Source organism: Streptomyces similanensis (genome assembly GCF_039543625.1).
GTDB lineage: Bacteria > Actinomycetota > Actinomycetes > Streptomycetales > Streptomycetaceae > Streptomyces > Streptomyces similanensis.
Window position 1 is genome coordinate 57,672 of the sequence record NZ_BAABKC010000027.1, and the last position, 54,850, is coordinate 112,521.

Genomic DNA, 54,850 nt, shown 5'->3' on the forward strand with positions numbered 1-54,850 from the left:
TGGTCGCCGTCACCACCGCCGACATGGGCACGAACATCAGCCCCGCCTCGACCGCCGACATCCCGCGCACCTGCTGGTAGTACAGGCCGAGGAGGAAGATCCCGCCGTAGAAGGCGGCGTTGACGGCGAAGCCGGCGGCGAGCGGGACGGCCACCCGGCGGTCCGTCAGCATGCCGAGCGGAACCATGGGCCGGGCGTGCCGGGCCTCGACCACGCGGAAGGCGACGCCGGCGGCGACGGCGAGCGCGGCGGCCGCCAGCACGGGCGGAGCCGTCCAGCCCAGGTGGCCGCCCTCGATCACCGCGAACGCCAGTCCGGCCAGGGCGAGTACGGCGGTGAGCTGGCCGCCGGCGTCCAGCGCGGCCGGCCGGCGCGGCGAGCGCGGCACCCGCGCCAGCAGGCCGAGGATCACCGCGCCGACCGGCAGGTTCAGCAGGAAGACCGACCGCCAGCCGGCCGCGTCGGTGAGCAGCCCGCCCAGCACCGGACCCGCGGCCATCGCCACCGAACCGCCGACCGTCCACAGGGCTATCGCGCGGGCCCGGGCCCGGGCGTCGTCGTAGGCCTGCCGGACCAGCGCGAGCGAGGCGGGCATCACGATCGCGGCCGCGCCGCCCTGCGCCACGCGTGCCGCGACCAGGACGCCGATGCCGGGCGCGAGCGCGCAGCCGAGCGAGGCCAGGGTGAACAGCGCGACGCCCCAGGCGTAGGCGCGGCGGGCGCCGGCCCGGTCGGCCAGGGCGCCGGCGGACAGCATCAGGGCCGCGAACATCAGGGTGTACGCGTCCACCACCCACTGCAGACCGGTCATCCCGCCGCTGAGGGAGTCACGGATCGCGGGCAGCGCGATGTTCACGGCCGAGACGTCGATGGTGATGACGGTGAATCCCAGCAGCGCGGCGATCAGTTCCACCCCCCGGCGCCGGGACGCCGGGGGTGTGAGCGGCGGCGGCGCGGCCGGCCGGGCCCCGTCCGGGCGCCCTGCGTCCGGGCCCGGCCGGCGCGGCGGGCGCTCGGACGTGCCGGGGCCGCGCCCGCGGCCGGACGGGGCGGGCGGACGTGCGGCGAGACGATCGGCGGTCGGCATGGCGGACTCCCTGACGGCGGACCTGAGTACGGCGGTGACGGGTCGGGCGGGCGGCCCCGGTGGCGCCGGGCCGCGGTCCGGTGTCGCGCACCCCCTGGGTCCCGGCGTCCGGGCCGCCCGCTCCGGGAACACTCTGCGCCGCCCGGCGGCCGTCCGGCAGACCGCGCCGTTCCCGGGGTGCCGCGTTCCAGGCCCTGACACACCCCCTCAAGCCCCGTCGTCCGCCTGTCACAATGACCCGATGGCAGCGGCAGCGGCACGAGTCACCGAACTGGGCAGGTATCTGAAGGCCCGTAGGGCGCAGGTGCGGCCGGAGGACGTCGGCCTTCCCGCGGGTGCGGGACTGCGCCGTACTCCCGGGCTGCGCCGGGAGGAGCTGGCGGCGCTGGCCGGGGTGAGCGTCGACTACTACATCCGGCTGGAGCGCGGCCGGGAGACCAACCCCTCGCCCGCCGTCGTGGACGCCCTCGGCCGTGCCCTGCGGCTGCGCGGCGACGGCTACGAGCGGCTGCACGAGCTGGCCGAACTGGCCTCCGGCCGGGGCTCGGAGCTGCCGGCCTGCGCCGACCGGACCGTCCGTGACTCGGTCCTGCGGATGCTGGAGTCGATGCGTCCGCTGCCCGCCTACGTGGTGAGCCGCCACAACCGCGTCCTGGCCGCCAACCCGCCCGGCCGGCGTCTGCTCCCCGGTCTGTGGGACTGGCCGGAGGAACAGCGCAATCTGACCCGGTACCTCTTCCTGCATCCGGTGGGCCGGGCGCTGTACGAGCCGTGGGAGGAGACGGTCGCCCACTCGGTGGCGCATCTGCGCGCGGTCGCCGGGGCGGACCCGGACGACCCCGAGCTGACCGCGCTGGTCGGCGAACTCCTCCTGAAGTCACCGGACTTCGCCCGGATCTGGGAGCGGTACGAGGTCTGCGAGCGCGGCGGCGGACAGAAGTGCTTCCGCCATCCGAACGTCGGCCCGATGACCCTGACGTACGAGGTGATGCGGCTGGCCCGGACCGGCGGCCAGCGGATGGTGGTCTACCAGGCGGCCCCCGGCGGCCCGGACGAGCACGCCATGCTCCGGCTGGAGCCCGGACGCTCCCGGCACGAGGCGACGGCGCCCGAGGGCTGTCCGGGCCCCGCGGGACACATGGCCCGGGCGTCGGTCGAGGCAGTCGGGCAGGCATGAGAGAGGGGCGTCCGAACCCCGTAAGAAAAGCGACAATAGGACTTTCTTCGACATTTTTAATGCACCGGTGTTTATCCCGTTAAAAGCCCTCCGTCCACTTATGCTGACGCCGTCGGTTGCCAGCCCATATCGGGCTGAAGCGATCCATAAGGAGAGGCAATGCGCAAGTTCCAGAAGGCCGCTGTCGTCGTGGCCCTGCTCGGCAGCGTCGGTTTCCTCGGTGCCGGTGCGGCCCAGGCGCACGGCGGTGAGGGCGGCGGCTCGCAGACGGAGGTCCGGCACACGGAGACCCGGCAGACGGAGACCCGCCAGACGGAGACCCGGCAGAGTGAGCCCCGCGGCGGCGGCGGTGCGGCGGTCGACAGCCACCAGAGCCAGGCCTGCACCGGCCAGGTCGACGCCCAGCAGGGCCTCGTCGACGTCCAGGATCTGGGTGTCGCCGCCAACGCCATCGTCGGCATCGGGAACCCGGTCGGCAAGCTCACCTCGGTGGCCTGCCCCTCTGCCCTCACCTTCGGCTGACGGTCACCGGCGGATGACCTGATCCGGCTCGGGGGCTCGAACTCAAAAGTTCGAGCCCCCGAGCCGGACCGGCGCGTCACGTACCGCACCGGCCCTCACGCCCGCCCTCACGGCAACCGCGTGGCGGTCCGCCGGACCGCGAAGATCGTCGTGTCGTCGCCCAGGCGGCCGCCGCAGTGGCGCAGCGTGCCCTCACGGACGTAGTCGACCAGGCGGTCCGGCTCGGCGGTGCGCGGGTCCACGGCGACGGCACGGGCCAGCTCGGCGGCGAGCGGGTAGAACGCCCCGCTGCGGTCGCGGGCCTCCGTCACCCCGTCCGTGCACAGCAGCAGCGTCTCGCCCGGCACCATCTGCGCCCGCCGCACCGGCGGCAGGCCCGGGCCGGCGAAGTCACCGAGCCCCAGGGGCAGTCCGTCCCCGGGCGGCAGCTGCCGGACGCCCTTGGGGCCGACGACGAGCGGCGGCTCGTGGCCGAAGTTGACGACCTTGACGATGTCCGGGTCGTCGTCGGGGAAGCCGAGCAGGACCGCGGTGGCGAACCGGTCGCCGTCCCCCCTGCCGAGCGCCCTGGCGTGCTCGCGGTGCCGGAGCATGCGCTGTTCGAGGCACTCCGCGACCCCGGCCAAGTCGGGTTCGTGGTAGCCAGCCTCCCGGAAGGTGCCCAGCAGCGCCGCCGCCGCCTCGACCGCGCCGAGGCCCTTGCCCTGCACGTCGCCCACCAGGACCCGGGCGCCGACGGGGCAGGGCTGGATGTCGTAGAAGTCGCCGCCGATCCGGGCGGCCGCGTCCGCGGCGAGGTACACGGCCGCGTGGTCCAGACCGGCCCAGCCCGACGGCAGCTGACGCAGCACGGTGCGGCGGGTGGTCTCCGTCACGTCCTCCATGTGCAGCCGCAGCCGCTCCCCGCGCCGGCGCACCACACAGGCCAGCACCGCGAGCACCCCGCCCACGGCGACGAGGATGAAGTCGGGCAGGCCGATGCGGTACTGATGCGGCCAGGCGCTGTCGAACAGGACGTACGCGACGATCGCCAGCCCGGCGAAGACGGACGTGGCCCAGACCCCGCAGAGGGCGGCGGCGAATCCCGGCACCAGGACGGTCCAGGACAGGACCCGGAACGCGCCGCTGGTGTTCCAGTCCAGCAGCACGATGGCGATGAGCAGTACCAGCGGCGGCACCCAGGCGTAGCCGCGGCCGCGCACCGACAAGAACCCGGGTCCGTGCCCGCCGCCGCGGCGGCTGGTGGGCGGCCGCCCGCCGGACGGGGCCGGGCCCGCACCGCCGGCTTCCCCGCGCGGCCGGACTCCGTACCGTCGGCCCCGGCGCGCACCATCGTCCTTCACAGACCTCAGCGAACCACGGGCGGCCGGGAGCCGCATCCGGGCCGACCGAGCCCGCCCCGGGGCGCGAACGGGCTGGTCAAGCCACCTCCGCCGGCGCTTCCGGCGAACGACCGCCTCTTGGCGCCTCCCCGGGCCGCCCCCGGTTGTCAGTGCCGGGTGCGAGCATGTCCGCCATGATCGAAGCGAACCCGAAAGCGGACCTCCTCCGGTACCTGCGAGAGGCGCGCGACGCCCTGGTGTGGAAGCTCGACGGGCTCTCGGAGTACGACGCCCGCCGTCCGCTGACCCCCACGGGCACGAATCTGCTGGGGCTGGTCAAGCATGTCGCCGGCGTGGAGCTGGGGTACTTCGGCGACACCTTCGGACGGCCGTTCTTCAAGGAGGGGGACGAGCCGCCGTCCTGGTGGTACACCCGGGACCCGGAACCCAACGCGGACATGTGGGCCACCCCGGACGAGTCACGGGAGCGGATACTCGGGCTGTACCGCCGGGCGTGGGAGCACTCCGACGGCACGATCGCGGCGCTGCCGCTGGACGCGGTCGGTCACGTCCCGTGGTGGCCGGAGGACCGTCGAGAGGTCACCCTGCACCACGTCCTGGTGCGGGTGATCTCCGACACCCAGCGGCACGCCGGCCACGCGGACATCGTGCGCGAGCTCGTCGACGGCTCGGTCGGACTCCTGCCGGGCAAGGGCGACCTGGCGGAGCAGGACCGGACGTGGTGGGAGGGCCACCGCGGCCGGCTGGAACGCGCGGCGCGCGAAGCCGGGGGCTGAGCCGGCCCCGCACGGCCGGGCGGCGCCCGCGGGAACGGCCCGGCGCTCTCGCACACCGCTCAGGTGTCCGCCGGACAGTCCCGCACGTCGAGGTCCTCGGGCACCTGGGCGGCCGAGGCCGGCACAGGATGGGGAGCGCTCCCATTCACGGCACAAGGAATTAACCCCTCCCACGGAAGCCCCGTCAATCCCCCCGGCAGGGGAACCGTGGACGGCGTCCGGCCGCGGTCACCGGACGCCCACGGGTCCGGGCGGGACGCGGGAACGGGCGCCGGCCCGCTCCCGTGAGTGGGAGCGGGCCGGCGCCGCGAGTCGCGCACGCGGGTCAGAACTGGAGCGACCAGGCGTTGATGTACCCGGTGTCGTTGGTCCAGTTGTCGGTGGCGCGGAGCTTCCAGGTGCCGCCTGCCTGGTGCGCCGAGGCGTCGACCGTGTAGGTGGCCTGGACGTTGTCGGCGCCGTCGTTGGCGTCGTAGTCCTTCAGCAGGTGTGCGGTGCCGTCCGGGGCGACGAGTTCGACCTTCAGGTCGCCGCGGAAGGTGTGCCGGATGTCCACGGTGACGGACAGGCCGGCCGGGGCGTTGCCGGAGACGCCGGTGACCGCGAGCGGTGACTCGACGGTGGCGTTGTCGCGGATCTGGTAGTCGTCGGTGTTCTCGAACTTCGGCCCGGTGGGCGGAGGGGTGGTGCCGGCGCCCGTGTGGAGCAGCTTGTTCGGGGAGCCGGTGCGGGCGTCGGTCACCTTGCCGGCCGTGGCGTCGGAGACCAGGGCGTCGCGGACCTGGGCCGGGGTCCAGGCGGGGTGGGCGGCGAGCAGCAGGGCGGCCGCGCCGGCGACGTGCGGGGTGGCCATGGAGGTGCCGCTCATCGTCTGGGAGGCGGTGTCGCCGGAGTTGGAGGTGGAGACGATGCTGTCGCCGGGTGCGAAGACGTCGAGGCAGGAACCGTAGTTGGAGCCCTGTCCGTTGGACCAGCCGGTGGCGCGGGCGTCGCGGCTGTTGGTGGCGCCGACCGTGATGGCGGCCGCGGTGGAGGCCGGGGAGTAGGAACAGGCGTCGGCGTTGTTGTTGCCGGCCGCGACGACCCAGGTGACGCCGGAGGCTATGGACGCCGCCACCGCGTCGTTCACCGACTGGGTCTTGCCGCCGCCGATGCTCATGTTGGCCACGGCGGGCTTCACGGCGTTCTTGGTGACCCAGTCGATGCCGGCGAGGACCGGCGCCCAGGTGTCGCCCGAGGTGCCCTGGCAGTTCAGCACCCGGACGCTGACCAGCTTGACGGCCTTGGCGATGCCGTACGAGGCGCCGCCGACGGTGCCGGCGACGTGGGTGCCGTGGCCCGCGCAGTCGGAGGCGTTGGTGTCGTTGTCGATGAAGTCGTAGCCGCTGACCGCGCGGCCGCCGAAGTCACGGTGGCTCAGGCGGACGCCGGTGTCCACGATGTAGGCGTTCACGTCGGCGGCGGTGGTGTCGTAGCTGTAGCGCTTGTCGACCGGCAGGTCGCGCTGGTCGACGCGGTCCAGGCCCCAGGAGGGCGGGTTGGTCTGGGTGTCGACCGCGTACGCCGCCGCGTCGGCCTCCACGCGGGCCACCGACGGGTCGGCGGCCAGTTCCTCGGCCTGCTTCTCGGACATGCGCACCGCGAAGCCGCGCAGGGCGGCGGTGTAGGTGTACCGCAGGCTGCCCGCGTGCCGCCGGGCCAGTTCCTTCGCGGCGCCGGGTACGTCGGCGCGGGCGACGGAATCCTTGAAGGTGACGATGTAGGAGCCTTCGACCGCGCCGGGGCGGTCGGCGCCGACGATGCGGCCCTGGGGGCCGCCTGGCGGTACGGGGGCGGCCGTGGCCCCGGCCGTGGCCGCGCCGGCCATCAGCAGGGCGGCACTGGCGCCGACGGCGAGGGTCCGCCGGACGGCGCGAGCGTCGAACTCCATGGTTTCTCCCTTGGGGTGCGGTCCGGGCCCGGTGCGGGCCCGGCGGGGGTGCCTCGCGCCCCTGCCGCCCTCCGGACGGGCCACGTGCGAGCGGGGTGCGTCCGGAGGGCGACTGCCGGACCGCCGCCGCGGCACGGCATGTTGGGGCCATGACAATCGGTGGCGGAGCGGGTGCGTGGTCGCCTCGGGGTGGTCGGCGTCCACGGCGGGACGGGGGCAAGGTGCCGCACGGAGTGAGGTTCCGTGCGGCACGGGTCGGCGGCGTCGAACGGCCACGGGGTGCGGCCGCCCCGCCCCGCACGTCCTGCCGGCCAGGGAGCGTGGGGTACGGGAGTTCGTCGCCGGACTGCCCAGAGCTTGGGACACCGGTGGCGGAGGCGGCAATGCGTACCGCCACCTAAAGATTGGCGAACCGGGCCGCGCCCGCCGCCGACTCGGAGCCACCCCGCCCATCGGCGGCGTCGCGGACACGGCGGCGGGCAATCCGTAGGTGGTGCACCCCTATTGCGAGCTCCGCCGCCGGACGGATAGACCACCTCCCTGACGGACAGGACGCCGCGGCCCCGGGCGCGCGACCTGTCCTGGCGGGGCGAGCGGTCGGTGGGAGGCGGAGCCGTGGACGGACGGTGCTTCGACACGGGACACGGCGCGGGCACCGCCCGTGGGTACGCGTCCACCGGACGCGGGCCGGAGGCGCGCCTGCTGCGGGCCTCGCTGCGGGCGGCCCCGAGCCTCACCGTGGTGCGGGCGGAGAGCGGGGCGGGCGGGCCGGATCTCGTCGAAGAGGTGCTGCGGGAACCGGAGTTCGCGTGCTGGACGCGGCTGCGCGCGCGGTGCGCCGACGCGGCGGACGCCATGCCGCTCGCTCCCGTCCTCGACGCACTGGCCGCGCTGCCGTGCCCCGCCCCGCTCCCCGGCCGGCCGCTGCCGCCGGTGACCGGCGTCCTCGGCCTCCTCGTACCCGAGCTGGCCGACCGGCTGCCGCCGCCGCCCGCCGGGGCCGCCGACCCGGAGGTACGGCGCTGCCTCGCGCCGCGCGCGGTCGAGGCGCTGCTGACGGCGTACGGCGACGCGGTCCTGGTGGTCGAGGACGTCCACCGCGCCGACCCGGCGACCCTCTGCCTGCTCCGCCGGCTGATCGGCGCGATGCCGGCGCGGCTGCGGCTGGTCGTCGTCGAGGACCCCTCACCCGGGCTGCCGGACCTCGGCTTCCGCGCACCGGCCCGGCTGCGGAGCGAGGAGATCGACGTCCGGCCCTGGACGGCCGCGCAGACCGCGGAGTCCGTCCGGGACTGGCTCGCCGACCTGCGGCCGGACCACCTGACGGAGCAGGAGGACATCGCCGCTCTGGTGCACGAGCTGACCCGCGGACTGCCCGAGGTCGTCGGCCAGCTGCTGCGGGCGGCCGGGGAGTTGACGCGGTCGCGGGAAACGGCATGTCCCGCCCGGGCGGCGGAGGCGGACGGCGCGTGGAACGAGGAGGAGCGGGAGGACGCGCGGGCGGACTCCCCGCTCGCCGCGCTGCGGCAGGTCGGCGCGCCGGCGGCCGTACGCCGGGAGTGGGCCCGGCGGTGCGCGCCGCTCACCGAGGACGCGCGGCGCGTCGTGGAGGCGGCGGCAGTCCTGGACCGGGCGGTCCCGGCCGGTGTCCTCGCCGAGGTGGCGGACCTCGCGCCCGAGCGGGCCGAGGCCGCCGTCGACGTGTGCCTGCGCCGGGCGGTGCTGCGCGCCGACGGGCCGCACCCCGCCTTCCGGCACCCACTGGAGCGGTTGGCCGCGCTGGCCCGGGTGCCCGGGCCCCGGCGGGCCCGGCTGGGCCTGCGCGCCGTCCGGGCGCTGCGCCGCGGCGGCGGACGGCCGCCGCTGGTCGACCTCGCCCGGCTGTACGCCCTGGCCGGACGGATGGTCCAGGCCGTGCGCTGCCTCGTCGCGGCGGCCGACCGGGCGGCCGCCGCCGGCGACTACGCCACCGCCACCCGTCTGTACACCCGGGCCGTCACCGAGGACCCGCGGGCCGCGGGCCGGGTGCGCACCGCCGAGAGACTCGCCCGCACCGCGCAGCTGGCGCGGGCCGGTGAGCGCGTGGTGGCCGTGGTCCGGCGGGTGCTGGACGAGGACGACCCGCCGCCCCGGCTGCGCGGCGAGATCCGGCTGCACCTGAGCGTCGTGCTGCGCAACCAGAGCGGCGGCGCACTGGACAGTCTCAACGAAGTCGCCCGCGCCATACCGGACTTGGAGGCGTCCGACCCGCAGACCGCGGCCCGCGCCATGGCGGTCGCCGCCATCCCGTCCATCAAGGGCTGGCCCGTCGAACGCCACCGGTACTGGCTCCAGCGGATCGAGACGCTCGGCGAACCGGTCGCCGACCCCGTCGCCCGGGCCGCGATCGCCGCCAACCGGGCGACCGCGCTGATGCTGCTCGGCAGCCCCCGCGCCTGGGCCGCCGCCGAGGCGCTCAGCGCCGCGGCCGGTACGGCGATGGAGGCCGCGCACCACACCCGGGGCTGGACCAACCTGGCGCACGCGGCCACCGCGCTCGGGTACGGCGCACGGGCCCACACGTACCTCGGCCGGGCCGCGGCCGGTCTCGCCGACACCAGCAGCCCGTACCTGGAAGGGCTGACCCAGACCGCCCGGCTGGTGCTCGCCTGGCACGAGGGCCGCTGGCCGGGCCTGCACGAGGCCGCCGACCGCACCGCCCTGTGCTATCAGGAGATACCCGACCTGACCGCCGAGGCCATGCTGGTGCGCGGGCTGACCGCACTGCACGTGCTGGGCGACGTCTCCCGGGCCCGGCACGACCTCGCCGAGGCCGCCCGCGTCACCCGCTACGACACCGGCGTCATCCTCACCGCCTCCGCCGCCGCCACCGCCCGCGTCCACCTGGAGGCCGGGCGGCCCGGGCAGGCGTGCGAGGCCATGGAGGAGACGCTGCACCGGCTGGAGCGCACCGGCGGCTGGGTGTGGGCCGGCGAGGTGGCGCCCACCGCCGTGGAGGCACTGCTCGGCAGCGGCCAGGGCGTACGGGCGCACCGGCTGGTCGCCGACTTCGCGGCCGGGATCGCGCACTGCGACGCGCCCGCCGCCCGGGCGGCGCTGACGGTGTGCCGGGCGCTGCTCGCCGGGGCGGAGGACGGGCCGGCCGCGGCCGTGGGGCCGCTCGCCGACGCGGAGGCGCGGTGGCGGCGGCTCGGTCGCCCCTTCGACGCGGCCCGGGCGGCCGAGGCCCGCGGCCGCTGTCTGCTCGACCTGCGCGACGCGACGGCGGCCGACGCCGTACGGGACGTGATCGAGGTCTACCGGGAGCTGGGCGCCCGCTGGGACGTGGCCCGCTGCCGGCGGCTGCTGCGCCGCCACGACATCGTCTCCACGCACCGACGCGGCCGCCTCGGCTACGGCGACCAGCTCTCGCCGCGCGAGCGTGAGGTGGCCCGTCTGGTCGTCCAGGGCCGGTCGAACCGGGACATCGCCGAGAGCCTGGTCCTGTCCGTGCGGACCGTGGAGCACCATGTGGCGCGCGTCCTGCGGAAGTTGAACGTCACGGCGAGGACGGACATCGCCCGGGCGGGCCTGGCGGCGGACGGCGAAACGGGCACCGCGCGGCGGTGACCCGGTGGGTGCGAGAGCCCGGTGAGGGTGACGGGGCCGGTGAGTGCGGTGGGCGCGGGGAATGCGGCGGACACGGGGAGTGTGACGGGCGCGGGGGTGCGGCGGACGCGGGGAGTGGGACGGGCGCGGTGTGTGCGTGTGGCCGGCGGGCGGTCAGCGGGACAGCAGGTCGGCGAGTTCGGCCGCGAACAGCTGGGCCGGGTCGAATCCCATCCCGGTGAAATGGCCGGCGAGTTCCAGCGACAGGACGCCGTGGACCCGGGTCCAGAAGCTCAGGGCTCGGTGCAGGGCGGCGGGTGGGGCGGGATGACCGCCGGCCCGCTCCCATCGCTCCGCCAGGTGCGCGGCGAACGGGGCGGCGGGCTCCGCCGCCGGCAGCGCCGCGCAGGCGTCGAGCAGCATCGCCATGATCTCGTCGGAGACGGCCGTGGTGCCGGCGGGCGCCCGGAATCCGGGGACGGGGGTGCCGTAGACGAGGAAGTAGCGCTGGGGGTCCGCCAGCGCCCACGCCCGGACGGTGTGGGCGAGCGCGGCCAGGTCGGCGCCCTGTTCGGCGGCCGGGCGCAGGGTGTCGGCGAGACTGCGGTAGGCGTCGGTGACCAGTTCCGTGATCAGCTCGTCGCGGCCGGCGTAGTAGCGGTAGAGCGCGGGGCCGCTCACGCCCATCCGCTTGGCGATCGCGTTGAGGGACAGCGCCGACGCCCCGGCCGTGGCGATCTGCTCCCACGCGTGCTGTTTGATCTCCGCGCGCACCTGGGCGCGGTAGCGCTCGCGGGGGGACTTCGGGCCCGTACCGCCCGTACCGGTCACCGGCCTCCCGCCCTCCCTGCCCGGCCGCACCGCACGGCTACGCCCTGAAGCTGGAGCGAGAACCTATCACGCACGCCATTGACGCCGACGGCTTCGGCGTTGTTACATCGATGAGTTAGAGCCTCTAACAGAAGCACTACCCTCTACCGTCGCTGATTCTCAGCGCGCGAAAGGACCGCCATGTCCGGCATCCGCAGCACCAAGGCGCGCACCGCCCTGCTCACCGTCCCGCTCCTCATCGGCGCCCTCGGCGCCGCCGCTCCCGCCGGAGCCGCCCCCGCGTCCGCCACCGCCACGCCGCTCACCTGCCGCGGGCAGGGCACCGACCCCGACGCCCGGGTCCGCTACGCGACCGAGACCCTGATCCACGCACCGCTGAGCACCGTGTGGAAACTCCAGACCGACGTGGAACGCTGGCCCGCCTGGCAGCGAGCCGTCGAGACCGCCGCCCGCCTCGGCCACGGGCCGTTACGCGAGGGCTCGGCGTTCCGGTGGACCAGTCCGGCGCCCGCCACCCCGGCCACGCCCGCCACCACTCTGACCATCACCTCGACCGTCCGGCAGCTGCACAGGGGCTTCTGCCTCCGCTGGACCGGCCCCGCGGTGGGCGACGGGCTGCGCATCGACGGCGTCCACGTGTGGACCTTCACCCGGACAAAGGGCGGCGTCCTCGTGCGCACCGAGGAGACCCACACCGGGACACAGGTCGAGGCGAACGTGCCCCTCGCCACCGAGATCCTCGCCGCCGGCCTCACCACCTGGCTCGCCGAACTGAAGGCGACCGCCGAAACCGGCGCGTGAGGCACCCGGGCGGCACTCGGCAGCGCGCGCCCCGGCTCCCCCGCTCCTGGGAGCCGTTGTGCGGTCGGCCGGGGCGGGCAGCCTCCTGGGGGCACCGTGAGTGAGGAGGCCGGTCATGGCCAGTGAGTTCCAGCGGAACAAGCTTCAGGCGATGTTCGACGCGTTCGACGCGGACGGCAACGGCTATCTGGAGGAGGGCGACTTCGTGGCGTTGGCCGACCGCTGGGCGCGGTTGCCGCGGGTCGAGCCCGGGTCGGAGCTGGCCGGGCGGGTGGAGGACGTGCTGCTGGGCTGGTGGGGGCAGCTGACGGCGGCGACGGGCACCGCACGGGAGGGCAGGATCGACCTTAACGGGATCCTCTCCGTGGTGGACCGGCTGCCGGCCATGTCCGAGCAGGTCACCGCCACCGCCGACACCATATTCGACGCGGTGGACGAGAACGGCGACGGCCGGATCTCCCGCGCCGAGCACCAGCGGCTCGTGGACACCTGGCACGGGCAGGGTGTGTCCACCGCAGACGTCTTCGACCGTCTCGACCGGGACGGCGACGGATATCTCGGCCGCGCCGAGTTCGCCGTGCTGTGGACCCAGTTCTGGGTCAGCGACGACCCGCGCGAGCCCGGCAACCTGCTGTGCGGGCCGCTCCCCGGCACGGCCGGCTGAACCTGGCGGACGCGACGGTACGGGCCCCCTCCGCGGAGCGGGACCCGTACCGTTCGGTGCTGTCGGCGCGCTACTCGACGTTGATCTTGAACGTGCTGGTGGTGTTGCGGATGTCCTGGGCGTTGCCGCTCATCCGCAGGTTGCGGAAGGTGGCCTCACCGACGGCGGGGCCCTGACCGGGCTCGGGCAGCTCGTTGGCCCAGATGCCGAATCCGGACTTGGCGTCGAACGCGTCCCCGCTCTTCTTGGAGTTGGTGATGGAGATGTCGGTGAAGATCGTGTCCTTCACCGGGAACTGCGGCTGGCCACCGACGTAGTTGGTCTGGAACATCACGCCCCCGTAGGTGGAGTCGTCGATGTCGACGTCGTTGACGCGGATGCCCTGGAACACCTTGGAGGCGGAGAACGCCCAGATGGCCGGGAAGACCTGCGAGCCCCAGAAGTGGCCGCCGGTCCGTTCCAGGGAGACGTTCTCGATGGTCGTGGGTTCGGTCCCGAAGCCGTTCATCGGGTAGCCGAAGTCCAGCGAGGAGATGGTGATGCCGGAGTAGACCAGGGTGTCGGCGACGCGGATGTTGCGGAAGGTGTTGCTGTAGCCGCCGTAGACGGCGATGCCGGCCGCGCGCCAGGTGAGCGTGGAGGTCAGGTTCTCGTAGAGGTTGTTCTTCTCGTCGGCGCCGCCCGCGTCGATCGCGGAGAAGAGGGCGAAGCTGTCGTCGCCCGTGGCGCGGGCGTCGTTGTTGACGACGTGGTTGTCCGTGGAGCCGTTCGTCATGTTGACGCCGTCGGCGAAGGTGTCACGGATGCGGGAGTTCTGGATGGTGATGCTGTCGGTGTTGGCGCCCCAGTACAGGCACACCATGTGCTCGACCCAGATGTTGTCGATGGTGATGTCGGAGACGTTGGCGAAGTCGAAGACCTTGCCCGGGCCGTCGATGCGGGAGGTGTAGTTGCCGAAGTAGGCGAAACCGCTGAACACCGAGCCCTTGGCAGTGTTGTCGGCGCGGAAGCCGATGTCGGTGTTCTCCTGCGAGGAGGGCGCGTGGAAGCGGGTGAACCACGGTCCGGCGCCGATGATCCTGACGGCCTTGCCGTAGACCTGGAACTTGCTGGAGGTCTCGTAGTCGCCGGCCGGCAGGTAGACGCCGACGAGCTTGCCGGTGGTGTCCATGCGGACCTTGTCGAGGGCGTTCTGCACGTCCTGCTGGGAGAAGCCGGCCGGGACCGCGTAGGCGGCCGGGTCGGGGTTCGGGGCCGCCGTCGCCTGCTCGGTGTTGATGAAGTCGATGGCGTAGGTGGAGGTGTTGGCCGCGTCCTTCTGGAGGCGGATCCTGGAGCCGGCCGGGACGGTCCTGCCGAGCAGCAGGTTCGCCTCGTCGTAGATGTGGCGCGGGGCGCCGGAGCCGGGCGAGTTGCCGGGCGCGGTCTCGTTGCCGTACAGCCAGGCGTACTTCGAGGTGAGGTCGATCGCCTTGAGGAACTGGCCGTCGACGTAGACGTTCAGCGTGGTGTCCGTGCCGTCGGGGACGGAGAAGCGGGTGACCAGGCTGTTGGTGGCCGCGCGGGTGGTCCACTCGACGTACTGGCCGGTGGCGCTGAGGGTGACCGCCTTGCGGCCGCTGGCCTCGCCGGCCAGGTCGCCGACGGTCCGGTTCGGGCCGACGACCTTGGCGCCGCCGCCGACCGTGCCGTCCTCCGCCTCGTACATGTCGTACGGCATGTCGGCGCCGCGGCCGACGAACAGGGGCTGGGTGGTGGTGTTGTTGGCGCGCTTGACCGGCAGTTCGTTGGCGTCGTCGGCGATGACGGTCTTGACGGTGTACTTGCCGTTGACGGCCGTCCACGAGCCGAGGCCGACCGGTGCGGTCGTCTGGCCGGCGGCGATGGCGCCGCTGTAGGAGCCGGTCAGGGTCTTGACGGTGGCGCCCTTGGAGTCCTGGATCGTCAGGGTCACGCCGTGGGCGCCGGCGGCCGAGGCCGTGGTGCCCTGGTTCTTGATCGCCACGGTGAACTTGACCTCGTCACCCGCCGACGGGCTGGACGGGGACCAGGCGAGGGGTGCGGCGAGCAGGTCGGAGCTGGAGACCGGCTTGACGACGAGGGCGTCGGAGCGGGTGTAGGTGTTGTTGGCCTCGTTCTGCTCGATGACGTTGTTCGACGGGTCCACCTGGGCGCCGACGGTGTAACTGCCCGCGTCCCGGGCGCCGATGCTCGCGGTGACCGTCTTCGTCTCGCCCGCGGCGAGCGCCGGGACGTCGGCCGTGGCGGCCTTGGTGCCGCCGAGGGTGAAGTTCAGGTCGGTGGCCTTGGACGCCTTGGTGCCGCTGTTGGTGACGGTCGCGGTGAGGCTGACGGTGTCCGTCTCGACCGGGGCGGCGGGCGAGTTGGTGATGCCGGTGACCTTGAGGTCGGGGTTGGCGGCCGGGGTGCCGATCACCTGGACCTCGGCGACCTGTGCGCCCGGGGCGCCGGAGTTGGCGGTGAACTTGAGCTGGATGTCGGCGGCGGCGCCGGTGACCGGGATGGTGACCGTGTTGCCGCTCGCCGGGTTGAAGGTGTAGTCCTTGGCCGCCGCGAGGCTGGTGAAGGCGGTCGCGTCCTGGTCGCGGCCGAGGACCTGGATGTTCTGGGTGCGGGTGGACCAGGCCGCGTCCGGGTTGAGCTTGACGACGACCTGGGAGAGGTCGGCGTTGGCGCCCAGCTCGGTGGTGAGGGTGGCCGGGTAGCCGCCGCCCGCGCTCTCCCAATAGGTGCTGAGCTGGCCGTCGTTGGCGTTCGCGGCGACGTAGGTGAAGGTGGCCGAGGACGCCTCGATGGGCTTGCCCTGGGCGAGGTCGGCGCCGGCGCCCGAACCGGCCCGCGTGACGCTGTTGCTCGCCGCCGACACGTTGCCGGCCGCGTCCTTCGCCTTGACGTAGTAGGTGACCGTGGCCGCAGCCGACGGGGTGTCGGTGTACGTCGTGACGTCGCCCGCGACCGACTTGACGAGCTGGCCGTTCGCGTAGACGTCGTAGCCGGTGACCTTGACGTTGTCGGTGGAGCCCTGCCAGGTGAGCTTCACGTCGCTGCCGGACTGCGTGTAGGCGAGGTTGCCCGGGGCCGTGGGGGCCTGGGTGTCGCCGCTCGCTCCCTTGCGGGTGACGCTGTTGCTGTTGGCGGAGACGTTGCCCGCGGCGTCCTTGGCCCGGACGTAGTAGGTGAGGTCGCTGCCGGCCGGCTGGGTGTCCGTGTACGTCAGGACGTTCCCGGCGACGCTCGCGCGCAACTGCCCGTTGGCGTAGATGTCGTAGCCGGTGACGCCGGTGTCGTCGGTGGCCGCGCTCCAGGTCAGTTTGATCTGCCCGGTGGCCGGTTCGGTGTAGGCGAGGTTCGTCGGCGCGGTGGGCGCCTGGATGTCGCCGGTGGCCGGTCCGTAGACCTCCAGCTCCGACAACTGGCCCGCCGGCCAGCCGGTGTTGGCGGTGATCAGGACGCGTACGTACCGGGTCGTGGTGGTGTCGAAGTCGATGGTCGCCGACTGGCCGCCGGCGCTGTCGAAGGTGTACGCCTTGGCGGCGGTCAGGTCGGTGAAGTTCTTGTTGTCCGTCGAGCCCTGGATCTTGAGCGTCTGGCTGCGGCTGGGCCAGCCGCCGGGCAGCCGCAGGATCACCTGGTTCACCTTGACCGACGAGCCGAGGTCGACCTGCGCCCACTGCGGGAAGGCGTTGTTCGTGCTCTCCCAGTAGGTGTCGCGGTTGCCGTCACCGGCGTTGGACGCCGGGTAGACGTCGGCGTGGCCGCTCTCGGTGAAGGGCTTGCCCTGGGCGAGGTTGGGTGTCGACGCGGTGGCGGTGAGCACCCGCATCTCGCCGAGCTGGGCGGTGGCGGCGACCGAGTTGCCGCTGAAGTCGGCCCGCACGTACCGGGCGAGGGTCGCGGGGAAGGAGATCTGGACCGTGTTGCCGTTGCCCGGGCCGAAGACGTACTGCGCCGAGGACTTGAGCGTGGTGAAGCTCTTGCCGTCGGCGCTGCCCTGGAGGGCCAGCGTCTGCTTGCGGGTCTGCCAGTGGGCGGGCAGGCGCAGCACGACCTGGCGGACGCGTGCGGTCCGGCCGAGGTCGGTCTGCACCCACTGGGCGGAGTTCTTCGCGGCCTGCCAGTAGGTGTCGGCGTCGCCGTCGGTGACGTTGGCGGCGGTGTGGGCGCCGAGGGCGCTGCCGGACCTGGCCGGGGCGTCGGCGGCGGCGTCGGGACCGCCGGCCGCCCGCGCGCCGGCGGCGGGCAGGCCCAGCACCAGGACGGTGGAGGCGAGCGCGGCGGTCGCTGCGCGCCATCTCCAGGATCTCGGCTTGTGTGGGGTCATGCGGGGTCACTCCCTGCGGAGGTTCGCGCGCGCCGGTGCGGCGGCGGGGACGGCTCTTTCCTGGGCAGAGCGGTGGCACGTCATCGATTTTTTGCGCTGTTTCATCGAAATATTGCAGACCGGAGGGCACGCGTCTACGGTCGCGACGGCTCTCATTTCTCCGGGTGCACCCGTGCACCGGGGATGAGGCGCGTACGAGATCCCCGACTTGGCCGGTGAGCAGGGGGAATCGACCGCTGGAGAGGACAACAAGAGGTGCCGCGATCCGATACGCAAGACTGCGCAAGGAACGCAAATTCTTGCGCGACAGTGCGGTTCTCATGACGCGGATTTGCGTAAGGAGCCGAGCGTGGCGCCGTCAACCCTGACCTTCGTCAGGGTGCGTCCTTGTCTTTCGGCCCGGGTTCGCGGCGGCCGGCGCTTCTACATTCGCCGCTCATGGAACGAGAACCACGGAAGAGATACGGGGCCGCCGCACGGCTGCTCGGCGCGTCGGGCGTCCTGTGCGCGGGAGCGGCAGTCGTCATCCGGCTGTCGCCCGGCGGCCTGGGCGACGCCGGTGCGATCGAGGTCACGGGTGGGGCGTCGGCGTCGGCGTACCGCTCGGTGACCGGGGCGGTGGCGGACGCGCCGTCGTGGCTGGGCGCGCTGTTGGAGGCGGCCACGGACGGCACCCTGGTGATCCTCGGGATGCTGCTGGCGTGGACGGGATGGACGGCGGTCCGCCGCAAGGACGTCCGGGCGGTCGCCGGGACCGTGCTGACCGGCGTCGGCACCGTCGCGGCCTACGCGGTGAGCGAGGCGGTGAAACTCGTGGTGGACGAGGAGCGGCCGTGCCGTGCGCTGGGGGCGGCCGCCCGGCCCGTCGCTCGGTGTCCTGGCGTCGGGGACTGGTCGTTCCCGAGCAACCACGCCGTCCTGGCCGCCGGGTTGGCCGTCGGGCTCGCCGTGCTGCGGCCCCGCCTGGCCGCGCTCACGCTGCCGCTGGCCGGGGCCGCCGCGCTGCTGCGGGTGCTGGTGGGGGTGCATTACCCGCACGACGTGCTGGCCGGCGCGACGCTCGGCGGCACGGTCGTGGCGGCACTGCTGCTCGCGCTGCTGCCCCTGGCCCAGCGCGTGGCGTCACGGCGGGGAGGGCCGGGGCGCGACGATCCCGGCCTCGTGAGCCACGACCGCGGCAGCGGCCCGGTTGTCCACGCCCAGCCCGGCCAGGATGGCACTGACATGGGCCTTGACCGTTCCCTCCACCACACGCAGCCGGCGGGCGATCTGACCGTTGGACAGGCCGCTGCCGAGGAAGGCCAGCACCTCCCGTTCCCGGGCGGTGAGGGCGGAGATCCGCTCGCGGGCGGCGGAGCGCCGGCCGGCCAGGGCGCCCGCACCCGTCGCGGCGAGGTGGGCGATGACCCGGGCGGCGACCTTCGGTGACAGGTAGGCGGCGCCCTCGGCCACGGCACGCACCCCGGTGATCAGCTCCTCGGGCTCGCCGGACTTGATCAGAAAGCCCGCCGCTCCACCGCCGAGCGCCTTCAGGATGTAGTCGTCCTCGCCGAAGGTCGTCAGCATGACGACGCCCGTGGCGGGGGCGATGCCGCAGATCTCCGCGGCGGCGTCGATGCCGTTCAGGCCCGGCATGCGGATGTCGAGCACGGCCACCGCCGGGCGGTGGCGCCGGACCAACTCCACGGCGCCGTGCCCGTCGGCGGCCTCGGCGACGACCTCGATCTCCGGGTCCGTGGCGAGGACGGCGCGGATGCCCGCCCGGACCATCGGCTCGTCGTCGGCGATCAGCACCCGGATCACCGGACGCTCACGGGGTGATCGTGTCCAGGGACACCAGCACGTCCTCGCGGAAGCAGAGCCGGTAGGCATCGCCGGACCGGTCGTCGAACCGGTCGGCCGTCATCGCGTAATACAGGCACGTCGTGTCGTCTCCCGTCGGCTCGGCGGTCAGCGGTCGGTGGTCCGTCTGCCGGTCCGGCAGGAAACGCTCCACCTCTGAACGATCCTGCCCCACCCGCAGGCGGGCGTAGTCGCCCGGGTCCAGGACCGTCCGCGAGACCGACAGCGTCTCCCAGACCACAAGCGCTCCACTGAGCAGGGCGCCCGTCACCAGGGGCACCATCACCGCGGCGGCCAGGGCGCGGCCGGCCCGGCGCCGGGCGCGGCGGTGTTCCCACGGCACCTCGGGGACGTCGGCGGTCGCGGGCGCGAGCGGCGGCGGGAGGGAGGGGGTGTGCGGGATGTGCGCGAGGACCGCGTAGCCGCCGTCGCGTGGGCCGTGTTCGAACGAGCCGCCGGTCAGCCGCACACGCTCGTCCAGCCCGATGAGGCCGCGCCCGCCGCCTCGGGACAGGGACCGCCGGCCGGCCGCTGACGGCGGCGGGCCGTTCTCCACCTCGACTCGCGTCCGCGTCGCCGTGTGCGTGACGTGGACGCTGGCCGTCGCGCCGGGCGCGTGTTTGACGACGTTGGTCAGCGCTTCCCGTACGACGCGGTGGGCCGCCCGCTCGACCGTCTCCGGCAGGTCGTCCGCCTCACCGTCGACGCGCAACTCCACGCTGAGACCGGCCGCGGACGCCTCGGCGGTCAGGCGCGTCAGACTGGAGTCGTCGCGGTCCGCCGGCGTCGTGCCGGTCTCCTCGCGCAGGACGCCGATCACCTCGCCGAGACGCTCCACCGCGGCCGCGGCCCGGGCGCGGATCTCCCCCGCCGCCCCACGGTGGTGTTCTTCGAGGTCCGGGGCGAGTTTGAGCGCGCCGGCCGACAGGGCGATCAGGCTGAGGTCATGGCCGAGCACGTCGTGCATGTCCTGGGCGATCCGGGCCCGTTCGCGCAGCCTGGCCTGGCTCTCGATCAGTCGCCGTTCGCGTTGCAGCTGATCGGCGCGCTCCCAGCCGGCCCGGACGAGCTGCTGGTACTGGCACCAGAACCGGCCCGCGAACCAGGGCAGCAGCACGGCGGCGACCACCACCGCCACGAACCGGCCGGCCAGGGGCAGCCAGGCGGGAACGACGGACAGCGCCACCACACCGGCCGCGAGCAGCGCGACCAGCGCGAGCGCCGTCGGCGCCGTCCGTCCCGGCCGCCGTCCCGCCAGGAACGCGGCGACGGCGGCCAGGACGGCCCACCACAGGCTCAGCACGCTCAGCGCGGCGGTCACCGCGGTGGCCGCCGTCAGAGCGGTTCCCGGATCGACCGCCCAGCGGCGTGCGGGGTGTTCCGGCTCGTTCAGTCGAGACAGAACTCGTTGCCCTCGACGTCCTGCATCACGATGCACGACTCGTTCTCCTCGTCGGCGAGCAGCACTCGCACGCGCGCCGCGCCGAGCGCCTCAAGGCGTACGGCCTCGGCCTCCAGGGTGGCCAGGCGCTCCTCCCCCACCAGTCCGGTGCCGGCCCGCACGTCGAGGTGGACCCGGTTCTTGACGGTCTTGCCCTCGGGAACGCGCTGGAAGTACAGCCGCGGGCCCGCCCCCGAGGGGTCCACGCAGGCGGACCACGCATCCCGCTGCTCGGGCGGCAGCGAGTCGTCGTAGTCGTCCCAGGTGTCGAACCCCTCCGGGGGCGGCGGTACGACGTACCCGAGTACCTCGCACCAGAAGCGGGCGACGCGCCCGGGCTCCGCGCAGTCGAAGGTGACCTGGAACTTCCTGATGGCTGCCATCGGGGCACCGTAGCAGGGCGTCCTACCTGCTCACTTCCCATTTTTTGGGGGACGCCAGTCGACGACAGCAGGGCTCCGGGACGCGCCTACCGCGGCGCCTGGAAGCCGCCGATCTCCTCCGCCAGCAGTTCGGCCAGCCGCAGCGGGGTGCGGTCCTCGAACATCGGGCCGATGAGCTGCACGCCGACCGGCAGGCCCTCGGAGGTCCGGCCCGCCGGCACGGCGGTGGCGGGCAGGCCGGGCATGGTGGCCACACCGGCCCAGACGAGCTGGTCGAAGTACGGGTACGCGACGCCGTCCACGTCGATCAGGCGCTGCTCCGGATCGGGGTGGTGGTCGTGCGGGAACGCGGGGGTGGGGGTGATCGGGCACACCACCGCGTCGAACGCGGCGAACAGCCGCCGCCAGCCGTGGCGGTGCAGTTCGCGGCGGCCGTCGGCCACCAGCCAGTCGCGGTGGCTGAACGCCGCGCCGCGCAGCCGTGCCGCACCCGGGCTGCGGTCGTCCGCCTCCAGTGCGGCGGCCATCGTCCGCAGCCCCTCGTACGCCTCGGCGGGCATGCGCCCGACGGCGCCGGAGGTCAGCAACTCCATGTAGAGCAGCCCGGCTTCGGTCAGATCGGGCAGCAGCGGACTGTGCCGCTCGACGCGGGCGCCGCCCGCGGCGAGCGCGTCGGCCACCCGGTGCACCCCCGCCCGCACGGCGGCCGAGGTGCCGATCAGCGGATGCGCGTCGAGGACCAGCACCCGGAAGTCGGCGAGCCGTTCATGGCGCGCGGGCGGCAGCGTCAACGCGTACGCCGCACCGGACGTCAGCGGGTCGGGTCCGGCCATGACGTCGAGCAGGAGCGCGAGGTCGCGGGCGGTGCGCGCCATCGGGCCGACCACGGCGAGGTCCGTCTCGGCCGGCAGGGCCGGTGCGCGCGGCGGGACCATGCCCCGGCTCGCCGCCAGGCCCCACGTCGGTTTGTGCGCGTAGACGCCGCAGAAGTGCGCGGGGGTGCGCAGCGAGCCGGCGAGGTCGGAGCCGATGGACAGCGCGCCGAACCCGGACGCCAGCGCCGCCGCCGATCCGCCGGAGGAGCCCCCCGCCGTACGGCCGTGGTCCCACGGGTTGTTGGTGGTGCCGTAGATCTCGTTGAAGGTCTGTATGTCCCGGAGCACGAGGGGCACGTTCGTCTTGCCGAGCACCACCGCGCCCGCGGCCTTGAGCCGCGAGACCTGCACCGCGTCCTCGGCCGGCACGTGGTCCCGGTGCTGCGGCATGCCCCAGGTGGTGGGCAGTCCGGCGACGTCGTAGGACTCCTTGACCGTGACCGGGATGCCGAGCAGCGGCCGGTCCTCGCCGCGGGCGCGCGCCCGGTCGGCGTCGCGCGCGGCGGCCCGCGCGCGGTCGAAGTCGGGTACGCAGATCGCGTTGACCGCCTTGTCGTCGCGCTCGATACGGGCGATCGCCGCGTCGGTCAGTTCCGCCGAGGTGACGTCACCGGCGCGCAGGGCGGCCGTGAGTTCTTCGACCGTCGCAAAGTTCCAGTCCATGCGTCGGACCGTAACGGCCTCCTGGAGGAGCCATAAAACATCGTTTCGCACAACCGCCGGATGCCGCCATGAGCCGCCGTCAGGTCCCGTGTCCGCGTGGGAGCCGGTCTCACTCGGGGGTGCGGATGGCGGCGATGTCGAACTGGAGCCGGACCTTCTCGCTGACCATGGCTCCGCCCTGGGCGAGTCTGGCGTTGTAGGTCAGGCCCCAGTCGGAGCGGTTGATCGTCGTGGTGCCGTCGAAGCCGGCCCGCTCGTAGCCGAACGGGTCGGTGACGTGGCCGATGTAGGTCAGCTCCAGGACGACGGGACGGGTGACGTCCTTGATGGTGAGGTCGCCGCTCATCCGGTACACGTCCTGGCCGGCGAGGCGTACGGAGGTGCTGGTGAACGTCATCCGGGGATGGCGCGCCGCGTCGAGGAAGTCCCGGCCGACCAGGTGTGCGTCGCGCTGCTCCACGCCGGTGTCGACACTCGCGGTGGAGAGCACGATCTCGGCGTGTGAGCGCGCCGGATCGCGGCCGTCGAAGTACAGGCGGCTCTCGTACGCCGTGAAGGCGCCGCGCACCGTCGTCACCATGGCGTGCCGTACGGAGAAGCCGATCCTGCTGTGCGCGGGGTCGATCATCCAGTCCCCGGTCAGCGCCGCCTGCGCGGCGTCGGGAACGACGGCGGTGGCGGCGGACGCCGACCCGGCCGGACGCACCGCGCCCTCGGGTGCGGCCGGGGCGGCGGAGGCCGTCGCGGGTCGGAGTGCGGAGCTGCGACCGAAAAGGTTCATGAGGCACGTAGGTATGCCAGGGCGGCCGCCGCCACAAGGCCCGGTCGGCGAACCCGTCGTTTCCCCGGCAGACCTTCACAGGTGGGCGGCATTGTGGGGGCGGGGCGGAGACGGAGGTGACGGGGCGTAGGTTCGGGGCATGACGACCGCTGACGACAGGGACTACGTGGTCCGCCCCGCCCGACCCGAGGACGCCGAGGCGATGAAGGCGCTCGACGGCTCCTTCACCACCCGCACCGTCTACCGCGTGACCGTCACCGAGGAGGGCTTCGGCCTCCGGGAGACGCCGGTGGACCCGCCCCTGCGCAAGGTCTTCCCGGAGCGGGACGCCGACGACGGCTCCCCCGACGGTGCGGATCCGGACGGACGCACGTACGTCGCCGTCGGCCCCGGCGGCCGTCTGGTGGGCTTCGCCGCCGTCTCCTACGCCGCGTGGAACCGGCGGCTGGTCGTCGAGGACATCGAGGTCGCGCCCGCGCATCGGGGCCGGGGCATCGGACGCCGCCTGATGGACCGCGCCGTCGGCTTCGCCCGTCAGCGCGGCGCCGCTCACGTCTGGCTGGAGGTCACGAACGTCAACGCCCCGGCGATCCGCGCGTACCGCCGCATGGGCTTCGCCTTCTGCGGACTGGACACGGCGCTCTACGACGGCACGCTCTCGGCGGGCGAGCACGCGCTGTACATGAGCAAGCCGTGCCGCCCGGAACCGCCGGCGGCCGGCTGACAGGGGGAACCTCGCGGACCCACGGCCCGTGACCCGCGGCCCGCGCCGCGAGGCGGTGCGCGGGCGGCCGGATCACTCGAACGGCCGAGACGCCCGGGCGTACGCGCCGGTCCGGGGGGAAGCTGGGACCGTGAGCATCAGTGGCAGGCACCCGGTAAGCGCCGAGCAGATCCGCGCGGCGCTGGCCGCTCTGACGGCCGAACCGACGGCGGATGGGGACGGGAGTCCCGGCGGTCCGCGGGAGGAGGAGCGGCTGCGGCTGCTCGGCGGCCTGCTCGCCAGGACGGAACTGCTGATCACGGCCGCGACCCGGCTGACCGAGGAGGGCGAGGTCGAGGACGTCCTCCAGACGCTGCACGGCTGGGGGCAGGAGCTGGGGGCGGACCCCGGCGTCGCGGTCAACGTCCTGACGAACAGGTTGCAGCGCACCGCGCTCCAGGTCTCCGAGCCCCGGGCGGAGGAACTGCCACCGGGCCGGGAGGCCGCCTTCGCCGCCGTGATGACGGCGGTCTACGCGCTCGGCGCCCAGCTGCACGCCGACCGCGACGACGCGGCGGGCACCCGGCAGGCGCTGAGCGGGGCCGAGGAGGCCCTCATCGACACCCTCCAGGGCATGCACGACCTGCGCGTCGCCATCGGCGACGCGGCCGGTGCGGAGGATGACGAACGCGATGAGGACGAGGACGCCGGGACGGACGGGCACGGGAGCGGGGACTGACCGGCCGCCCTCACGGCCGCCGTACCTCGAACTGGAAGCAGCCGTACTCCAGGGCCCGCACGTGCACCAGCGCCACGTCCGGCGCGGCGAACGCCTCGTCGAAGGCCCGCTCGAACCCGGCGTCGGCGTCCTCGGGGATCTGGAAGCAGGCGCCCCCGACGATGCGCCCGTGCGCGTCGTAGCGGCGGATGGTGCGCAGCGCCCCCGGCCGCGCGAAGGGGTAGGCCCCGGCGGCGGCCGACGGCCCGGCGCAGTCGGCGGCGTGGACGAACACCGGCCCCGTCTCGTCGTACGCCCCGGGCCGGGCCCCGGTCGCCGCCGCCCAGCGGCGCAGCGGCGCGTAGGAGACGAGGGCGATCCGTTCGCCGGGCTCGACGGCGCGCAGGCAGCAGCGCAGCGGGCTGCCCGCGCTGTCGAGGACGTCGTCGTCCCCGCCCGCGGTGAACGGCTGCGGGGGCCGCCCCGCGTCGTCGGCGTCACGCAGTTCCCGCAGCACGGCGGAGGGGATGGCAAGGGGTGTGTATCCGGTCATGGCTCCAGCGTCGTCGGCCGGTCCGGCGGACGCTGGCGGATTTTGGACCTGGAACTCGGGCGGGGGCGGGGGCTCGCGCGGGGCGGGGAGTTGGCGCGAGGCCCCGGCGTCCGCCGTGCCGCCGTGCCGCCGTGCCGCCGTGGGCCATGTCGGCGGCGGCCATGTCGGCGGGGGCCGCGTCAGCGGCGGTCGCGTCACTTTTCCGGACTAAGAGATCGATCACCGGGTGGAGGCCATGTAGCGCAACAGTTGACCCTGACGCAGGGGCAACCTCTCAGCATGGGCGGCATGACGACGAGAACCAGTGCGATCGAGGTCGCCGGGCTGCGTAAGTCGTACGGCGACAACGAGGTGGTCGCCGGAGTCGACCTGACCGTCCCAGTAGGCACCGTCTACGCCCTGCTCGGACCCAACGGGGCCGGCAAGACCACCACAGTCCGGATCCTGTCCACGTTGCTCCCTGCGGACGCCGGTGAGGCTTGGGTCGCCGGGTACGACATACGGCGCGAGGCAGACCAGGTGCGCGCGTCGATCGGAGTGACCGGGCAGTTCTCCGCCGTGGACGAGTTACTGACCGGGCGGGAGAATCTGCGGTTGATGGCCGACCTCGGTCACCTCGACCGGCGCCATGCGGAGAGCGTGGTAGGGCAACTGCTGGAGCGGTTCCACCTGGCTGATGCCGCCGACCGGCGTGCGGTGACGTACTCCGGCGGTATGAAGCGGCGGCTGGACCTGGCCATGACCCTGGTGGCCGGGCCTCGGCTGATCTTTCTCGACGAGCCGACCACCGGCCTTGACCCGCGCAGCCGCCGGGACCTGTGGGGGATCGTGCGGGGACTGGTGGCCGACGGGGTGACCGTCTTTCTCACCACCCAGTACCTGGAGGAGGCCGACCAGCTTGCCGACCGGATCGGTGTGCTCGACGGAGGCCAACTGGTCGCCGAGGGCACCGCGGCCGAGCTGAAGCGACTGGTCCCCGGCGGTCATGTCGAGCTTCAGGCCGCCGACAGTGAACGGCTGGCCGAGTTGGCACGCCAGTTCCCCGGGGCGAACACAAACGCCACTGCGCTCACCCTGAACCTGACGCACGACGGCAGCCTCACCACGCTGCGACGGCTGTTGGCCGGGATCGACGACGACGCGGTCACCGGGCTCGCCGTGCACACCGCGGACCTGGACGACGTGTTCCTGGCTCTGACTGACCACTCCACCGCCGACGAGTCTCCCGAGGATGTGCCGGCATGAATAGCCCGACGTATGCCGTCCGCGATTCGGCGACCATGCTGCGCCGCAACCTGAAGCACATGGCCCGGTACCCGTCGCAGACGCTGATGCTGATCGGCGTGCCGCTGGTGTTCCTGCTGCTGTTCGTCTACGTCTTCGGAGGCACCATGGGCGCCGGTCTGCCCGGAGCCCCGGCGGGGGACCGCGGCGACTACCTGACGTTCATCACTCCGGGGATCTTGGTGATGGCGGTGGCGAGCGTGTCCATCAGCACCGCGGTCTCGGTCGCCACCGACATGACAGGCGGAATCATTGACCGGTTCCGAACCATGGCCATCGCCAAGGTCTCGGTGCTCACCGGCCATGTGCTGGGCGCGATGGTCCAGACTGCGCTGGCCCTCGCCACGGTCTTCGGGGTGGCGTTCCTGCTGGGTTTGGAGACCGCCGCCTCGGCGATGCAGTGGTTGGGCCTCGTCGGACTGCTCGCGCTGCTGTCGTTCGCGATGACCTGGTTCACCGTGGCGTTGGGGCTGGTCAGCCCGAACCCGGAGGCCGCGAGTAACTGGCCGATGATCTTCATACTGCTGCCGTTCGTGGGCAGCGGGTTTGTACCGGTGGAGTCGATGCCGACCGGGCTGCGGTGGTTCGCCGAGTACCAGCCGTTCACGCCGATCATGAACGCTTTCCGCGGTCTGCTGGCCGGATCGCCCGATGGTTCGGACATGCTCTGGGCCATCGGCTGGTGTGTGGTGATCGGGCTGGTCGGCTACCTCTGGTCGCGGCGTCTCTACCGGACCCGGGCTGCGAACTAGGAGACTGGTCCGATGCTGACTATCGGCGAGCTGGCGTCGTATGCCGGAGTGACGGTGCGCGCGGTGCGGCACTATCACGCCAAGGGACTGCTGCCGGAACCGGAGCGGGACCACTCCGGCTATCGGAGGTACGGCGCCGACGCCGTGGTCGAGTTGGTCAAGATCCGGACCCTCGCCGAGGCCGGGGTCCCTCTGGCACGCGTCCGGGAACTGCTCCAGGCAAACGAGGAGGAGTTCGCCGCGGCAGTCGCAGATATCGACAAGCGGCTGCGTGCGGAGATCCGGGAACGGCAGCGACACCGCGAGCGGATCGCCCGCCTCGCCTCCGGAGACAGCCTGGCACTGCCCCAGGAAGTGGTCGACTACCTTGACCGGCTGCGGGTGCTCGGAGTCGACGAACGGATCGTCCAAGTCGAGCGCGACGGCTGGATCCCGCTGGCCGCGCGCTCACCCGAGCGCGTCCCGGAGTGGATGGCACGCAAGCGGGAGCAGATAGCCAACCCACAGATCATCGATTTCTATCTCACCCTGGGCAAAGCTCTCGACGGCACCGACGACGACCCACGGCTCGTCGAACTGGCCGACAAGCTGGCCGCCTACATCACACAGATGGCCAACGAGCAGGGCGAGTTCTACGTCGACGACACCGGCATCGAGCCACCGTTCGCCGAACTGCTGGATACACATGTGTTTGACACCCTGCCGCCGGCCCGTCGGCTGATCGAGCTGCTGACGAAGCGAGGCTGGACCGGCTGGACCAAGCTTGAGCGCGTGAACCCAACCCAGGGTGCGGCCGGAACACGGTAGGAAGACGCTGCGGTGCGGCGTTTTTACCGGGTGGGCCCTGCTGGTGTTCACCGCCCCAGCTGGCATCTGCGACGTCCCAACGCCACGTGCACCTGAGGTTCAGTGTGCTGAACCTCAGGGCCCGTACCGTCGTATACGTCGGGGCGCCCGCAGGTGCCGAGGGAGACCTTGCGGAGCTCGTAGTGCTGCTGGAAGTCCTGCCACTCCGCCGCAGTCGGCTCGCGATATTCCTCTTGGGGGCGCTCGGCCCGGCGCCGGTCGAGGAAGCCGCGGTAGGTGCGTACCAGGTCGTCCTGGAAGACGGCGAGGCATGCCTGGGTGGTGGTCAGTGTTTTGTGACCGAGGATGCGGGCTGCGATGTGAACGGGCAGTCCGCCGGTGACGGCCTCGGTCGCGAACATCCTTCAGAAGTCGTGCGGTGTGTAGCGCAGTGGCTCGCCGGCCTGGTCGCGTAGTCCAGTAGCCTCCAGGGTGCGGTCCAGGGCGCGCTTGATGCCGGCCTCGCTCATGACCTGCGGCTGCCAGTAGGGGCGGCGCTGGAACAGGTGGGGCAGCTGGGGGCCCGTGACGCGCTCGTGTGAGTCGTAGCGGGAGATCAGCGGGATTTTCCCGCCATTGACGTCGCGCAGGCGCTTGATGATCGTGGCCAGGACGCTGGCCAGTTCAGGGCTGACCAGCAGTAGCTGTTCCTCGTTGCTCTTGGAGGGAACGATCTGGAGGAGCGGGACGACCTCGCTGGTGTCGGGCAGTTTGTAGGAGACCAGCGCGAGGTGGATGAGCTCGGTCGGTTCTTCGGCGCGAACTCCGGTGTGCCGTAGCGTCTCGATGATCGCCCAGGCCCAGAAGGCGTCATCCTCCACGAGGCTCTGGCTGATCCTTCGTTCGGTGCTGTCGACCTCCTTGATGTAGACATGCGGCGAGCCATGGTCGAGGCGGCTGGGCACCTGGTTCACCTTGGGAAGGACCCGCAGGTATCGCGTCTCGCCGTGCTCGAAGGTCTCGTTGAACGGGGTGGCGCGGGCGGCCTCCAGGAGAGCGACGGCCTCTCGGTGCACTCGCTCGGCTGTCTGCAGCAGCACGGGAAGATGGGGCAGCCGCTCGCGGACTCGCTGGTGCATCCGGGATGTGGTCTTGATGATCTTGTGGTTCCCGGCGCCGTCGCCCCGGGTGATCGGGCTTGGCACTGCCCACTGGACCCAGAACGGGTCCTCGTGGGCCCACTCCTGGATGTCGAGGTAGAAGCCGCGCACCCGCATCATGACGTCGATGCGTGAGCGGCGCTCTTTGACCTCTCCGCTCTTGTTGACGTAGGTGACCAGGCGTTGTTTCCAGCCGTCGACGACCTCGTCGGGCAGACGGAGGGTGTCGATGCCGGGGTGGCGTGCCTCGATGTCCGCCCAGAACACGCCGGCCAGTTCGCGTACCAGTCCTCGGAAGGTGCCGTAGTCGATCCCGGGGCGGCGTTCTTCGAGGTAACGGACGAGCAGGTTGCGGACCTGCGTGGACTGGATGTTGTAGGCGTCGACCAGCTCGGCGGTGGGCCGCTGCCCGTGCCGCAGTGCGTCCTTGAGGGTGTCCTTCGAGTCGATGACGCCGGCGCCCCCCAGCAAGTCCCAGGCGCTGTGGGTACCCACGTATGCCTCACCGGTCTCCCGTCGTCCGACGGCCCGCAGGTAGAAGACGTCCTCGGCGGTGAGCTGAGCGAGCTCCCGGCCCGTGTGCAGGATGATCGAGGAAATGACGCGCAGGCCCTCGTCGATGTGGCGGTGCGTCATGCCGATCTCGGCGCCGAAGTCGCGCATTCGGTCCAGCTGCCCGGCGGGGAACATCTGCTGGACGTCCTTGCAGAGCCGCATCGCCTTGTAGCCGCGCAGGAAGACGTAGCGCGGGAGAACCACCCGGCTGATGAGCAGGCTGTTGAGGCCCATCATGAGCTCGTTGCGCCTGGACTCCGCGCAGCGCGGATCGTCCTCGTTCAGGGCCAGGACCTCGTCTCAGGTGAGGTGGTCGTGTGGGCCGACGCGTTCCTTGTCCGCTGTGAGGTCGTGCTCAATGAACAACGGCTTCGCCGGCGCGGGGCCGGTTCCGGCCCGGCGGACGGAGTTGGCTCGGCGGCTTCCCCGAGGAGCTCGGAGGCCCGAGCGGCGTTGCTGATGCCGAGCGCGAGGATCGCCCGGTCCCGGTTGGACCGCAGGGCCGCGAACATCTCGTTCCATCGCTCGTCCGGCATCTGCCGTGGGCGCCGGCGCGGGACCTGGGGGTCGTAGCGCAGTCGGTCCTCGCCGCCGTAGGGATCCAGCGGGTTGTGATGGGCGTGCGGGCGGCGCCGCGCGCTCCGGGCCAGCGGCACCGGGTTGACCAGCGGGCCGCTGCCCGACTCGATCCAGAATTCGTAGAAGCTGCGGAGTACGGCGTTGCTGTGCCGGATCGTCCGCGGCTTGTAGAGGTCGTCCAGGTATGGCTTCTTCGTGATCGTGTTGGTCGTCCCCGCGGTCGCCGCCGAGTGCGTCCGCGGGGAGGACCGAGGCTTCGTCGTGACCCGCAGCCACAGCACGAAGTCGCGTACCTCGGCGGACGTGGCCCGGTCCCACTCAACCTGGACCACGCGAAGCCATCGCCACCAGCGCAGGAGATCGAAGGCGTAGCTGCGGACGCTGCCCGGCCGGTTGTCCCGAGCGACGAAGTCGATCAGGAACCTGCGAATCGGCTCCACCACTCCTCCCTCCTCGTCGAAGACCAGCCAGGGCACCGCCCCGGCTCCCACGGCTACCCGCCCCCATCGCGGCAGGCGAATCAACTGGATGTCATGAGATGCTGCGTCCAACTTCGTCGCGCTCCTTCGTCGTTCGGATGCGCGACGTCTACCGACTAGGCCACGCGGGGGATGCGCTCACGTCCGGCGTGTCGTGCGGTAGTCCGGTCAACACCTCTTTTCCGGACTAAGAGATCGCCCTTGGCTGCACCTGCCGCAGGGCCGGGGCAGCTTCGAGGTTTCGCCCGCCGTTGCCGGTCACGGCTGAACCGTATTCATTTGTGGTCGCGCAGGAAGGCAGGGATCTCGTCGCGGGTCGGGTAGTTCGGCAGGGGTGCTCGCTTGCCCTGAAGGAACGCGGTGATGACGGCGACGGCCCGGTTGTTGTTGTCGTCGAGGCCGTTCCACATGTGGTGTCCGACTCCGGGCATGTACTGCGTGCGCTGGATGGCGGGGTCATTGGCAAGGACGGTGGTCTCCCATTGACGGACCTGGGAGGAGCACTCGGCGATCATCAGCATCGCGGGGGTTCGGGAGCGCCTCAGTTGCGGTGCGATGGAGGGCGAGTCCTTGACCGTCTGCTGGATGCGGAGGCTGGCGGCGGGGCTGAAGGAGAAGTTCTGTGCGGTGTCCTCGGCGGGGATGCGGTGCGCGTCGCGCGCGCAGTATGCGGATGCGGTGTCGCTGCCGAGATCTGCGGCGGTGAAGGCGTTGACGCCTTCGGCCTGTCCGATCAGTCCGGTGTCGGGGCTGAGGAGTCCGAGCCGCATGAGGCCGAAGGCCACGGCGTACCGGGGAACGTGCGTCGATCGCGGCCCGGTCAGAGCCGGCGCGAGGTCGCGCGCGGATTTTCGGCCCTTGTGCCCGGCGATGTGTGCGGTGGGGCCGTCCATGGGGCCGGGCTCGGCGATGATCGCCTGGTGAAAGCGGGCGGCGGCGCTCGGGTCGGCCAGAGCTCGGGTGAGCACGGCCCCGCCTGAGGAGAATCCCAGGATGTCGACCTTGCCCTTGTCCAGGCGGTCGATGAAGGCGGCGAGGTCGCGGACCGACCTGGAGATCGTGTACTGGTCCATGGGGAGCAGGTCGCTTCGTCCGCCGCCTGCCTGTTCGTAGGCGTAGACGTCGTAGCCCTGGCGTGCCAGGAGTTGCAGGAACCGGTGGTCGAGCACCGAGATGCCACGGACCGGTCCGCCGTTGAGGTACACGAGCGGGATGGGGTGCCGGGTGCCGGGGTTCGCGGGCGGGTAGTGGTACACCGCTACCCGGCTGCCTGTGGCCAGGCTCCAGTGCTGCGTGGCTGCGAAGGGCAGGGCGTGCGGGTACCGCCGGGCCGTCGGCACAGTCGGGATGCAGACCGTCGCTGTCAACGCCGCCGCGACGACCACCGGCAGGAACGGCACGAGCCGCGCCGGCCAGGTGCGGTGCCGGCCCCGCCACAGCGCGAGGACAGCTCCGACTCCAAGGGTCGTCAACCATGCGGCGAGCCCCGAGCCTGCCCCATCTGTGAGGGCGATCAGTGCGAGAAAGACGACGACCAGCATCGTGACGGCGGCCAGGGCCAGCAGTAAGCGTCCAGTGAAGCGGACGAGGCGTATGGCGGGCATGGGCACGGCGGACCTCCGACAGTTTCAGAACGCTGTTTCAAAACGACGTTATCAGAGGGAGTAGGCTGCTGGCCGTGGGTAGGCCGAGAACAAACGACGAGGCCGTCAAAGAGCGGCTTGTGGAGTGCGCGACCGAGATGCTCGCCACCCGTCCGCGGGAGTCGCTCACGGTCCGCGCCGTGGCCGCTGCCGCCGAGGCGTCGACGACGGCGGTGTACTCCCTGTTCGGCGGTAAGGACGGGCTGATCGGTGCGGTGCGCGACAGAGCCGTCGCCGGCCTGTTCCAGGACGTGTCAGCGGTGCAGACCTCCGCGGACCCTCTCGCCGACCTCTACGCGCTGGCCGTCGCCTACCGTCGCTGGGGGCGGGGACACAGCCACCTGTACACGGTGCTGTTCGGTGGTGTGCAGTCCTTCGACCCGTCGGGGGAGGCCGGTGCCAGTGACCCGATCCGTCCGCTCCTCGCGGCGATCGATCGCGCCTTGGCGGCGGCCGTTTTCGCCGGCGACGCAACGGCGATCGCCCTGTCAATCTGGGCCGCCCTGCACGGGCTGGTGACTCTTGAACTGGCCGGGGCCCTGGACGCCACCGCAGCCGAGGCCGCATTCCGCTCGTCGATTTACGCCACGCTGCGCGGATGGACGACCCCGGAGGTGTTCCGCAGTCTTCGCCAAGCCGAACTCGCTCGGTGACCGGATCAGGGCCGGTATCCGGGCTCTCCCGATCCTGGTTGAAGCAGTGGTGCGGGGTCGGTGAAGACCGGCATGCCAAGGTCGACCAGCTGCGGCCGGCCATCGGTCGGAGCCCGTTTGAGGTTGTTGAGTTTGGCCATCGCGGCGTCAAAGCTGACTTGAAGTCCTTCGACCTCGCCGAGCCAGCCGTTGGCGCGGGCCTCGCGGATGCGCTCGCGGAGGTTCTGGATGATCTCCAGGAGGCGGGGTCGCTGGCGAGGATCCATCTGGAGGACCGGGAAACGGATGCAGGCATGCTCGTGCTTGCAGGGGGTTCCGTAGAGTCGCCCGCAGGTACCCAGCGACACCTTGCGGAGCTCGAAGTGCTGCTGAAAGTCGTGCCACTCCTGCTCGGTGGGCTCGCGGTACTCGTCCTGCGGCCGATCCGCTCGGCGCCGGTCGAGGAAGCCGCGGTAGGTCCGCACCAGGTCGTCCTGGAAGACCGCAAGGTATGCCTGAGTGGTGGTCAGCGTCTTGTGTCCCAGGATGCGGGCGGCGATGTGAACGGGTAGCCCGCCGGTGACGGCCTCGGTGGCGAACATCCGGCGGAAGTCGTGCGGCGTGTAGGTCAGCGGCTGCCCTGCCTGGTCGCGCAGGCCGGTGGCTTCCAGCGTTCGGTCGAGCCTGTGCTTGACCGCGGCCTCGCTCATAACCTGCGGCTGCCGGTAGGGCCGCCGCTGGAAGAGATGAGGCAGCAGCGGGCCGGTAACGCGCTCGTGGGAGTCGTAGCGGGCGACAAGCGGGATCTTGCCGCCGTTGGCGTCGCGAAGGCGCTTGATGACTGTGGCCAGGACGCTGGCGAGTTCGGGGCTGACCAGCAGGAGCCGCTCCTCGTTGCTCTTGGACGGAACGATCTGAAGCAGCGGAACGACTTCTCCGGTCTCGGGCAGCCGGTAGGAGACCAGTGCCAGGTGCGTCAGTTCCGTCAGTTCCTCGGCTCGAACTCCGGTGTGGCGCAAAGTCTCGATGACTGCCCAGGACCAGAAGGCGTCGTCCTCCACGAGGCTCTGGTTGATCCGGCGGCCGGTGGCGCCGACCGCCCGGATGTAGACGTGCGGCGATCCGTGGTCCAGCCGGCTGGGAACCTGGTTCACCTTCAGCAGCTCCCGCACATAGCTCGTCCCGTCGTGCTCGAAGACCCCGTTGAGCGGGGTGGCGCAAGCCGCCTCCAGCAGGGCGACGGCCTCACGGTGGACTCGCTCGGCCGTCTGGACCAGCAGCGGAAGATGAGGGAGCCGCTCGCGCACCCGCTGGTGCATGCGTGCGGTGGTCTCCTTGTAAATCTTGTGGTTTCCGGCTCCATCGCCCCGGGTGATGGGACTGGGGACGGCCCACTGTGCCCAGAACGGGTCCTCGTGCGCCCATTCCTGGATGTCGAGGTAGAAGCCTCGCACGCGCATCATCACGGCGATACGGCCCCGTCGCTCTTTTACCTCCCCGCTCTTGCTGTGGACGTAGGTCACGAGCCGTTGCTTCCAGCCGTCGACGACGTCGTCGGGGAGCCGGAGGATGTCGATGCCGGGGTGGTGGGCCTCGATGTCCGCCCAGAAGACACCGACGAGCTCCCGTACCAGTCCGCGGAAACTGCCGTAGTCGACACCGGGACGGCGTTCGTCGAGATACCGCACCAGCACGTTCCGGATCGCTGTCGACTGGATGTTGTAGGCATCGACCAGTTCGGCCGTCGGCCGCTGGCCGAATCGAAGAGCGTCCTCGAGGGTTTCCTTGGACTGGATGACGCCGACGCCTCGCAGCAGTTCCCAGGCCGTGTGGGTCCCGATGAACGCCTCCCCTCGCAGCCGGCGGCCCAGGGCCCGGACGTGGAAGATGTCCTCAGCGGTCAATTCATGCAGGTCACGGCCCGTGTGCAGAACCATCGCGGAGATCAGGCGCAAGCCTTCATCGACGTGCCGGGGCGTCATACCCAGCCCGGTGCCGTGATCGCGCATGGTGTCCAGATCCCCGTCGGGAAACGTCTGCTGGACGTCTTTGAACAGCCGCAACGCCTTGTAGCCGCGCAGGAAGGCGTATCCCGGCAGGACGATCCGACCCATCATCAGGCAGTTGAGACCCGCCACCAGGCCGTTGCGCTGGGACTCACTCTGGTCGTCGCCCAGCACGGCGGCGAGTACGATTTCCTTGCCGCTGTCGGCGCCGGCCGCCCGCCAGCGTTCCTGCCACCCGTCGCCGGGATGGTCCGCGAGCCAGTCCAGGAGCCTGGCCGCGTTCAGCAGCCGCATGTGCCCCCGGTCCCGGTCCGATTTGGAATCGCGGGACGGCCAGGACAGAGAGGCCGGCAGCAGCGCAAGCACCTCGGCGCGGGTCAGGTGATCGTGGGGCCCGACACGTCTTTCATCGGCTTTCAGCTCGTGGTCGACGAACAACGGCCGCGGCGGAACGGGTCCGGTTCCCGCCAGCCGGACGGAGTTGGCCCGCCGCGATCCTTGCCGGGTCATGCGAGCTCACCGCCGAACAGCACGTCCAGGGCGCTCGCCTCGTAGCCGATGGCCGGCGAGGGCGGCGGGAGCGCGGCACGTTCCTTGACGTCGGCGAGGTACTCCTGGACGCGAGCGATCACCTGCTCTTCGTCCTCGACCAGGTAAATGTCGGCGGTGGTGCTGAGGTGTGCGTGTCCGAGGATGGTCTGCACGTCACGCGGTGAAAGCCGCTTGTCGCGGGCCATGCGCAGAGCGGCGGTGTGTCGCAGGTCGTGCATGGACCAGTTCGTCTCCAGCAGGGCGTTGGCGCGGCGGAACACCGCCCGCAGGGCCTCGTAGTTCATCGGCTGATGGATCAGTCCCGCGCCGTGATCACGTCGGCGCAGGGTCCACCACAGCGGAGCCTGCGGATCCAGCGGCGTGCCCTCGCTCTGATAGAGCCGCACCCAGATGAACGCCTCCGCGCTCGCGGGCAGCCACTGCTCGGCCTGGGCGCCCTTACGCACCACACGCACGAGCTGATCGCCCCAGTCCACGTCGACCCCCTTCATGCCCAGGAGTTCCGAGGCGCGGGCGCCGTTGCTGATGGCGAGCGCGACGATCGCCCGGTCTCGGTTGGAGCGCAGCGCGGCGAACAACTCGTTCCACCGCTCGTCCGACATCTGCCGGGGCCGACGGCGTGGGACTTTCGGGTTGTACCGAAGCCGGCCCTCGCCTCGATACGGATCGAGCGGGTTGTGATGGGCGTGGGGACGGCGACGCTCAGAGCGCGCCAGCGGCACCGGGTTGATCAGCGGGCCGTCGCCGGTCTCGATCCAGAAGGTGTAGAAGCTGCGGATCACCGCGTTGCTGTGCCGGATGGTGCGGGGCTTGTAGCGGTCGTCCAGGTAGGGCTTCTTGGTGATTGGGTTGATGGTGCCCGCCGTCGCGCTGGATACCGTCCGCGCAGCGTTGGGCACCTTGACCGTCGCCCCCAGCCACAACGCGAAGTCCCGACCTTCGGCAGGAGTGGCCTGGTTCCACGGAACATCCACCACCCGGAGCCACCGCCACCACCGCAGCAGATCGAATGCGTAGCTGCGGACGCTGCCAGGCCGGTTGTACCGGGCGACGAAATCGATCAGATACCGACGTACCGGCTCGACAGCCCGCCCCTCCTCATCGAAGACCAGCCACGGCACCACGCCCGGGTTCGCGGACACATGCCCCCACCGTGGCAGGCGAATCAATCGGACATCGCGCGAGAACTCGTCCAACTTTGCTGCGCTCCTTGCTCGTTCGGATGCGCAACATCTACCGAGTAGACCAACCGGGGGATGCGCCGTGGCCCGGCGAGTCGCTCGGTAGCCCGGTCAACACCTCCGTGCCGCGCGCCGTCGCAGGAGGTACGCCGCGGTCAGCGCCACGGCGCGGTCCGCGTCCCGCGCCAGCGCCACGAGGGCGCGTTGCGCCCTGGCCCCCGGGATGTCCGCCAGCGCCTGGGTGAGCCGTCCGCGTGCGGGCGCGTCCGTGCCGTGGCGGGCGAGGTGGTCGACGAGTCCGCGCGCGATGCGGTCCGCCGTCGCGGTGTCGCTCGCCAGCACGGCCAGCGCGTCGGCCGCGTCGGTGTCGTTGCGGCCCGCCACGATCATGTCGACGAGGGTGGGGACCGCCTCGGCCGCGCCGCGTGCCCCGAGCGCCAGGGCCGCGTGCCCGCGGACCACGGTGTCGGGGCTCGCGAGGGCGACCCGCAGCTGCGCGGCGGCCGCGTCGCCGGGCAGTTCCGCGAGGCACCGCACGGCGCGTTCGCGCACCGCGGCCGCCGGTGCGGAAAGGGCCTCGGCCAGCAGTTCCGGGCCGCGGTCGGGCGAGCGCGCCAGCGCCCAGCGCAGGGCCCCGGCGACGTTCGGGTCCGTCTCGCCCAACACCGCCTCGACCAGGGCCGCCACCGGCGCCGCAGCCCGGTCGACGCAGGCGAGGACCGCGCGCTGGCGGGTGTCGGGGCTCTTCGACTCCAGTGCCTGGAGCAGTGCGACGACCTGGAGGACGTCGTCCCAGCCGGCCGGGTCCGCCGCGTCGATCCGGCGCAGCCGGGCCAGCAACGCGCGCTGCGCGGCGATGTGTTCACGCGTCCGGCTGACGAGGTCGTCGACGAGCGCCGAGGGCGTGCAGCCGGGGTCGTCCAGCGCGCGTCCGATCTCCCGCAGCGAGAGCCCCAGCGACCGCAGGCTCTCGACGTGGAAGACGCGCTGGATGTCCCGGCCGGAGTACTCCCGGTAGCCGGACCCGGTTCGGCCCGAGGGGCGGACCAGGCCGAGCGACTCGTAGTGCCGCAGCATGCGGGCGCTGACCCCGGAGCGTCGCGCCGCCTCACCGATCAACACGTCCTGCCGTCCCTCCCGGTCCGTCCCCGCACATCCCCCGATGGGCAGTGAACACCTTGCCACCGTGTCAGGGTCGAACGGGACGCCGTGCCCCGGGCCGCCGCACCGCCCTCGGGAATGCGGCAGCGGCCGTCGGGCATCATCTTCCTCGGGTTCCCCGGACTCCTCCGGCGGCCCCCACGTGCCCGCACGGCTCAGAGGGAGATTCGGCGTGATCGTCGACGGCATACCAACGCCTCAGGCGCCCGGCTCCACGCCGGACCAGGCGGACCAGGCGGACCAGGCGGACCAGGCGGACCGCAAGCAGCGCCTGCGCCGCCGCCTGGAGCGGCTGATCGGCGTGGCCGCGACCGAGGGCAACGACCTGGTGCCGCTGCGCAACGGCGACGAGATCTTCCCCGCGATGCTCGGCGCGATCCGCTCCGCGCGGCACACGATCGACATGATGACGTTCGTGTACTGGCGCGGCCGCATCGCCCGCGACTTCGCCGCCGCCCTCGCCGAGCGCGCCCGCGCGGGGGTGCGGGTGCGGCTCCTGCTCGACGGCTTCGGGGCCAAGGAGATCGAGGGGGACCTGCTGGACGCGATGGACGACGCCGGGGTGCAGGTGGCCTGGTTCCGCAAGCCGTTGTGGCTGTCGCCGTTCAAGCAGAACCACCGCTGCCACCGCAAGGCCCTCGTCGTCGACGAGCACACCGCGTTCACCGGGGGCGTCGGCATCGCCAAGGAGTGGTGCGGCGACGCCCGCAACCCCGGCGAGTGGCGGGACACGCATGTGCAGGTGCGCGGACCGGCCGTGGACGGCATCGCCGCCGCGTTCGCGCAGAACTGGGCCGAGTGCCATGACGAACTCTTCGACGACCGCGACCGCTTCACCGAACACGAGCAGGTCGGCTCGGCCGTCGTGCAGGTCGTCCGCGGGTCCGCCAGCATCGGCTGGCAGGACATGCAGACCCTCATCCGGGTGATGCTCGCCTCCGCCGAGCAGCGCTTCCGCCTCGCCACCGCCTACTTCGCACCCGACACGTACTTCATCGACCTGCTGTGCCGGACCGCGCGGCGCGGGGTGCGGGTGGAGATCCTGCTCCCCGGCCCGCACACCGACCAGCGCGCCTGTCAGCTCGCCGGCCAGCAGCACTACACACGGCTGCTGGAGGCGGGGGTGCGCATCCGGCAGTACCAGCCGACCATGATGCACGCGAAGATCATCACGGTGGACTCGGTCGCCTCCCTCATCGGGTCGACCAACTTCAACCGCCGGTCCATGGACCACGACGAGGAGGTCATGCTCGCCGTCCTGGACGAGGCGCTGACCGCGGAACTGGACCGCGACTACGATGCGGACCTGGAGCGCAGCGTGGACATCGATCTGGCCCGGTGGAGAAGACGGGCGGTGCTCCAGCGCGCCAAGGAGGCCGCGGTCACCCCGATCCGGCGCTTCCTGTGACGTTTCCGCGTACGGCCGGGCGGAGCACCGCCCCGCACCGCCTCGCCTCGCGCGGCGCGGTCACCCCGATCCGACCTCTGGAGACAGCATGAGCACCGCCCTCCTCGTGATGGACGTCCAACGCGCCGTCGTGGACCTCGCCGACGACGGCTCCGGATACCTGCCCCGGCTGCGCCGGGCGATCGACGGCGCGCGGGCGGCAGACATCCCCGTGATCCACGTGGTCATCGCCCTGCGGCCCGGATTCCCGGAGGTCGGCGCGCGCAACCGGGCGCTCACCGCGGTCGCGCGGGCCGGGCTCCACGTCGAGGGCGATCCGGGCACGGAGATCCACCCGGAGGTGGCTCCCCTGCCGGGCGAGGTGGTGGTCACCAAGAGACGGGCGAGCGCGTTCTCGGGCAGTGACCTCGACGTGGTGCTCAGGGCGCGCGGCATCGACAGCCTGGTGCTCGCCGGGATCGCCACCAGCGCGGTGGTGCTGCACACCCTGTGCCAGGCCAACGACCTGGACTTCGGCCTCACCGTGCTCGGCGACGCCTGTCTGGATCTCGACCCCGAGGTGCACCGGTTCCTCACCGAGCGGCTGTTCCCGCAGTGGGCGGACGTCGTGACCGTCGACGACTGGCTCGACGCCGTCGCACGGTGACGGCGGCTGCGGCGGCCGCCGAGCTGACGCCGTGTCAACGACGGACGTCTCAGCAGCGGTCGCCCACCGCGTCCATCTTCCCGCCGAACCCGCGGAGGTAGAAGTCCCCGTAGTCGCCCTTGCGCACCGGGTGGCAGACCTTGCCGCTCGCCCAGTCGATGAAGGCCCCGCTCCGGTTGGCCCGGAAGGAGCCCACGTGGTCCGTGAAGCCGCCGGGCAGGTCGTGGTAGCCGCCCGTCCACACGTAGCGGGTGCCGGTGTGGTACTGGCCGTGCCACAGGCAGATGGCGTTGCCGGGGCACAGGACGCTCGCCCGCGCCTCGGCGGGGGCGCCGAGCGTCGTCGCCGCCACGGCCGAGGCGGCCAGCAGGAAACCCGTCCATCGTCGTCCCATGTCGCTCCCTCCCATCGATGCGAGAGGCGATGCCCTCATCGCCCCGTCCCATCGTCCGGCGCGGCGGGGGAAACCGGAATCCAGGTCACCAGTTCGGCCCTCACTCACGCGAGTGGCGCCGTCCGTCCCGTCACGGAGTGTCGCCGTTCCAGTCGAAGCGGCGCGGATCGCCGGGGCGCGGACCGTACGTCGCCCGGCCGCCCGCGCCGTAGCGCCCCAGCTCGGTGGGGAGGGCGACGCCGGCGTCGGTCTCGGCCCGCGTCCAGCCGGTGACGTCGAGCAGCAGGCCGTCCAACGGGCCGCCCACCAGCTCGACGTAGACCCGGCCGGGCTTGGGGCCGGGCCGGGGATGGTCGTGGTCCTCTCCGTAGACCCGGCCGCGCAGCAACTCCTCATCCCTGTCCATGCCGCAGCTCCTCATCCCTGTGCGTCCCTGTGCATGCCGCCCAGCCTGCCAGGCACCACTGACAACGCGGTTTCCGTCACTCCCCCGCTCCCCCCGCCTGAGATCCGGGAAGCGGGGAAGGAGGGTGTCGAGATCGTTTCGCAGTGAATTCGCAGTGAAGGAGCCGAACCCCCATGGCGAAGAACCCGAACCCGAAGTACACCGTGCCGGGCGTCGACCTGAAGGACGCCGCGCGCCTGGTCGACGTGCTCCGGCTGCGCCTGCACGCGCTCAACGACCTGCACCTCACGCTCAAGCACGTGCACTGGAACGTCGTGGGCCCCCACTTCATCGCGGTGCACCAGATGGTCGACCCGCAGGTCGACCGGGTGCGCGACATGGCGGACGACGTCGCCGAGCGCATCGCGGCACTCGGCGGGGTCGCCCAGGGCACGCCGGGCGCCCTGGTCAGCCAGCGCACCTGGGACGACTACTCCATCGGCCGGGCCGACGCCATCGCCCACCTCGGGGCGCTCGATCTCGTCTACTCCGGTGTGATCCTGGACGTGCGCGGCGCCATCAAGGAGGTCTCGGAGACCGACCCGGCCACCGAGGACCTGCTCATCGAGCAGCTGCGCGACCTGGAGCAGTTCCAGTGGTTCGTGCGCGCCCACCTGGAGAGCGCCGGCGGCTCCCTGGCCACCGGCGGCACGCACACGGAGGAAGAGGCGGCCGCCCGGGCCTCGGATCTCGACTGATCCCGGCCGCACCCGGGACGCACCCGCCATCGGGACCGCGCCGGGCGGCTCCGCTCGTCCGGCTCCGGTCACACCCGACCCGCTACCCCCACAAGGACTTGGCGCGCTCCAGCACCTCGGCCGGCGCCTTGGCCACCGAGCCGGTCCGGTACGGGGGTTGCGGGTCGTACTCGGTGTACAGCTGGATCGCCTGGGCGGTCGTCTCGTCGCTGAGCAGGGCGGCCAGCCGCAGCGCCATGTCGATGCCGGAGGAGACCCCGGCCGAGGTGATCACCCGGTCCTGCCGCACCACCCGCTCGGCGGTGTAGCGGGCGCCGTACGACTCCAGTTGGGCGGCGGCGTCCCAATGGGTCGTGGCGGTCAGGCCGTTCAGCAGTCCGGCCGCGCCGAGCACCAGGGAGCCGGTGCAGACCGAGGTGGTGAAGCGGGTGCCCGCGTGGATCCGCCGCACCCAGTCGAGGAACGCGGCGTCGCCCACCATGGTCTGGAAGCTGCCCCCGCCCGGGACCAGCAGGACGTCACAGCGCTCGACCTCCGCGTACCCGGTCCCGACGTGCACCGGCAGCGAGCCCAACACGTCCTGCACAAGGCCGGGTTCGGCCGCGACGAACCGTACGGTGGTATCGGGCACGTACGCGAGCACCTCGTACGGCCCGACCGCGTCGAGCGGCTCGAACCCGTCGAAGAGCGGGATCACTATGTCCATGCGCCGGAGCATAACCACCCTCCCGCCGTGACCGGCGGACGCGTACGCCGGCGCTCGGCGCCGTTCGCGGGCGGGCTGCCGGCGGCAGACCCCGCCCCACCTCGGTGAACGCCGCCGCCGACGGTGCGAGGGCGGCGGCGTGTCGGAGGGCGACGGCCGTCCGGCCGGGCGAGGGTGACTGACACACCTCGTGGAAGGACGAAGATGCCCGAAGTCACCTCTCCGTACGCGACCGGCACTCCGTGCTGGGTCGATCTGATGGCGAAGGACCAGCAGGCCGCGCTGGACTTCTACCGTGATCTGTTCGGCTGGCAGGGCAGTCCGGGGCCGGCCGACTTCGGCGGGTACGCGGTCTGCGAACTGCACGGCAAGGCCGTCGCCGGCATCGGTCCCGCGATGGCCCCCGAGGGGATGCCGGAGCCGCCGACGGTCTGGACGAGCTATCTGGCCAGTACGGACGCCCAGGCGACCCAGGACGCCGTCGTCGCCGCGGGCGGCACCCTGCTGGTCCCGGCGATGGACGTCGGCGGCCTCGGCCGCATGCTGGTCGCCGCCGACCCCCAGGGCGCGGTGTTCGGCGTCTGGCAGCCGGGCGAGTTCTTCGGCGCGGGGGTGGTCAACGAGGCGAGCGCGCTGACCTGGAACGAGCTGCACACCAGCGACGTGCCCGCCGCGACCGCCTTCTACGGGGAGGCGTTCGGCATCGAGATCGAACCGCTCGACGGCGCGGACTCCTACTGGCAGCTGCGGGTGGGCGGCCGGACGGTCGGCGGCGTCACCCTGCTCGCCAACGACCCGCCCGGCACCCCGGCGCACTGGCTGACCTACTTCGCGGTCGACGACGTCGACTCCACCGTGGACGCCCTGGTCAAACGCGGCGGGACGGTCCTGGCCCCGCCGTTCGACATGATGGCCGGCCGGATGACCGTGGTCGCCGACCCGCAGGGCGCCCCGTTCGCGATGATCAAGCCGACCTCGCTGTAGACGCCGCCGCGCCCGCCGTGTCCGCCGCGCCCGCCTACGCGGCGCGCGGACAGGGCGGGTACGGCGCGCGGGCAGGGCGGGTACGGCGGCCGGTCAGCGGACGCGGACGGTCACCGTCGGGGAGACCTGGTGTATCCAGGTGTGGCGGGAGGTCCGGGACGACGCCTCGGTGAGCACGCCGCGGAACTGCCACTGGCCGCGATGCGCCGGGCGCACCGAGAACTTCAGGCTGCCGCCGCCGTTGTACTCGCCGGCCGAGCAGCGCAGCGTCGCCCACTTGCCCTTGCCGGAGCGCTGCTGCACACAGAACCTGTTGAAGGTGGAGTTGTCGTCCGCGCCGTGTCCGGCGAGGCGCACCGACGAGCCGAGGCGCACGGTGTGCGGGCCGGCCGTGAACGAGAGGTCGGACTTCGCCCAGGCCCCGGCCGCCGCCAGTCCGATCGCGGCCGCCGCCGCCGTGCCGACGGCCGTCCCCCGCAGTGCCGTACGGCCACATCGCGTGTTCATGGATTCCCTCTCCCGAGATCGCCGTGGTCACCGCCGGGCCGGGCGGGGCGGGTCAGGCTCCCGCGCCGGCCCCGGCGGTCTGTCGCAGAGGAAGACAGGCGGCGAGCGGCGGTCGTTGCCCCGCCGACGTCACCGTTTCAAAACGCCCGGCCGCCGAGTGTCCCGTACCCGGCCCGACAGGCGGCCCGGCGCCGTGAATCCCGCCGATCGGGGGAATCCCGGGGCCGAGGGCGTGTCCGTGGCGTCCGCCGGGGCACCCGTACCGGATGCGGGTCCCGCCGGCCGGGCGGGAACCGGTACGACGCGAGCACGGGAGGGGACGTCACGTGTTCTTCGTTCCACTGTCTCCGGCGGCGTTCGTCCGGGGGCCCTCATGACCGCGCGCACGCAGCGGCGCGCGCCGCGGTCCACCGCCTGGACGGGCGCGGTCCTGCGGTCGGCCCAGGTGGCCTACCTCGCGTTCCTGGTGCTCTCCGCCGGTCTGCTGGCCTCCGCCCTCGCCACCGGGGCCGAGGTGCGCACCGTGTGCGGCCTCGCCGTCCAGGCCGCCCTGTGGGCCGCGCTGCTGCTGGCCGACCTCACGGAGCCGCGCCGCGGCGCCGCCCACCGCGACCGGCGCGTGTGACGGGGGCGACAAACGCGGTGCGACGGACGCGGTGCGACGGACCGTAAAAACCCTCCGCACGACCTGACGACCTGTTACGTTCGAACGTCGTCCTCTCCTTGGACGCAGGACGGCGTTCGTAGCGACGACAGGGACAACAGGGACAGTGGGGGGACACCGCATGACTCGGATGACTCGGAACAGCCGTACCCGCTCCAGACGGGCCAGGGGGCTGCTCGCCGCGCTCACGGTCTGCGCCGCCGCCCTGTTCACCGGCGCGCCGGCCGCGCAGGCGGCCGAACCGGGCGAACCGTCCGACACGACGGTCAGACTGCCGACCGACTCCTACGCGCGCATGCTGGTGGACCAGGCCCGCGGCCGGGTGTACGTCAGCACGGGCGGCCTCTCGTCGACCGTCGGCGAGGTGCTGGTGTACGACTTCGACGGCACCCTGCTCAAGACGGTCAGGACCGGCGCCACGGACGGCGCGAGCGCCATGATGCTCTCCGCCGACGGCAGCATCCTCTATGTGGCCGCCTCCAGTTACCTGCTGGTCTTCGACGCCGACACGTTCGCCTACGTGGGCGGCGGATGGGTGAGCAACGACTTCTTCAAGGGGCTGTGCCCCGGCGACGTCGGGACCGCGGGCGGGAAGCTGTGGTTCACCCGGCTCACCAGCCAGTACCGCCCGAAGGACTGCGCCACCGAGACGCAGGCGCTCTACAGCGGCGGCCTCCTGGGCGGGTCCCACGACCGGGCGGGCGACTCGCTGGTGGGCGCGAAGTTCGCCACCTCGCCGGGCATCCCCGACAAGATCGTCCAGACCTACGCGACCTACGGCACGCCCAAGCTGGTCGTCGGCGTCTACGACGCCACCTCCACCGCCGCCCGCCAGCTCGCCCTGCGCACGTACACCGCCGCCGCCGATCCGGCGGCCACGCCCCGGGACGTCGCCATCAGCCCCGACGGCACGCTGGCGGCGGTCGCGGCCGGGACCTCGGGCGTCAAGACGCTGTCCACCACGAACCTCGCGGACGCGGCGCCCGGCTACGGCCCGCTGCCGCAGGGCGCCGACGCGACCTCGGTCGCCTTCAGCCCGGACGGCTCGCTCGTCGCCCGCGGCGGTGCGGCCGACGGCGACCAGGCCGACCTGCTGGTGCAGCGGGCCGACCCCACCGCCGGTGACACCCCGCGCGTGTACGCCTTCACGGATCCGACGGCGGGCGGCGACCGGGTGGCCGACCGCGGACTCGCCTTCAGCGCCGACGGCTCACGGCTGTTCGCGATGACCACCGACGCCGCCGGGGACGCGTACTGGCTGCACGTCATCTCCCGCCCCGACGCCCGCTACCACTCCGCCTTCGACGGCCCGCCGACCGTGCGGCCCGGCAGCCCGTACGCGGGACAGGCGGTGCGGATCTCCGGCACGCTGCGGCTGAACGGCCCGGCGGCCGCCGCGTCGGCGCGGGTGACCGCGGTGCGCCACGACGCGGACGGCGACCACACCGTCCCGGCGGCCGCCGTCGGCCCGGACGGAAGCTTCACCCTGGCCGACACGCCGTCCACCACCGGGACGGCCACGTACACGGTCTCCTTCGCCGGTGACGCCGCGCACGATCCCGCCCCGGACGCCACGGTGAGCGTGGACGTCGTCAAGGCCGCCACGGACCTGACGGTCGAGACGCCGTCCCGGACGGGCACCTCGGGCGTCGTCCTGCACGGCGCCCTCGGCACGGCCGGTACGGCGCTGCCGGCCGGGACCGTGGTCGACGTCCAGCGGCTGACGAAGAAGGGCGCCACCGAGCTGCCGGCCGTCACGGTCGGCCCCGACGGCGGCTTCACGGTGACCGACACGCCGCCCGCCGCGGGCAGCACCCTCTACACCGTCTCCTACGCCGGGGACGCCCTGCACGAGCCGTCGGCGGACTGGGTGACAGTCCAGGTCACCGACGACTGAGCAGGGCCGGGCCGGCCGAGCGCACCCGGCAGGCACCGGGGCCGACCCATGGCCCGGTGTCCGCCGGAGGCGTCGGACCCGCCCGGCACGGCGGGTTAGGCGGGTTCGGTGGGTTAGCGGGTTCGGTGGGTTCGCTCACTCACCCGGCCGGGCGTCATGCGGCGCGGCCTTGCGGGCGAGCAGGTGGATCTCCTTGAACTGCCGTCGGTCGGCGGGCTGGGGCTCGCGGACCATCCGGGCCACCTCGGCGAGCCCCGACGCGCGCAGCGTCGCGGCGAGATGGTCGGGCCACCACCGGTAGGCGGGCGCGACCGCGTGGTCGAAGACCTGGGTCGGGCGGTCGGGACCGTCGCTCGCCGAGAAGCAGATCAGGAGGTGGCCGCCGGGCGCCAGCACCCGGTGGAACTCCCGCAGGACGGCGGGCAGTCGCGGCGGCGGCGTGTGGATGACGGACCACCGCGAGAGCACGCCGCCCAGCGCGTCGTCGGGGATGTCCAGCGCCGCCATCGAGCCCACGTCGAACCGCAGGCCCGGACAGTCCCGCCGGGCCGTCTCGATCATCGCCTCGGAGGCGTCGACGCCGAACGCCGACAGCCCCGACTCCGCCAGGTGGGCGGTCACGTAGCCAGGCCCGCACCCCAGGTCCGCGACCCGGCGGTTCCCGCTCGCCCGTACGGCCTCGGCGAAGGCGCCCAGGAACGCCCGGTCCAGGGGGCTGTCCCGCAGCGTGTCGCGGAACAGCCGCGCGTAGGTGGCGGCGACGGCGTCGTAGGCCTCGCGGGTGGCGCTGAAGGCATCGTGTTCGACCATGCCCGCGACAGTAGTTCTCGGTGCCGGGACGAGGCGGGGCAGGTGCTCAGGTCGGCAGCCGGCCGGTGTGGGAGAGGCGGCGGGCGGTGGCCAGGAGGCCGTGGATCTTGGGGCCGACGTGGTCGATGTGGTGCACGGGCGCTCTGAAGGGCAGCCGGACGTCGCGGTGGGTGTCCGGGTATTCCAGCCGCAGGGTCACTCCGTAGCGGTCGATGCGCACCGGGAGCACCCGCCGCACCCCGGGGTCGGGGGCCGGGCGGACGAGCCGGAGCAGCAGGGGGACGAGAGCGCCGTGCTCGTCGGCCAGGTGGGTCAGCATGCCCGCCTCGTAGATCGCCAGCGGGTCGAGCGCGGTCGCCTCCAGTTCCTGGAGGGTCAGGTACGTGCGGCCCCGCTCGTCCTCCAGGACCGCCTGCCCGAACTCCACACAGGTGCTCTCCGCCCGCTCCGGATCGTAGGGGGCGCCCAGCAGTCCGGTCAGCGTCACGCGGGCGCGCAGCCGTTCGCGTACGGGGGTGGGGGCGACGTCGGTCAGTTCCAGCCGGACGGGGATGCGGCCGGACGGCCGGACGACGGGGTCTTCGGCGGGGGCGTGCAGGTGGAAGTGGCCCATGGCGCCCTCGCCGTTGAGGCGGCGCACTTCGCTGTGGACTCCGTCGCTCACCACGGTCAGGGAATGGGCGGCGGCCAGGATCGAGCGCACGCGCTCGGCGGCGGTGGGCGCGGTGGCGCGGGAACGGGTACGGCGCATCCGGGCTCTCCCAGGAGCAGGTAACTTAGGTTTGCCTAACCTAACCTAGCGCATGCCGGACAGCCAGGACCACGCACACCGGGCCGTTCCCGTCGAGAGGTCCACGGCGGACGAGCCGGCAGAAGGCGACGACTCGTCAGGCCGCCGTGCGCGGCAGGGCGTCAGCGCGTGCGGAGCACGCCGTCCGGGACGCGCGGCAGGGCCCGGGCGAAGTCGTCCCGGGACGCGCCCGCCCCGTACGGCCCGACGGCCTCCCCCTCCGTCGCGCCGCCCGCCTCCCCGGCCCGGGAGCGCCCCACGGGGTGCGGGGCCAACGGCGTCAACGCCGTCGCCCGCACGATGGGCGGCGCCTCGTGCGGCGCGGACGCCGGACCGATTGTCAGTGGTGGGTGCGACAGTGAGGGCACCGCGTCGGAGAGAGTCGGAACGAGGGGGAGGCTCCCATGTCCGGGACCCAGAACTACATCAACCACGTCGCCCTGGTGCTGGACGCCAGTTCGTCCATGGCGCACCTGAGCGGCAAGGTCATCGAGGTCGCCGACGAGCAGATCGCCTATCTCGCCCGCCGGTCGAGGGAGTTGGACCAGGAGACGCGCGTCACGGTGTACGTCTTCGCCAGCGAGGTGGAGTGCGTCGTCTACGACAAGGACGTGCTGCGGATGCCGTCGCTCCGGCAGTTGTACCGGGTCGGCGGGATGACGGCCCTGCTGGCGGCCACGCTGAAGTCGCAGCGGGAGCTGGCGCAGACGGCCCAGCTCTACGGCGACCACAGCTTCCTGACGTTCGTGCTGACCGACGGCCAGGAGAACGCGAGCCATCACTGCCCGGACGCTCCCGAGGGGAACCCGCGCGCACTGGTCGCCTCCGTGGCCCGGATGATCGAGACGCAGCAGGACAACTGGACGCTGGCCGTCCTCGTACCGGACCAGATGGGCAAGCGGGAGGCCATGCGGTGCGGCTTCCCCAAGGACAACGTCGCCGTCTGGGACGCCACGAGCACCCAGGGCCTCGAGGAGGCCGGACAGGTCATCCAGCAGGCCACCGAGAAGTTCATGGTGGGCCGCACCCAGGGTATCCGGGGGTCGAGGGCGGTGTTCTCCACGGGCGCGGACGCGGTCAACGAGAACACCATCAAGGCGGCCGGCCTCGCCCCGGTGGACCCGTCGGAGTACCGGCTGATCCCGGTGAGCCGGGACGCGGGGATCCGCGACTGGGTCGTGGAGAGCGGACACACCTACCGCACCGGTGGCGCGTTCTACCAGCTGAGCAAGTCGGAGAAGGTGCAGGCGCGCAAGCGCATAGCGGTGCTGGAGAAGAAGACGGACCGGGTGTTCACGGGGCCCGAGGCCCGCGCCCTGCTCGGGCTGCCCGACGTGGAGGTCCGGGTCAGGCCGGACCACAACGACGACTTCACCATCTTCGTCCAGAGCACCAGCGTGAACCGCAAGCTCGTGCCGAACACCCGTTTGCTGCTGATGCTGTGACACCTTGAGGCCCTGACGCCCCTGACGCCCCTGACGCCGTGCCCGGCCCGGCCCGGCGCGCCGCCGGCAGGCGAAATCCGTTTCCGCCGGTCACCTCCCGTCGCTAGGCTGGCTCCCCGCCGCGCCCCGTCCGGCCGTATCGCCGGATCGGACACCCGGTCGCGCCCGGCCCCAGCCTGACGAGGAGAAAGACGTGCCCCGAAAGATCCGTGTTGCCTCGGTAATCCTCATGAAGACCGTAGAAGCAGGGGACACACGTCTTGGCAAGCGTGAACATCGGAATTCTGGCCCATGTCGACGCAGGTAAGACCAGCCTGACGGAGCGGCTGCTGCACACCGCCGGCGTCATCGACCGCGTCGGCAGCGTCGATCGCGGCGACACCCAGACCGACTCGCACGAACTGGAGCGCCGGCGCGGCATCACCATCCGGTCCGCGGTGGTGTCCTTCACCGTCGGCGGCGCCAAGGTCAACCTCATCGACACACCCGGCCACCCGGATTTCATCTCCGAGGTGGAAAGGGCCCTCGGGGTGCTCGACGGGGTGGTGCTCGTCGTCTCCGCCGTGGAGGGGGTGCAGGCGCAGACCCGGCTGCTGACGCGCACGCTGACGAAGCTGCGCATGCCGGTGATCGTCTTCGTCAACAAGATCGACCGGGCGGGTGCCCGCCACCGCGACCTGCTGGACGAGATCCGCTCCGAACTCAGCCCGGACGTCGTCGCGTTGACCCAGGTGGAGGGTATCGGCACCGCTCGGGCGCGAGCGACCGCCCGCGGCGTCGGGCCCGGCGATCCGGGCTTCGCCGCCGAACTCGCCGACGTCCTGGCCGAGCACGACGACGGCTTCCTGGCCCGCTATCTGGACGACGAGACGTCCCTGGGCGCGCACGACTACGCCGAGGCACTCGCCCGGCAGGCGCGCCGGGCGCGGCTCCACCCGGTGCTGTTCGGCTCGGCGCGGACCGGCGCCGGCATCGACGCCCTGATGGACGCGATCCCCCGGTTCCTCCCGGCCGCTCCCGGTGACGCCGACGGCCCGCTCGACGGCACGGTGTTCAAGATCGAACGCGGGGGGACGGGCGAGAAGACCGCCTTCGTCCGGTTGCGCGGGGGCTCGCTCGGGCCGCGGACGAAGGTGCCCGTGTTCCGGCGCGACCGGCACGGCGTCCTCGCCGAACTGACCGGCCGGACCACGGTGGTCGAGGTGTTCGACCGGGGCTCCGCGGTGGTGGCGGCGCGGGCCCGGGCCGGGGACATCGCCAAGGTCCGGGGGCTGGGGGACGTCCGGATCGGCGACCGGCTCGGCCGCGCCGGGGAACTGGGCGGCGGGCACCTGTTCGCGCCGCCCGGTCTGGAGAGCGTGGTCCGGCCGTCCCGGCCCGACGCCCTGCCCCGGCTTCATGCCGCACTGGCGCGGTTGGCCGACGAGGACCCGTTCATCGACGTCCGCGAGGACGACCGGGAGCGGACGATCACGGTGTCGCTCTACGGCGAGGTGCACAAGGAGGTCGTCGCGACGACGCTCGCCGAGGACTTCGGGCTGGACGTGGTGTTCGAGGACACCCGGATCGTCTGCGTCGAACGCCCGGTCGGGGTCGGCGCGTCGGTGGAGCAGATCGACCAGCGCGGCCGAACCGTCTTCTGGGCCACGGTCGGTCTCCGGGTGGAGCCCGGGGAGCCGGGCTCGGGCGTCGTCTTCCGCCGCTCGGTGGAGCTCGGCTCGCTGCCGCGCGCCTTCCACAAGGCGATCGAGGAGACGGTCCACGCCACCCTGGAACAGGGGCTGCACGGCTGGGAGGTGCGGGACGTCCTGGTGACCCTCACCCACTCCGGATACGCCAGCCCGGTCAGCGCGGCGGGCGACTTCCGGGGGCTCACCCCGCTCGTCCTGATGAACGCGCTCGCGCAGGCCGGCACCCGGGTGTACGAGCCGGTCGCCCGGTTCGAGCTGGAGGTGCCGGATGCCTGCGCGGGCGCCGTCCTGCTGAACCTGGCGGAGTGCGGCGCCACCCCGGAGGCGGCCCGGGAGCGGGGCGGCAGCTGCCTGGTGGAGGGCACCGTACCGGTGCGCGGGGTGCGGGAGTTCGAGCAGCGGCTGCCGGGGCTGAGCCAGGGCGAGGGGGTGCTGGTCACCCGGTTCCACGGGTACCGGCCGGTGGCCGGGCCGGCGCCGAGCCGCGGGCGCACCGACCTCAATCCGCTGGACCGCGCCGCGTACCTGCTGCGCGTGTTCGGGCGCTACAGCTGAGGCGTGGGCGCCGGCCGGGAGCCCGGTGCGCCGGGCTCCCGGCCGGTGGGGCCGGCCATCTCCTGGGTGCCGAGGACGATGAGCAGGGCGAGGCGTTCGGCGTCCTCGGTGCCGGGTTCGGCCGTGTACACCATGATCCGCAGGTCGCTGCCCGCCACGGTGAGGATGTCGCAGTCCAGCGCCACCGGCCCGACCCTTGGATGGTCGATCGTCTTGCGCGCGGCCTCGTGCCGGCCGGCGGCGCCCGTGTCCCACAGCTGGGCGAATCGCTCGCTGCCCGTGCGCAGTTCGGTGATCAGGCGGTGCAGCCGGCGGTCGGCCGGGTAGCGTTCGGCGGCCGTGCGCAGGTCGGCGACGAGCGCGGCCTCGTGGTCGCGCTGCGCGCGCGGGCTGCGCCGGACCCCGATCCCCGGGCCGAGGAAGTGGCGCCACACGCCGTTGCGTTCGTTGCCGCGCCGGTCGGACGGGTCGCCCATCAGGGCCGCGTAGGGCGCGTTGGCCAGGAGCAGGGTCCAGGTCGCGTCGAAGACCGCGACGGGCGTACCGGTCAGCCGGTCCAGCACCCGCTGGACGCTCGGGGTGATGTACTCCGGCACCGTCCGCGGGCCCGGCGGCACCAGGCCGGCCAGCCGGAACAGGTGTCCGCGCTCCTCCCGCGACAGCCGCAGCGCGCGGGCCAGCGCCTCGACGACCTGGGGCGAGGGGTTGGTGGCACGGCCCTGTTCGAGCCGGGTGACGTAGTCGACGGAGATCCCGGCCAGCATGGCCAGCTCCTCGCGGCGCAGCCCGGCCGCGCGCCGCTGCCCGCCCGTCGGCAGCCCCGCCGCCTCGGGCGGGACCCGGTCGCGCCAGCGGCGCACCGCTTTTCCGAACTCCGCCGTCGCCATGCGACCAGTGTGCCGCGCCGGCCGGGCGCGTGCCTGGTACCGCTGGTCCCAGGAAGGCGGGACATCTGGCTGCGCGGCCGGGCGGGACGGATCGTGAAGGCATGACGACCACACTCATCACCGGAGCGAACAAGGGTCTCGGCTTCGAGACCGCCCGCCGTCTGTTCGCCGCGGGCCACACCGTCTACCTCGGCAGCAGGGACGAGGCCCGGGGCCGGGCCGCCGCCGAGCGGCTGGGCGAGCGGGCCCGGGCCGTGCCGCTCGACGTCACCGACGACGCGTCCGTCGCGGCGGCGGTGCGGACGGTCGAGGCCGGCGGCGGTCTCGACGTGCTGGTCAACAACGCCGGCATCGAGGCGCGCGGCCCGCACAACGAGGTGGCCGGCGCGGCGGACCTCACGGCCGACGCGATGCGGACGGTCTTCGAGACCAATGTGTTCGGCACGGTCCGCGTCACCCACGCCTTCCTGCCGCTGCTGCGGCGGTCCGCGGCGCCGGTCGTGGTCAACGTCAGCAGCGGCCTGGCCTCGCTGACCCACATGTCCGAGCCGGGGCACCCCGGTTCCGCCTACCCGGGCGTCGCGTACCCGGCCTCCAAGACCGCGGTCAACATGATCACCGTGCAGTACGCGAAGGCGCTGCCCGAGTTGCGCGTCAACGCGGTGGAGCCCGGTTTCACCAGAACGGACCTGAACGGGAACACCGGCACCCAGACGGTGGAGGAGGGCGCCGAGATCATCGTCCGCATGGCCCAGGTCGGCCCGGACGGCCCCACCGGCGGGTACTTCGACCTGGCGGGGCCGCTGCCCTGGTGAACCGGCGGCGGGAGCCGTCGGACGGGGTCCGGCCGGCGGGGTCCGACCGGCCGGTCAGGGCGGCCGCCGGTCCCAGCGGCGGTCGGCGGCCAGCACGTCGTCGAGGTCGCCGAGCCGGTCCAGGCCCCGCACCGCGCGGGCGGTGCGCCGGTTGGCGGCGAGCAGGGCCCGGTGGCGGTGGGCGAAGGACCAGTAGCCGGTGGTGTACGGGCAGGCCCGCTCGCCGGTCCGGTCGCCGGGCCGGTAGGCGCAGCCGTCGCACAGGTCGCTCATCCGGTGGATGTAGGCGCCGCCCGAGGTGTACGGCTTGGTGGTCATCCGGCCGCCGTCGGCGTACTGGGACATGCCGGTGACGTTGGGCAGCATCACCCAGTCGTAGCCGTCGACGAAGCAGCGGTGGAACCAGTCGGTCACCTGGCGCGGGTCCCAGCCGCGCTGCAAGGCGTGGCTGCCGAGGACCATCAGGCGCGGGATGTGGTGGGTCCAGCCGGTGTCGCGCACCTGGGCGAGGACGGTGGCCAGGCAGCGGGCGGTGACGGCGTCGGCGTCGAGTTCGAGGAACCAGTCGGGCAGCGGTGCGCGGTGGTCCAGGGCGTTGCCGTCGCGGTAGTCCTCGCCGAAGTACCAGTACAGCTGCCACACGTACTCGCGCCAGCCCGCGACCTGCCGGACGAAGCCCTCGACGCTGTTGACGGGCGCCCGGCCGGCCCGCCACACGTCCTCGGCCGCGGCGACCACCTCGGCCGGGTCGAGCAGGCCCAGGTTGAGGGAGGAGAGCAGGCTGTGGTGCAGCACCGGGTCGGCGGCGAGCATGGCGTCCTCGTACGGCCCGAATCCGGCGAGCCGGTGCTCGGTGAACCGGCGCAGCGCGGCCAGGGCCTCGCGACGGGAGGCGGGGAAGCGGCGCGGTCCGTCCCGGCCGACGAAGCGGATGCCGTCCTCGCGTTCCCAGCGGTCCAGGTCGGCGCGGACCTCGGCGTCGATGTCGTCCTCGCGGGGCCGGTAGGGCTTGGGCGCGTCGAGGGTGCGTTCGCCTCTCGGCGGGGGTTCGCGGTTGGCGTGGTCGTGGTTCCAGCGGCCGCCGGCCGGGCTGTCGCCGTCCATGAGCAGGTCCAGCTCGCGACGCACCCAGTGGTAGAAGTCCTCCTGCCGCAGCCGTGCCGCGCCGTCGTGTCCGTCGGCCCAGGCGCGGAAGGCGTCGTGCGGCAGCAGGAACCCGCGCGCGGGCAGCACCCGTACCCGGTCCAGGGAGCGGACCAGGCGCAGGGCGGCCCGTGAGGTGGGGTGGCACACCGTCACCGCGGCGCCGCCGACGGCCTCCCGCAGCCCCTCGCGGTAGGTCTCGGCGCGGACGTGGCGGACCCGGTCGCCGAGTTCGGCGGCCCGGTGGCGCATGGCGGACAGCAGCAGATGGGCCTTGGCCCGGTGGAAGCGGCGCCGCCGGAACACCGAGCGGGCCTCGATCATGACCACCGGGGCGTCGCGGGCGGGGCCCTGGTCGCCGGGGGCGAGGAAGTGCGGGCCGAGCTGGTCACCGAAGAGCCAGTGCGGATCGCCCATGATCACCCCCGCCCGTCCCGGTCGCGACGGGAGCCGGCGACCGGGGCGGGGCAGCCGGGTGCGGCGCGGTCGGGCGCGGGGCGACCGGGTGCGGTGCGACCCGGTGCGGTGCGGTCGGCTGCGGTGCGGCCCGGCGCGGCGTGATCGGGCGCGGCGCG

Annotated in this window: 47 protein-coding genes and 1 pseudogene (1 of these 48 running past the window's edge); 22 read left to right on the forward strand and 26 right to left on the reverse strand. The window is 72.6% G+C overall.

Translation table 11 applies throughout. The features are described 5' to 3' along the window. Positions 1-1,087 carry the 5' portion of an MFS transporter gene (locus ABEB07_RS10050; RefSeq protein WP_425588981.1) on the reverse strand. 413 nt of this gene lie to the left of the window's left edge, so only the first 1,087 of its 1,500 coding nucleotides appear in the window; it begins with the start codon at positions 1,085-1,087; its stop codon lies beyond the left edge, outside the window. A 241-nt stretch (positions 1,088-1,328) separates the two neighbouring features. On the opposite strand from ABEB07_RS10050, the gene ABEB07_RS10055 reads away from it, so the two are divergent. Together ABEB07_RS10055 and ABEB07_RS10060 are read left to right on the forward strand one after the other, a co-directional pair. Next, positions 1,329-2,264, forward strand: coding sequence for a helix-turn-helix domain-containing protein (locus tag ABEB07_RS10055; RefSeq protein ID WP_345667945.1), 936 nt, complete (start codon positions 1,329-1,331; stop codon positions 2,262-2,264). A 159-nt stretch (positions 2,265-2,423) separates the two neighbouring features. After that, on the forward strand, positions 2,424-2,786 hold the full coding sequence (locus tag ABEB07_RS10060; protein WP_176146934.1) for a hypothetical protein: 363 nt from the start codon (positions 2,424-2,426) through the stop codon (positions 2,784-2,786). 107 nt (positions 2,787-2,893) lie between these two features. Here the strand turns inward: ABEB07_RS10060 and ABEB07_RS10065 are convergent, their stop codons facing one another. Further along, on the reverse strand, positions 2,894-3,994 hold the full coding sequence (locus tag ABEB07_RS10065; protein ID WP_345667946.1) for a PP2C family protein-serine/threonine phosphatase: 1,101 nt from the start codon (positions 3,992-3,994) through the stop codon (positions 2,894-2,896). A gap of 308 nt (positions 3,995-4,302) precedes the next feature. On the opposite strand from ABEB07_RS10065, the gene ABEB07_RS10070 reads away from it, so the two are divergent. Further along, positions 4,303-4,905 (forward strand): DinB family protein, encoded by a 603-nt coding sequence (locus ABEB07_RS10070; RefSeq protein ID WP_345667947.1) that lies wholly within the window; start codon positions 4,303-4,305, stop codon positions 4,903-4,905. A 325-nt stretch (positions 4,906-5,230) separates the two neighbouring features. Here ABEB07_RS10070 and ABEB07_RS10075 read toward each other — a convergent pair whose 3' ends face one another. After that, the gene (locus ABEB07_RS10075; protein ID WP_345667948.1) at positions 5,231-6,835 is read right to left on the reverse strand and encodes a S8 family peptidase; all 1,605 of its coding nucleotides are present in this window, start codon (positions 6,833-6,835) and stop codon (positions 5,231-5,233) included. Positions 6,836-7,450: 615 nt separating this feature from the next. Between ABEB07_RS10075 and ABEB07_RS10080 the strand changes: the two genes are divergently transcribed. Continuing rightward, positions 7,451-10,444 carry a LuxR C-terminal-related transcriptional regulator gene (locus ABEB07_RS10080; protein WP_345667949.1) on the forward strand — a complete coding sequence of 998 codons (2,994 nt, stop codon included), beginning with the start codon at positions 7,451-7,453 and terminating at the stop codon, positions 10,442-10,444. 153 nt (positions 10,445-10,597) lie between these two features. On the opposite strand, the gene ABEB07_RS10085 is transcribed toward ABEB07_RS10080, so the two are convergent. Then, complete coding sequence (locus tag ABEB07_RS10085) at positions 10,598-11,254, reverse strand: TetR/AcrR family transcriptional regulator (RefSeq protein WP_345667950.1); 657 nt, start codon at positions 11,252-11,254, stop codon at positions 10,598-10,600. 180 nt (positions 11,255-11,434) lie between these two features. On the opposite strand from ABEB07_RS10085, the gene ABEB07_RS10090 reads away from it, so the two are divergent. Continuing rightward, positions 11,435-12,055, forward strand: coding sequence for an SRPBCC family protein (locus ABEB07_RS10090; RefSeq protein WP_345667951.1), 621 nt, complete (start codon positions 11,435-11,437; stop codon positions 12,053-12,055). A 115-nt stretch (positions 12,056-12,170) separates the two neighbouring features. Continuing rightward, the gene (locus ABEB07_RS10095; protein WP_345667952.1) at positions 12,171-12,719 is read left to right on the forward strand and encodes an EF-hand domain-containing protein; all 549 of its coding nucleotides are present in this window, start codon (positions 12,171-12,173) and stop codon (positions 12,717-12,719) included. A 70-nt stretch (positions 12,720-12,789) separates the two neighbouring features. On the opposite strand, the gene ABEB07_RS10100 is transcribed toward ABEB07_RS10095, so the two are convergent. Then, the gene (locus ABEB07_RS10100) at positions 12,790-17,061 is read right to left on the reverse strand and encodes a discoidin domain-containing protein (RefSeq protein WP_345667954.1); all 4,272 of its coding nucleotides are present in this window, start codon (positions 17,059-17,061) and stop codon (positions 12,790-12,792) included. A 438-nt stretch (positions 17,062-17,499) separates the two neighbouring features. Here ABEB07_RS10100 and ABEB07_RS39180 point away from each other — a divergent pair. After that, a pseudogene (locus ABEB07_RS39180) lies at positions 17,500-18,228 on the forward strand (phosphatase PAP2 family protein); the annotation flags it as partial. Here the strand turns inward: ABEB07_RS39180 and ABEB07_RS10110 are convergent. From ABEB07_RS10110 to ABEB07_RS10130, 5 genes are all read right to left on the reverse strand, one after another. After that, positions 18,184-18,864: a response regulator transcription factor gene (locus ABEB07_RS10110; protein ID WP_345667955.1), complete on the reverse strand. Its 681-nt coding sequence runs from the start codon at positions 18,862-18,864 to the stop codon at positions 18,184-18,186. The pseudogene ABEB07_RS39180 and the gene ABEB07_RS10110 overlap by 45 nt on opposite strands. A 7-nt stretch (positions 18,865-18,871) precedes the next feature. After that, positions 18,872-20,224, reverse strand: a complete 1,353-nt coding sequence (locus tag ABEB07_RS10115) for a sensor histidine kinase (RefSeq protein WP_425588982.1) — start codon at positions 20,222-20,224, stop codon at positions 18,872-18,874. Positions 20,225-20,292: 68 nt separating this feature from the next. Then, positions 20,293-20,727, reverse strand: coding sequence for a VOC family protein (locus ABEB07_RS10120; protein WP_176146941.1), 435 nt, complete (start codon positions 20,725-20,727; stop codon positions 20,293-20,295). Between the two features lie 86 nt (positions 20,728-20,813). Then, entirely contained in the window at positions 20,814-22,265 is a 1,452-nt protein-coding gene (locus ABEB07_RS10125) for an amidase (RefSeq protein ID WP_345667957.1), read from the reverse strand. A 109-nt stretch (positions 22,266-22,374) separates the two neighbouring features. After that, positions 22,375-23,046: a YceI family protein gene (locus ABEB07_RS10130; RefSeq protein WP_345667958.1), complete on the reverse strand. Its 672-nt coding sequence runs from the start codon at positions 23,044-23,046 to the stop codon at positions 22,375-22,377. A 139-nt stretch (positions 23,047-23,185) separates the two neighbouring features. On the opposite strand from ABEB07_RS10130, the gene ABEB07_RS10135 reads away from it, so the two are divergent. Together ABEB07_RS10135 and ABEB07_RS10140 are read left to right on the forward strand one after the other, a co-directional pair. Then, positions 23,186-23,770, forward strand: coding sequence for a GNAT family N-acetyltransferase (locus ABEB07_RS10135; RefSeq protein WP_345667959.1), 585 nt, complete (start codon positions 23,186-23,188; stop codon positions 23,768-23,770). A 130-nt stretch (positions 23,771-23,900) separates the two neighbouring features. Next, a complete protein-coding gene (locus ABEB07_RS10140; RefSeq protein ID WP_345667960.1) occupies positions 23,901-24,488 on the forward strand; it encodes a hypothetical protein in 588 nt (195 codons plus the stop codon). 10 nt (positions 24,489-24,498) lie between these two features. Here the strand turns inward: ABEB07_RS10140 and ABEB07_RS10145 are convergent, their stop codons facing one another. Beyond that, positions 24,499-25,020, reverse strand: coding sequence for a DUF1203 domain-containing protein (locus ABEB07_RS10145; protein ID WP_345667961.1), 522 nt, complete (start codon positions 25,018-25,020; stop codon positions 24,499-24,501). Positions 25,021-25,308: 288 nt separating this feature from the next. Here ABEB07_RS10145 and ABEB07_RS10150 point away from each other — a divergent pair, with 288 nt between their 5' ends. From ABEB07_RS10150 to ABEB07_RS10160, 3 genes are read left to right on the forward strand one after another with little or no spacing between them, the layout of a single operon-like run. Further along, complete coding sequence (locus tag ABEB07_RS10150; protein WP_176151733.1) at positions 25,309-26,265, forward strand: ABC transporter ATP-binding protein; 957 nt, start codon at positions 25,309-25,311, stop codon at positions 26,263-26,265. Further along, positions 26,262-27,056 (forward strand): ABC transporter permease, encoded by a 795-nt coding sequence (locus ABEB07_RS10155; RefSeq protein WP_176146947.1) that lies wholly within the window; start codon positions 26,262-26,264, stop codon positions 27,054-27,056. Before ABEB07_RS10150 ends, ABEB07_RS10155 begins: the two co-directional genes overlap by 4 nt. A 12-nt stretch (positions 27,057-27,068) precedes the next feature. Further along, positions 27,069-27,863: a MerR family transcriptional regulator gene (locus tag ABEB07_RS10160; RefSeq protein ID WP_176146948.1), complete on the forward strand. Its 795-nt coding sequence runs from the start codon at positions 27,069-27,071 to the stop codon at positions 27,861-27,863. 47 nt (positions 27,864-27,910) lie between these two features. Here ABEB07_RS10160 and ABEB07_RS10165 read toward each other — a convergent pair whose 3' ends face one another. From ABEB07_RS10165 to ABEB07_RS10180, 4 genes are all read right to left on the reverse strand, one after another. Next, positions 27,911-28,264 carry a hypothetical protein gene (locus ABEB07_RS10165; RefSeq protein ID WP_345667962.1) on the reverse strand — a complete coding sequence of 118 codons (354 nt, stop codon included), beginning with the start codon at positions 28,262-28,264 and terminating at the stop codon, positions 27,911-27,913. 3 nt (positions 28,265-28,267) lie between these two features. Then, entirely contained in the window at positions 28,268-29,791 is a 1,524-nt protein-coding gene (locus ABEB07_RS10170) for a hypothetical protein (RefSeq protein WP_345667963.1), read from the reverse strand. 47 nt (positions 29,792-29,838) lie between these two features. Further along, positions 29,839-30,687 carry a site-specific integrase gene (locus ABEB07_RS10175; protein WP_345667964.1) on the reverse strand — a complete coding sequence of 283 codons (849 nt, stop codon included), beginning with the start codon at positions 30,685-30,687 and terminating at the stop codon, positions 29,839-29,841. Between the two features lie 203 nt (positions 30,688-30,890). After that, the gene (locus ABEB07_RS10180; protein ID WP_345667965.1) at positions 30,891-32,156 is read right to left on the reverse strand and encodes an alpha/beta hydrolase; all 1,266 of its coding nucleotides are present in this window, start codon (positions 32,154-32,156) and stop codon (positions 30,891-30,893) included. A gap of 137 nt (positions 32,157-32,293) precedes the next feature. Between ABEB07_RS10180 and ABEB07_RS10185 the strand changes: the two genes are divergently transcribed. Beyond that, positions 32,294-32,911, forward strand: coding sequence for a TetR/AcrR family transcriptional regulator (locus ABEB07_RS10185; RefSeq protein WP_345667966.1), 618 nt, complete (start codon positions 32,294-32,296; stop codon positions 32,909-32,911). Between the two features lie 5 nt (positions 32,912-32,916). Here ABEB07_RS10185 and ABEB07_RS10190 read toward each other — a convergent pair whose 3' ends face one another. The 3 genes from ABEB07_RS10190 to ABEB07_RS10200 form a co-directional block, all read right to left on the reverse strand. Continuing rightward, a complete protein-coding gene (locus tag ABEB07_RS10190; protein WP_345667967.1) occupies positions 32,917-35,406 on the reverse strand; it encodes a tyrosine-type recombinase/integrase in 2,490 nt (829 codons plus the stop codon). Continuing rightward, positions 35,403-36,644: a tyrosine-type recombinase/integrase gene (locus ABEB07_RS10195; protein WP_345667968.1), complete on the reverse strand. Its 1,242-nt coding sequence runs from the start codon at positions 36,642-36,644 to the stop codon at positions 35,403-35,405. The genes ABEB07_RS10190 and ABEB07_RS10195 overlap by 4 nt, the downstream gene beginning before the upstream one ends. A gap of 96 nt (positions 36,645-36,740) precedes the next feature. Continuing rightward, positions 36,741-37,751, reverse strand: coding sequence for a HEAT repeat domain-containing protein (locus ABEB07_RS10200; protein ID WP_345667969.1), 1,011 nt, complete (start codon positions 37,749-37,751; stop codon positions 36,741-36,743). 211 nt (positions 37,752-37,962) lie between these two features. Here ABEB07_RS10200 and ABEB07_RS10205 point away from each other — a divergent pair, with 211 nt between their 5' ends. Beyond that, positions 37,963-39,198, forward strand: a complete 1,236-nt coding sequence (locus ABEB07_RS10205) for a phospholipase D-like domain-containing protein (RefSeq protein ID WP_425588983.1) — start codon at positions 37,963-37,965, stop codon at positions 39,196-39,198. 88 nt (positions 39,199-39,286) lie between these two features. After that, entirely contained in the window at positions 39,287-39,844 is a 558-nt protein-coding gene (locus ABEB07_RS10210) for a cysteine hydrolase family protein (protein WP_176146952.1), read from the forward strand. A 49-nt stretch (positions 39,845-39,893) separates the two neighbouring features. On the opposite strand, the gene ABEB07_RS10215 is transcribed toward ABEB07_RS10210, so the two are convergent. Together ABEB07_RS10215 and ABEB07_RS10220 are read right to left on the reverse strand one after the other, a co-directional pair. After that, a complete protein-coding gene (locus ABEB07_RS10215; RefSeq protein WP_345667971.1) occupies positions 39,894-40,238 on the reverse strand; it encodes a hypothetical protein in 345 nt (114 codons plus the stop codon). Positions 40,239-40,368: 130 nt separating this feature from the next. Beyond that, positions 40,369-40,644, reverse strand: a complete 276-nt coding sequence (locus tag ABEB07_RS10220; protein ID WP_176146954.1) for a hypothetical protein — start codon at positions 40,642-40,644, stop codon at positions 40,369-40,371. 173 nt (positions 40,645-40,817) lie between these two features. On the opposite strand from ABEB07_RS10220, the gene ABEB07_RS10225 reads away from it, so the two are divergent. Further along, positions 40,818-41,381, forward strand: a complete 564-nt coding sequence (locus ABEB07_RS10225) for a Dps family protein (protein ID WP_176146955.1) — start codon at positions 40,818-40,820, stop codon at positions 41,379-41,381. An 82-nt stretch (positions 41,382-41,463) separates the two neighbouring features. Here the strand turns inward: ABEB07_RS10225 and ABEB07_RS10230 are convergent, their stop codons facing one another. Then, complete coding sequence (locus ABEB07_RS10230) at positions 41,464-42,087, reverse strand: DJ-1/PfpI family protein (protein ID WP_345667972.1); 624 nt, start codon at positions 42,085-42,087, stop codon at positions 41,464-41,466. 204 nt (positions 42,088-42,291) lie between these two features. Here ABEB07_RS10230 and ABEB07_RS10235 point away from each other — a divergent pair, with 204 nt between their 5' ends. Then, positions 42,292-43,071 carry a VOC family protein gene (locus ABEB07_RS10235; RefSeq protein ID WP_345667973.1) on the forward strand — a complete coding sequence of 260 codons (780 nt, stop codon included), beginning with the start codon at positions 42,292-42,294 and terminating at the stop codon, positions 43,069-43,071. Positions 43,072-43,164: 93 nt separating this feature from the next. Here the strand turns inward: ABEB07_RS10235 and ABEB07_RS10240 are convergent, their stop codons facing one another. Next, a complete protein-coding gene (locus tag ABEB07_RS10240) occupies positions 43,165-43,578 on the reverse strand; it encodes a hypothetical protein (protein ID WP_176146958.1) in 414 nt (137 codons plus the stop codon). Positions 43,579-43,951: 373 nt separating this feature from the next. Between ABEB07_RS10240 and ABEB07_RS10245 the strand changes: the two genes are divergently transcribed. Together ABEB07_RS10245 and ABEB07_RS10250 are read left to right on the forward strand one after the other, a co-directional pair. Continuing rightward, positions 43,952-44,203, forward strand: coding sequence for a hypothetical protein (locus tag ABEB07_RS10245; protein ID WP_164582252.1), 252 nt, complete (start codon positions 43,952-43,954; stop codon positions 44,201-44,203). Positions 44,204-44,363: 160 nt separating this feature from the next. Further along, complete coding sequence (locus ABEB07_RS10250; RefSeq protein ID WP_345667974.1) at positions 44,364-46,139, forward strand: WD40 repeat domain-containing protein; 1,776 nt, start codon at positions 44,364-44,366, stop codon at positions 46,137-46,139. 135 nt (positions 46,140-46,274) lie between these two features. On the opposite strand, the gene ABEB07_RS10255 is transcribed toward ABEB07_RS10250, so the two are convergent. Beyond that, positions 46,275-46,949: a class I SAM-dependent methyltransferase gene (locus ABEB07_RS10255; protein ID WP_345667975.1), complete on the reverse strand. Its 675-nt coding sequence runs from the start codon at positions 46,947-46,949 to the stop codon at positions 46,275-46,277. A 46-nt stretch (positions 46,950-46,995) separates the two neighbouring features. Continuing rightward, the gene (locus tag ABEB07_RS10260) at positions 46,996-47,700 is read right to left on the reverse strand and encodes a DUF2470 domain-containing protein (protein WP_345667976.1); all 705 of its coding nucleotides are present in this window, start codon (positions 47,698-47,700) and stop codon (positions 46,996-46,998) included. 443 nt (positions 47,701-48,143) lie between these two features. Between ABEB07_RS10260 and ABEB07_RS10265 the strand changes: the two genes are divergently transcribed. Together ABEB07_RS10265 and ABEB07_RS10270 are read left to right on the forward strand one after the other, a co-directional pair. Continuing rightward, positions 48,144-49,184 (forward strand): vWA domain-containing protein, encoded by a 1,041-nt coding sequence (locus ABEB07_RS10265; RefSeq protein WP_345667977.1) that lies wholly within the window; start codon positions 48,144-48,146, stop codon positions 49,182-49,184. A gap of 260 nt (positions 49,185-49,444) precedes the next feature. Continuing rightward, entirely contained in the window at positions 49,445-51,430 is a 1,986-nt protein-coding gene (locus tag ABEB07_RS10270; RefSeq protein WP_345667978.1) for a translation factor GTPase family protein, read from the forward strand. Here ABEB07_RS10270 and ABEB07_RS10275 read toward each other — a convergent pair. Next, a complete protein-coding gene (locus ABEB07_RS10275) occupies positions 51,421-52,317 on the reverse strand; it encodes a helix-turn-helix transcriptional regulator (protein WP_345667979.1) in 897 nt (298 codons plus the stop codon). The two genes, ABEB07_RS10270 and ABEB07_RS10275, sit on opposite strands and share 10 nt — an antisense overlap. 101 nt (positions 52,318-52,418) lie before the next feature. Between ABEB07_RS10275 and ABEB07_RS10280 the strand changes: the two genes are divergently transcribed. Next, entirely contained in the window at positions 52,419-53,132 is a 714-nt protein-coding gene (locus tag ABEB07_RS10280; RefSeq protein WP_345667980.1) for an SDR family oxidoreductase, read from the forward strand. A gap of 54 nt (positions 53,133-53,186) precedes the next feature. On the opposite strand, the gene ABEB07_RS10285 is transcribed toward ABEB07_RS10280, so the two are convergent. Beyond that, positions 53,187-54,692, reverse strand: a complete 1,506-nt coding sequence (locus tag ABEB07_RS10285) for a cryptochrome/photolyase family protein (protein WP_345667981.1) — start codon at positions 54,690-54,692, stop codon at positions 53,187-53,189. Positions 54,693-54,850: the final 158 nt, after the last annotated feature.

Excerpts from the sequence above, each read along its gene's own strand:
- ABEB07_RS10055 (WP_345667945.1), top strand. The coding sequence starts at position 1,329 with ATGGCAGCGGCAGCGGCACGAGTCACCGAACTGGGCAGGTATCTGAAG.
- ABEB07_RS10060 (WP_176146934.1), top strand. The coding sequence starts at position 2,424 with ATGCGCAAGTTCCAGAAGGCCGCTGTCGTCGTGGCCCTGCTCGGCAGC.
- ABEB07_RS10070 (WP_345667947.1), top strand. The coding sequence starts at position 4,303 with ATGATCGAAGCGAACCCGAAAGCGGACCTCCTCCGGTACCTGCGAGAG.
- ABEB07_RS10075 (WP_345667948.1), bottom strand. The coding sequence starts at position 6,835 with ATGGAGTTCGACGCTCGCGCCGTCCGGCGGACCCTCGCCGTCGGCGCC.
- ABEB07_RS10090 (WP_345667951.1), top strand. The coding sequence starts at position 11,435 with ATGTCCGGCATCCGCAGCACCAAGGCGCGCACCGCCCTGCTCACCGTC.
- ABEB07_RS10095 (WP_345667952.1), top strand. The coding sequence starts at position 12,171 with ATGGCCAGTGAGTTCCAGCGGAACAAGCTTCAGGCGATGTTCGACGCG.
- ABEB07_RS10100 (WP_345667954.1), bottom strand. The coding sequence starts at position 17,061 with ATGACCCCACACAAGCCGAGATCCTGGAGATGGCGCGCAGCGACCGCC.
- ABEB07_RS10120 (WP_176146941.1), bottom strand. The coding sequence starts at position 20,727 with ATGGCAGCCATCAGGAAGTTCCAGGTCACCTTCGACTGCGCGGAGCCC.
- ABEB07_RS10125 (WP_345667957.1), bottom strand. The coding sequence starts at position 22,265 with ATGGACTGGAACTTTGCGACGGTCGAAGAACTCACGGCCGCCCTGCGC.
- ABEB07_RS10130 (WP_345667958.1), bottom strand. The coding sequence starts at position 23,046 with ATGAACCTTTTCGGTCGCAGCTCCGCACTCCGACCCGCGACGGCCTCC.
- ABEB07_RS10135 (WP_345667959.1), top strand. The coding sequence starts at position 23,186 with ATGACGACCGCTGACGACAGGGACTACGTGGTCCGCCCCGCCCGACCC.
- ABEB07_RS10145 (WP_345667961.1), bottom strand. The coding sequence starts at position 25,020 with ATGACCGGATACACACCCCTTGCCATCCCCTCCGCCGTGCTGCGGGAA.
- ABEB07_RS10150 (WP_176151733.1), top strand. The coding sequence starts at position 25,309 with ATGACGACGAGAACCAGTGCGATCGAGGTCGCCGGGCTGCGTAAGTCG.
- ABEB07_RS10155 (WP_176146947.1), top strand. The coding sequence starts at position 26,262 with ATGAATAGCCCGACGTATGCCGTCCGCGATTCGGCGACCATGCTGCGC.
- ABEB07_RS10160 (WP_176146948.1), top strand. The coding sequence starts at position 27,069 with ATGCTGACTATCGGCGAGCTGGCGTCGTATGCCGGAGTGACGGTGCGC.
- ABEB07_RS10165 (WP_345667962.1), bottom strand. The coding sequence starts at position 28,264 with ATGTTCGCGACCGAGGCCGTCACCGGCGGACTGCCCGTTCACATCGCA.
- ABEB07_RS10170 (WP_345667963.1), bottom strand. The coding sequence starts at position 29,791 with ATGGGCCTCAACAGCCTGCTCATCAGCCGGGTGGTTCTCCCGCGCTAC.
- ABEB07_RS10180 (WP_345667965.1), bottom strand. The coding sequence starts at position 32,156 with ATGCTGGTCGTCGTCTTTCTCGCACTGATCGCCCTCACAGATGGGGCA.
- ABEB07_RS10190 (WP_345667967.1), bottom strand. The coding sequence starts at position 35,406 with ATGACCCGGCAAGGATCGCGGCGGGCCAACTCCGTCCGGCTGGCGGGA.
- ABEB07_RS10210 (WP_176146952.1), top strand. The coding sequence starts at position 39,287 with ATGAGCACCGCCCTCCTCGTGATGGACGTCCAACGCGCCGTCGTGGAC.
- ABEB07_RS10215 (WP_345667971.1), bottom strand. The coding sequence starts at position 40,238 with ATGGGACGACGATGGACGGGTTTCCTGCTGGCCGCCTCGGCCGTGGCG.
- ABEB07_RS10220 (WP_176146954.1), bottom strand. The coding sequence starts at position 40,644 with ATGGACAGGGATGAGGAGTTGCTGCGCGGCCGGGTCTACGGAGAGGAC.
- ABEB07_RS10225 (WP_176146955.1), top strand. The coding sequence starts at position 40,818 with ATGGCGAAGAACCCGAACCCGAAGTACACCGTGCCGGGCGTCGACCTG.
- ABEB07_RS10230 (WP_345667972.1), bottom strand. The coding sequence starts at position 42,087 with ATGGACATAGTGATCCCGCTCTTCGACGGGTTCGAGCCGCTCGACGCG.
- ABEB07_RS10235 (WP_345667973.1), top strand. The coding sequence starts at position 42,292 with ATGCCCGAAGTCACCTCTCCGTACGCGACCGGCACTCCGTGCTGGGTC.
- ABEB07_RS10240 (WP_176146958.1), bottom strand. The coding sequence starts at position 43,578 with ATGAACACGCGATGTGGCCGTACGGCACTGCGGGGGACGGCCGTCGGC.
- ABEB07_RS10245 (WP_164582252.1), top strand. The coding sequence starts at position 43,952 with ATGACCGCGCGCACGCAGCGGCGCGCGCCGCGGTCCACCGCCTGGACG.
- ABEB07_RS10250 (WP_345667974.1), top strand. The coding sequence starts at position 44,364 with ATGACTCGGATGACTCGGAACAGCCGTACCCGCTCCAGACGGGCCAGG.
- ABEB07_RS10255 (WP_345667975.1), bottom strand. The coding sequence starts at position 46,949 with ATGGTCGAACACGATGCCTTCAGCGCCACCCGCGAGGCCTACGACGCC.
- ABEB07_RS10260 (WP_345667976.1), bottom strand. The coding sequence starts at position 47,700 with ATGCGCCGTACCCGTTCCCGCGCCACCGCGCCCACCGCCGCCGAGCGC.
- ABEB07_RS10265 (WP_345667977.1), top strand. The coding sequence starts at position 48,144 with ATGTCCGGGACCCAGAACTACATCAACCACGTCGCCCTGGTGCTGGAC.
- ABEB07_RS10275 (WP_345667979.1), bottom strand. The coding sequence starts at position 52,317 with ATGGCGACGGCGGAGTTCGGAAAAGCGGTGCGCCGCTGGCGCGACCGG.
- ABEB07_RS10280 (WP_345667980.1), top strand. The coding sequence starts at position 52,419 with ATGACGACCACACTCATCACCGGAGCGAACAAGGGTCTCGGCTTCGAG.
- ABEB07_RS10285 (WP_345667981.1), bottom strand. The coding sequence starts at position 54,692 with ATGGGCGATCCGCACTGGCTCTTCGGTGACCAGCTCGGCCCGCACTTC.